Source organism: Lentzea sp. NBRC 105346, from assembly GCF_030269605.1.
Lineage (GTDB): Bacteria > Actinomycetota > Actinomycetes > Mycobacteriales > Pseudonocardiaceae > Lentzea.
Window position 1 is genome coordinate 112948 of sequence record NZ_BSTQ01000016.1, and the last position, 56368, is coordinate 169315.

Sequence of the window (56368 nt, forward strand, 5' to 3'; positions counted from 1 at the left end):
GACGAGCCCGCCACCAGTGATCAAGACAGCGACGGCCGCACCGATGGGCAGGCGCCCACGGGTGGGCGGCGTGAAGTCAGAACCAAAGCCCGCATTGGCCAGAAGCCGTTCCGGAAGGAGCTGATCAAACGCTACGGACACGTCTGTGCTGTCACCGGCCGCGCTCCGGCTGAGGTGCTGCAGGCAGCCCACCTGCGGGACTTCGCCGAACACGAGTCCCACAACCTTGACGAAGGTGTGCTGCTACGCGCCGATGTGCACCTGCTGTTCGACAACAACCTGCTGGCAGTCGACCCCACCACCTGGAAGGTGGTTCTCGCCCCGTCACTGGCTGACTACCCCGACTACACCAAACTGAATGGTGCCGACTTCGCCAAAGGCCCCTGCCCGAAAGCGATCACCGATCACTTCCTGGCCGTCACCGCCACCTGGACGTAGCACGGCCTGTCAGCGCGGCACGTCATTGAGCAGCTCGGCCACCCGAAGATGTCGACTCCCCAAGGCACTCACATGGATCGCTGGGGGCCGCGGGCGGCGAACGCGCGAGACCGGATTAAGTGGTCCGGGAACCAAGTGAGAAAGTGTGGGGGTGATCAAGAGCGTCGTTTGGTTACCCCAACGACGTTCATGTTTGCAGGGCAGATGGGCTCGAACCCACGACCTGACAGATTCTAACTACCCAAAAGTTACACCGCTAAAACGACAAGCTGCGAACAGCAGAAGGCCGAGGGGGATATTCAGGGACATCGGTCGCAACATTGGGCATCAGTCTATAGAAAGAACCACGCACACCTAGCAGCTTGATCAGCTCAGGCGAGTGACGAGAACAGATGATCGACATCTCCATCATCATCCGATCCGTCCCAGCCTCCGCCTCGCCACTCGCCATTGTCGTCCTCATCCGGATACCGCTTTTCGAGCTCGGCCGCGTGACGTTCAACCTCGTTCAGGTAACTTTCGACATCGTCGTCGTAAACGTCAAATCGGCGCAATGCAGCCTTCAATTCGTCGAGTTCGTAGGTCAGACTGTCGAGGTCGTCGAAATCTGTTAGCCACTGAAGCTCGTCTTTAACAAACTCCAAGAACTCATCGCGCACCCAACCTTCATCACCCTTGCCATCTTCGTCGAGCGCCAGCTCGAGATCTCGAAGCCTCACATAGTCGTGCGCAACTTTCAAATTGGCCGAAAACCAGCGGCGCGCTGCATCGACAAGAACGAGCCCTTGCTTGTCGCCGGTAAATACTGCCACATTGCCGCTAATTAGGTTCAGCGCCCAATGCCTGTCACCCTTTCCATTCTTCCAACGCGGAATGAGGCGCCGGCAAACTTCTTGACGAACGTTCCACAGCACAGAGGGCGACCGTTGTTTCGCGATACTCAATGCTATGACAGCGACCCGCTCAAGTGAATCCGACCCGTTTGGAAAACCACTCCAGTCCTTGCCGCTTTCAGCACCGCTTGCGATTACGCGAACCATCGCGTCAAGAAGAGCTTGCGGAGAACGCTTGAACTCGGACACCATCTCGGGGAGAAACAGCTCGCCTCTACGCACGCCATCCGCTTGAACGAACTTCCACAACGTAACTACTTGCGCCGACAACGACGCCCCCTCCACGAACGAAGGAAATATAAAAGCGTTGTCGCGAAGATATCGAAATAGGTAATCGGCGATACCTGGGTTTGCAAACCCAACCATGCGTTGACCATCTCGATTCTCAAACACGTTAATAAATGCGCCATCAAGCAACGTCAGGCCGTTCTGTATCTCCTCCATAGCAGTTGATCCGCCTCGGACTTGATCTCGATAGTACTTCACAGCCGAACGATAACGACCAAGTTCCGACTGCGAATCCAGCGTAAGTAAAACAATAAGCATATCACGAGCAATCTCGCTTAGCTGCTGCGTGAATATATGCCCCCACAGGTCGGTCGGGTTATTAAGGCTCCTCATCATGAATTCAACAAACATACGCCCGGCATCGTCACCACCGTTTGCGATAGCAGAATCGATAATAAGGCGAACTAGCCTAGGGTTGTAGTTGTGATGCGTAATTACCTTTCTGTAAGCCCGACCTTCCAGAAGTGCCTTTCTGGCATCAGCACCCAACTCCGAGAAGTAGATGTGGTTGTACAGTATGTGCGCTCGATGAAACTCACTGTATGACGACAGATCGACAATAAGCTTTGAGTAGTTGATCACCGGTTCACGAAGCAACTCGTAGGTCTGACGGGCAGCAGACAGGATATACTCGCGAGTCGTCATGATCAGGTAGTGGTTAGAACTTCCTTTCACACGGTTAATTAGCGCAAGCAGGCGCGCATCTCCGTTTATCCCAAACTTGTGAGCGAGCGAGTTCTTCCCCAAAAAGTCATCGTACAGAAAGAACTGCTTCTCGCCGCTCCGCCACATCGCGTCTGCTTCGCGAGCGTCCTCGCTTACCCAGATCGGACGATAGCCTTCTTCAATCAAGTTCAATGCGATCATCTCTGCGAGCGTAGTTTTACCCACCCCAGGCGGCCCGCTAATAATACATACCCTACCGTCGTCAAGGATGCTTTGAGCTTTAGCCAAGGCGCGCCCTTGAACGTAATACTTACGCCTGGATTCAATACCCACCAAGAGGTCCTGCGCATGAACAAAGAGGTCATTATGCAGAAGTAACTCAAGCACCGCAACGCTAGTTAGGTACAGCTTGTAGTTACTGCGCTCTACACCTGGATGTTCGTTGAGCAGCATGTCGATGTCATCACATCCGAGAACATGCTCAGGGACCAGCCTCTGCGGGACAAAGAGAGCTGCGGCCTTTTCTTTTCCGCCAGGGGATAAGCAAGCACTTGTCGCAAGCCAATACTCACCCCAGCGCTTGTCTCTAATTTTCGAGGCTTCCCGAGCAAGGGATGAAGAAATTCCAGACCAGCTTTTACCTGGCGAATGCTTACATTGAACTACAATTTCAACCTTCTTCTCAGTTCTGAGCAGGCGAACGTCAATACCGCCATCAGCGCCTGCCGGAAACGACTCAAGTCGCTGCTTCCACTCCGCACCCAAGAGATCCCTGATCAAACATTCAAAGTCGTAAGGAGAGAGCTCCTGATAGTTGCGGCGCGGCATGTACACTCCATGCAAGTGATCGTTTTACCTTGCCAGAACACTCCATGCCAGGTTCCATAGCCCAACGTCTACCATGCAACCGTTCTTGCAGGAGTTTATTCACAGACTAGACTTGCCTCGTGACGGAGCATCCGAGGAATTTAGGTGGAAGGTCCACGACAAGAGGACCATCTACAATAAAAGGGCGGTCAAGGTTGAGCCACCGGGCGGAAACAAGTTCGAACATCATATTTTTCGGCTCGATCATGTGACAGTTGCACATCGGCAGCGGCACCGCCGACGCCCATCAAGTCCCAGCACGCCGACGGATCGAACTGCCGGAACCGCTAGCATCCGTTGTGGATTATCTCGCCGACTACCTCGACGCGAAGCCGGCCGCGCCGCGCCACATGGTGGATAACGCGGCGCAGCGGCTGCTCAACCACTACGTGAACCGGTTGACGACGAACATCACGAGGACCGCTCTCCACCGCAAGGTCGAGGCTCGCAGCTTCGACTGGCATCGAGCAACCGGACAGCTTCGTGACGACACAACTACGAAGCAAGAACGATGCGATTGTGAGCACGGCGTCCCGTGTTCCACGCACGCACAATGAGGGCGTAGCACTGTGCCGTGCGACCGCCCGTGCCGCTCTGTTGAGTGCCACCGGCCGTGGCCAAGGCGATCACATTGTTGTACCACCTGTAGGCGTTACCCTGAGCCTCGATCTTGCGAGCCAGTTCTCGATCATTGATGTCGTCGCCGTGACGTCCGAGGAACTGTCCGATGCCCGAGAGCAGCATCCCGTCCCACGTTTTGTCGCTTCGCCCCCATGCCTCCTCAGCAACAGTCAACGTTCGGTCAAGGATCGACGCCCCGTACTTCTCAGTGATGCGAAGGACACCAGCCACGGCACCGACGGTGTTCGTCGAAGTGCTACCCATCTGAAGCTTGTGGGCAACCAGAACCGCTTCTGTGTCAAGGAAAAGAGGGAGTTCGGCAGTCAAGCCGATGCGGTACTCATCATGAGCGCTAGGGCGGCTGGATTCGCGATTCTTGAACAAGAACAGTGTGGCCTCGTCGGCTTCGGACAAACCATGATGAACCTCGGCGTCCATCTCTGTTGCGCCAGCGAGGCGAGCACCTTCAGTACGAGTCTGGCCGTCCACGATGTAGTCCGTGCCATCGACGCGGCGAGAAATCACGATGGTTCCGGCCGCCTCAGGGACCCACTCAACGGCGATAGTTGCAGCACGACGACGGTTCAGAGTTCGTTGAGCGTTGCGATCGACCTTCAGGTCTGCAATCTTGACCCGCTCATGCGTCACACGGTGCGGGGTCAAGGTATAGGAGTACTTCGACAAGGCAAAAGCCTCGACTCTCTGCGCTTTGGGGGGCGGCCGTGTGGCCTGGGATGCGCGGAGAGGACCCTCTCATATGGAAGCCGCCCGTGTCACGACAATTTGACATAGGATTTTTGAATGGGAGTCGCCGTCGGCGACCTACCCGATTGGACGCCCTGTCTCCAGGACTGGCCCGCTCGTCTAGTACTAGGCCGACGGGTTCCTCCGTCCACTTTGTACGATCGCCGATTTCCCAGGCTCACTTGTGTCCCTTGTGGACAATGCTGACAACGAGCTCTAGCTTCACAGGCGAGCTCTAGCCAGAGTACGAAGGCTTCCGCCTTGACATACCAAAGCTTGGCTGCCGCTCCAGACACAGCCGCATGAGCGGACCGCCCCGGCCGACATGCGCCCATCGGACTCGTCGACATCCGGATGTATGTTAACCACCGGTGCGAGGCCGCCTGAATATCATCGACTCGATCTTCGTTGCAGCGCTTGAAGTTGAGAAGCCGAAGTGGCGCGCTTGCAAGTTAACAGAGGCCACGTCGGCCACAGCTAGCCACCGCTGAAGGCGTGAGGCAGAGCCCGTAGGCTAGCGGTCCTGAGGGGTCACACTTTTGCCCAGATTCCCCACGTCGTCGCACTTCTTGCACTTCACGCGGATGCCGCTCTCGCCGATCACCATGCCGCCGTTGCAGCCGCACACACCCATTTTGACTGGCAGGCCTGGTGGGGCAGGTGGGGCTCGAACCCACGACCTGACGGATTATGAGTCCGCTGCTCTGACCAGCTGAGCTACTGCCCCCTCGCAGCCAGCACAACCGTACTGCTGCGGTGTGGAGGATACCGATCACGCCGAACGGCCCTTGCGCGGGTCCGTGAGGCCCACCACATAGGCTGCGGGCGTGCGTTTGACCCTTCGCGATCTCGAGCCTGCGGACGAGCCACGGGTGTTGCGGCTGTTCGCGGAATGCGACGACTGGTTTCAGGCGGCGACCGGGCACCTGTCGGGGCCGGGGGACGTGCAGAGCCTGTACTACTCGCTGCCCGAGGGGGCCGACTTCGAGCAGAAGCGGCTGCTCGTGGCTGAGGCGCAGGGCGGGATGATCGGGTTCGTCGACCTCCTGCTGCACTACCCCGACGAGCGCAGTGCCGCGATCGGGTGTTTTCTCGTGCCGAGAGAGCTCCGGCGGTGGGGTATCGGGACGGAGATCGCGAACCAGCTGAAGAAGAAGTACCCCGACATCACCAGGGTCACGGCGAGCATCACGGACGACTGGAAACCTGGCACGGAGTTCCTCAAGAAGCAGGGGTTTCAGTTGGACGGGAAGCGGGCCGTGCTGGAGATCGCGCCCAGGTCGGACGGCCGGTAGCCGGACGGGTAGCCGGGGTACGTCCGGTTCTTCGCGGTGGTCAGGCGGAGACGACGCCGCGGCGGTAGGTAGCGGACGACAAAGGCCCGGAGTCGTAGGCCGGAGCGCATCAGACGGCCAACCCACGAGGGCGCCGGGGTGAAGCCGAACGCGGTCAGCATCTGGGGATCCAGCAGTGAGCGGGCCGCGCAAGCGGTCCACGAACGTGGCACCGGGCGGTACCACGAGCAGAACAGGTCTAGCGTGTACTGGCCGATGAGCGCATTGGACTCGGCGTACACGAAATTGGAACGTTCGTAGGCACCCTTGAACGCCAGGAAGTCCTCATAGGACGAAGGGATGTCGCGGATGCCCATCCGCGTGCCCACCGCCCGGTAGTAGTGGAACGCCGCCAGCTGCTCGTGGGATGACAGCGGCCGCCAGCCGTACAACGAGAGCCACGCGATGGGGTCGTAGATGAACGTGGACAGCACGTAGAGCATGTCGTCGTTGCTGATCTGGTACTGGCCGTGCGAGCGGTTGACCACGCGCAGCGCCTCGCGGCCACGGACCGAGTCGTAGCCGTGCTCGAGGACCTCGGCCATCAGGAACGCCGTGTCGTCGTAGCGCTTCTGGGGCCGGCGCTCGAACTCGCCGGTCCGGGCCAGCAGGCGGGAGATCGACGGCACGCAGTAGGTGCGGAACAGAGCGAACTCGAGTGCTCGTGTGTAGTCCCACGGGAACTCGAGACCGGCGGAGATGCGCAGGATCTCCTCGTGGTCGACAACGGGGTCGAGCGCGAGGATGCGGCGAAGGTGGCGGCGGGGCATGTAACCAAAGTGACGCGCCCCACAGGAAAACAAAAGACCCCGACCGCATGACCACCGGCGGCCGAGCGAAGCAAGGCCGAACCGGGGGTCCGGGGGCGGAGCCCCCGGCTGGGGCGTGGGGGCTTGGCCCCCACAAAACACCGAAACGAAAGGCGGCGAGTGCTCGTGGAGAGCACTCGCCGCCTTTCGTTTCGCGCTCCCCCAGCTGGACTCGAACCAGCAACCCTGCGATTAACAGTCGCATGCTCTGCCAATTGAGCTATGGGGGAATGTTCATTTGTGTCACTGTCAGGCTTGGCTCGTCCTGACAGTGGGTAACTCTAGCGCATGCCGGAAACGGGTTCTGTAGGGACCCCCCTAGTAGGGGCAGGATGAACCCTGACCAGGCACGACGAAGGGAGACCGGGAGATGAAGGGCATCTTGATCGGCGCGGCCATCGGCTACGTGCTCGGCGCCAAGGCCGGTCGGGAGCGGTACGACCAGATCGTTCGGGCCTACCACAGGATTGTGGAAAGTCCGGCGGTGCGTAAGGCGGCGGGGACCGCCAAGGACAAGGTGGCCGACACCATCCCGTGGATGCACCAGCACAACGGGCAGGAGCGGCGGGATCCGGTCATTCCGTCGGCGTGACGGGGTCGCCCACCGAGATCACGGCTGGTCGCAGCACTTTCGCGTAGACGCCGAACTTGGGTGCCGCGCGCAGGTACGAGCCGATCATCACGCAACGGACGGCGGGGCCGACTACAGCCAGTTCAGCCTCGCCGACGATCAGTCTGCGGCCGATCCACCCGTCCTCGACCCTCGCGGAACCCGGTGCGTCTACGACCAGGTTCGGCCGGAAGATCGCCCAGTCCGGTGCGGAGATCCAGCGCAGCGACGCCGTGGTGACGAGGTGGATCGGCTGGTCGTCCATGTGAGGGATGTCGCCCTCCGGGGCGACGGTGACCGGTTGGTCCACAACGGACGACACGGCGGCGTCGAGCGGGGCGCCCAGGGGCAGCGTCACGCCTGACGGGAGCGTTACCAGCGGGGCGCCGCCGGCCATGCGCGCGGACATCTCCTGCAGGCGCGGCATGCGCACGAAACGGCGCGTGGTCTTGCCCGAACCGAAGCGGCTCGCCGGGGTGCGCAACGCCCAGTAGCGGTCGTGCACCACGCCGCGCTGGTCGAGCTCGACAGAGGCGAGATCCTCGCCCAGCAACGACTTCACCGGATACCTGGCGCACGCGACGACCCTCATCGGATGTGCGCCACGACGAAGATGCGGCGGAACGGGAACCACGTCGTGCCGTCTGGGCGCATGGGGTAGGCCTCGCGCAGCAACGGCGCCAGCGCGCCAAGGAAGTCTTTCCACTCGGCATCGTCGAGCGCGGCCCGCACGGGCCGCAGGGCGGTGCCCTTGATCCATTCGAGCACGGGGTCGGGGCCGGACAGCCGTTGCACGTAGGTGGTTTCCCAGGCGTCGACCTCGTGCGACGACAACAGGTCGGCGTACTCGACCGGCGACAGCACCGGCGAGTCGCGGGCCAGCTCGGGCACCAGCGACCGCACCAGGGCGTGCGACTGGCCGTCGAAGTTGCCCGGCACCTGCATCGCCAGCCAGGCGCCCGGCGACAAAGCAGACGCCCACGACGCCAGCAGAGCAGGGTGCGACGGAACCCACTGCAGGACCGCGTTGGTGACGAGCACGTCCGTGTCCGGCTTGGGCTGCCACGTCGTGACGTCGTCGACGACAGCGGGGACGCCCGCGGCGACCGCCGCGGACACCATCTCCGGCGACGAGTCGAAGGCCTCGACCACCGCGGAGGGCCAGCGAAGAGACAAAGCCGAGGTCAGGTGGCCCGGCCCGCAGCCGGCGTCGACCACACGGCGTGGCGACGTGGCACCCACGCGGGCGATCAGCTCGTAGAACGGCCGCGAGCGGTGGTCGGCGAACGCAAGGTACTTCCCCGGATCCCACATGCGACTAACAGTACACGCGTACTGCTAGCGCGACGAGGACAGTTTCGCGGCGACCGATGCCGCGATCGAACTGACCAGGTCCATCGACGTTCCGGGATCGGGGCGGGCCTGCAGCACGATGCCGCGGCCTGGGACCTTGCGCTGCAGGAACCACACGCCGCCACCGGGCAGGTCCTGGCGGTGCCGCGACCTGATCGAACCGGTCACGCGCTCGTGCACGACCTGCGGGATGCGGCCGGGGTCAGGGAGCACGAACCGTTGCGGCGGCTGGTCTTCCAGCAGGTCGACACCGGACACCGTTGAGACGACAGTGGCCTCGACGACGGTCAGGGCGCCGCCGCTCCACGTCGCCTTGCTGATCAGGTGCCACCCCACGCGCCGGCTGTCGGGCAGCCACAGGCCCAGCGGGGTGGCGACCACCAACCCCGAAAAAGCCAGCACGTGTTCGTCAGCTTCCAGCGTCCCGGCGAAGTCGGGGGGCAGTTTGCGCCACCACCTGAGCACCTACAGTCCTCCAACCGCCTGCGAGCCGAGCGCCTTGTGGTACTCCTCCAGGGCGACGAGGTCGCCGAACAGGGCCCGGTACTCGTCGGGTTCCTGCACCGGGGAGATGCGCTGCAGCCGCGACTTGATGTCCGTGATCTGGTTGCCGACGAGCAGTTGCTGCAGCCGGGACAGCACCGAGGAGACGTAGCGGAACTCGTCACCCTCTTTGACCTGCAGCGCTTCCACGGACAGTTCAGAGAGGACGGTCCGCACGGACTGGTGCGCGCAGCGCTGCGAGACGGCATCCACAAAGGACGATCCGGAGAGGCCGGCGGACGCGCCACCGGCCGCGCGGATCGCCTGGTGCAGCTCCAGGTACGCGGGGTGCGTGAACGCCTCGTCCGGCAGCTGGTCGTAGTACGGGCCGGCGATCTCGGGCAGCTGCAGCGCGGACTTCAGCGCCTCCCGCTGGTGCCACAGGCGCGGGTCGCGCGGGTCCGGGCGTGACGGGCCGTCGACCTCGATGCCCAGGGCACCCTGGTTCGGGTCGACCACGGGACGCGGTGCGCGCGGGGCCTTGCCGCCCGAGGTCTCGCGGACGCGGCGCACGACGGCGGCCTCGTCCGGCCAGCCGACCCACCACGCCAGCTTGGTCGCGTAACCGTCCCGCTTGGCGCGGTCCTTGATCTGCGCGACGAACGGGACCATCTTCTTCAACGCCTCGACGCGGCCGTCGACCGAGTCGAGGTCGTAGCTCTGCAGCTGCGTGCGGATGGCGAACTCGATCAACGGGGTGCGCCGGGCGACCAGGTCGCGTACCGCGACCTCGCCCTTGGCCTGGCGCAGCTCGCACGGGTCCATGCCGTCCGGCGCGATCGCGATGTAGGTCTGCGCGGAGAACTGCTGTTCGCCCTCGAACGCCTTCAGCGCGGCCTTCTGCCCCGCCGCGTCGCCGTCGAAGGTGAAGATCACCTCGCCGTTCAGGTCGTCGTCGATCAACAGCCTGCGCAGCACGTTCATGTGCTCCGTGCCGAACGCCGTGCCGCACGACGCGACGGCGGTCATGACGCCGGACAGGTGCATCGCCATCACGTCGGTGTAACCCTCGACGACGACGGCCTGGCGCCGTTTGGCGATCTCCCGCTTGGCGAGGTCGAGGCCGAACAGCACCTGCGACTTCTTGTAGATCGGGCTCTCGCTGGTGTTCAGGTACTTCGCCTGGATCGGGTCGTCGTCGAAGATCCGGCGCGCGCCGAACCCGACGACGTCGCCGCTCAGCTCCCGGATCGGCCACAGCAGCCTGCGGTGGAACCGGTCGATGGGGCCCTGACGGCCCTCCTTGGTGAGCTGCGCCTTGATCAGCTCGGTGAGCTCGAAACCACGGTTCAGCAGGTGCTTGGTCAGCTTGTCCCAGCCACCGGGCGCGAAGCCGCAGCCGAACGTCCGCGCGGCGGCCTCGTCGAACCCGCGCTCGGCGAGGAACTCGCGGGCCTGCAACGCCTCCGGGGAGGACAGCTGCTCGGCGTAGAACTCCTGCGCCGCCTTGTGCGCCTCGAGCAGCCGCGAGCGGGTGCCGCGGTCACGCTGGACCGACGCGCCGCCGCCCTCGTAGGTGAGCTGGATGCCCGCGCGGTCGGCCAGCCGCTCGACGGCCTCGACGAAGCCGAGGTGCTCGATCTTCATCACGAACGCGATGACGTCGCCGCCCTCGCCGCAGCCGAAGCAGTGGAACGTGCCGTGCGTCGGCCGCACGTTGAACGAGGGGGTCTTCTCGTCGTGGAAGGGGCACAGCCCCTTCAACGCGCCGCCACCAGCGGACCGCAGCGACACGTGGTCGCCCACGACCTCGTCGATCCGGCTGCGGTCCCGCACCAGCGCGATGTCGCTTTCCCGGATACGTCCTGCCACGGACCTGAGTCTATAGCTGGCAAACTGGGGGTCGTGACCGCCGCCGCCTTGTTCACCGAGCACCGCTCTCACCTGATCGGTGTGGCCTACCGGCTCACGGGCAGCGTCGCGGACGCCGAGGACGCGGTGCAGGAGGCGTGGTTCAGGTTCACCTCCGCCCAGGGCATCAAGGACGCGCGCGCCTGGCTGACGACCGTGGTCAGCCGCATCTGCCTGGACCGGCTGCGCTCGGCGGCCGTGCGTCGCGAGACCTACGTCGGGTCCTGGCTGCCGGAGCCGTTGATCACCAGCGACGACGACCCGCTCGAGGCCGTCGTGCGCGACGACGGCGTGCGGATGGCGGCGCTGGTCGTGCTCGACCGGCTGACGCCCGAGCAGCGCGTGGCGTTCGTGCTGCACGACGCGTTCTCCGTGCCGTTCGACGAGATCGCGGACGTGCTGACCGTCTCCACCGCCGCGGCGCGCCAGCACGCGTCACGTGCGCGCAAGGCCGTCGCGGAGGCCGACCCGCCGCCGCGAGCCGCCCTCGACGAGCAGCGCGAGGTGCTGGAGAAGTTCATCGCCGCGGTGTCCGCCGGCGACCTGAACGCCGTCATCGAGCTGCTGCACCCGGACGCGGTCGTGGTCGGCGACGGCGGCGGCAAGGTCCGCACCACGGTGAACGTCGTCACCGGCGCGGACAAGGTCGCCCGGTTCATCTTCGGCCTGGTCCGCAAGTACCACGGCGTGCCGCAGGCGACGCCCGCGATGGTCAACGGCGACCTGGGCCTGCTCTACCCCGAACAGGGGGAGGTCGCCGCCCGCGTCACGACGTTCGCGGTGCGCGACGGCAAGGTCGTCGCGATCTACGACCACGCGAATCCGGACAAAATCGGACATGTCAGATTCTGACAACATTCGGAGGCCGAACGGCCGATCGTTCATAACCGAACGACGTACATTGGTCTCAACATCAAGTCTCTAAGGTCATAGTCGGCCGCCTTGTTACACCCCTGATAACCCTGCCGTCGGGTGGAACACGGAGAAAACCGAACATGACCGAAGAGAACCCGTCCCGCCGCGCGTTCATCGCGACCGGCGCGGCGGCCGTCGCACTGACGGCCGTGAGCTCGCCGATCGCCCAGAGCAAGCCGCTGGTCCTCACGCCGCAGTGCGTGGATGACGACGACACCCCGTCCAACATCGAAGGTCCCTACTTCAAGCGCAACTCCCCCGAACGCACCAACCTCCGCACCGCCGGCGTCACCGGTGTCGTGCTGAGCCTGACCGGATTCGTCTACACCCTGAAGTGCCAGCCGATCTCGCACGCCCTGCTCGATTTCTGGCAGGCCGACGACAAAGGCGCTTACGACAATTCCAGCCCGGCCTACAAGATGCGTGGACACCAGTTCACCAACGCCTCCGGCGCCTATGTGCTGGAGACCGTGGTGCCGAAGGACTATCCCGGCCGCACGCCGCACATCCACGTCAAGGTGCAGGCGCCCCACGGCCCGATCCTCACCACGCAGCTGTTCTTCCCGGACAACCTCAAGGCCTACGGCATGAACGTCGCGGCGCTGAACCGCCGCGACCGCTTCATCGACCGTGACTGCGAGGTCGCGCTCGGCCCGCTGGTGGGCAACCGCTACACCGCGAAGTTCGACTTCGTGATCGACACCTGATCACCGGAGGAGCCCAGATAGGGCTGGCACAACACGAGCGCGTTGGCCAGCAGTGACCCGTCGACGTTCCCGCCGGACAGCACGGCCACCGTGTTGCCCGGCGGGATCTCGTCGCGGTGGAACAGGAACGCGGCGGTGCTCACCGCACCGCTGGGTTCCGCCACGAGCCGGTCGCGGGTCGCGAGCGTCCCCACGGCCCGCAGGATCTCCTCCTCGGTGACCGTGATGACGCCGTCGACCAATCGCTCGATGTGCGGCCACGTCGCGGGCGCGGTGGTCGGCGCGCGCAGTGCGTCCGCGATGGTCCGGCCGGTGGCGGCGTGCGACCACTCGACGCGCCTGCCCTCCCGCAGGCTCTGCGCGGTGTCGGCCGCGAGGATCGGTTCGACGCCGATGACCGAAGCGTTGGGTTGCAAGGCTTTCACGGCCGCGGCGACGCCGGCGAGCAAGCCGCCGCCGGACACCGGGACCAGCACGGCCGCGAGGTCGGGAATCTCGTCGGCGATCTCCAGCCCGATCGTGCCCTGCCCGGCGATCACCGCGCGGTCGTCGGACGGTGGCACCAGCACGAGGCCTTCCTCGTCGCGCAAGGATTCGGCGACCTGCCGGAGGTCCGCGCGCGGGACGGACGCGGCACGGGCGCCCAGTGCGCCGATCGCGTCGATCTTGACCGCCGGCGCGTCGTCGGGGACGACGACCGTGGCGCTGGTTCCCGCGAGCTGGGCGGCCAGCGCGACCGCGTGGCCGTGGTTGCCCGACGAGTAGGTCACCACGCCGCGCAGCAGTTCGGGTTCGGAGAGGCCGAGCACCGCGTTGACCGCGCCGCGCACCTTGCAGGAACCGGTGCGCTGCAGGCTTTCCGGTTTGATCCACAGCGTTCTGGACGCGGGCGCCCAGTCGGCCCGGAGCAGCCGCGGGTGCAGCACGTGGTCCGCGATCCGCATCGCGGCGACGCGCACATCGTCGAGCGAGACGAGGTCCGCGCTCACTTTTCTCGCATCCACCGAATACGGTGGCGGAGTCACAGTCACTCCGCCACCATCAACCAACAGTTGATTCAGATCAACCCCCAGATGATCTGACGAAGCGGACAGTACCGCAGGTCGTTCGGACCCTGTCAACCGTTAGTCGACTCACAGCGTCTCAATTCGACTGGCAGTTGAAACCCGATAGGCTCGGCTCCGGACTGGAGGTGTGCCTTGCCTGAAACGGAATCGTCGCTGGCCGAGCGTCTGGACGCGTTGTTCCGCACCAGCCGGCCGGGCAACCGCCGCTGGACCAACGACGAGGTCGCCGAGGCCGTCAAGAAGGCCAACCCGGAGCTGCGCGTCAGCGGGGCCTACCTGTCCGCGCTGCGCACCGGCAAACGTGTGCGCCCGTCCGCGGAGCTGCAGGTGGCGCTGGCGAAGTTCTTCGGCGTCTCGCCCGCCTACTTCTTCGACCCCGACAGCGCGAGCCAGGTCGAGGCCGAGCTGGCCGCACTCGACGAGCTGAGCCAGGCGGGTGTCCGCGGCATCGCGCTGCGAGCGGTCGGTCTGCCCAAGGACAGCCTCGACACGATCACCGCCGTGCTCGACCAGATCCGCAAGCAGCAGGGGTTGCCGCCCGTGCGGGACGACGGGTGAGGATGCGCGACTGGTTCGCCGCCCGGCGCAAGCGCAGGCACCTGCGGGACTTGCGCCGCAGTTGCACCGCCCGCCTGGGCGAGCTCGACCTCGACCACGTCTCCAGCGTGGTCACGCTGTGCGAGAAGCTCAGCAGGCAGCGCGGGCGGCCCATCCACCTGATCCCCGCCGAGCTGAAGTCGGACCACCCCTGCGGCATGTGGATCGCGCTGGAGGGCGTGGACTTCATCGTCTACGAGGCGAACACCAGCAAGCCCCACCAGGAGCACATCATCGCCCACGAACTCGCGCACATGATCTGCTGCCACCGCGGCGGTGCCGCGCTGGACGAGGCGAGCGCGCGCCTGCTGTTCCCGAACCTCGACCCGCGGCTCGTCCAGGACATGCTCCGCCGGACCGGCTACTCCGACGAGCAGGAGCAGGAGGCCGAACTGCTGGCGACCCTGTTGCTGCAGCAGATCACGGCCGCGCAGCACGCGCCCACGGAGGCGATGTCCGTGGTGCGGCGCATCAAGAACTCGCTTTCCTGACATGGTCCCGAAAAAATGACCTCAGCGAAGAACATCCTGTTCGTCTCGTGCGCCGTGCTGTGGTGGATCGCGCTGGCGATCACGCTGACCGGCTTCCGCAAGAAGTCGGCCAACCCCGCGTACCGTGCGCTGCTGGTGGCGTTCGCGTCGAAGGGCATCGCCCTCACACTGGCGCACTCCGCGCTGTTGTCCGGCATCTCCCGGTGGTCCGGGGTGGCGAACCTGGGGATCCTGCTGCAGCACCTGTTCGGCGGCATCGTCTTCACCGCCGCGGTGCTCGTGATCCTCGTGTTCTGGTCCTACCCACCGGAGCGGGCGCGGCGGATGGCGCGGGTGCGCGTCGCGGCCTGCGCGGGCGCGGCCGTGGTGCTGATCCTGTTGTGGGCCATCACGTCGTCGAACCTCACCGGCCGCACGGTCGACTACCTGGTGCAGACGTCGAGCCGCCCGGTCGGCGCGGCGTACCTGCTCGTCTACACCGCGGCGATGGGCATCGGCCTGGTCGAGATCGCGCGCCTGTGCTGGGGTAGCGCTCGCACGACGCGGGAACCGTGGCTGCGACTGGGACTGCAGCTCACCACCATCGGTTCGGCGATCTACCTGATCCACCCGCTCAACCGGGCGGTCTCCGTCATCGCCAAGAAGATGGGCCTCAACCCGCTGGACTGGGAGCCGCTGTCGCTGACCGCCATCGGCGTAGGCACCGTGCTGCTGGTGGTCGGGCTGACGATCCCGGCGTGGGGGCAGTGGCTGCAGGACTACCGGTCGTACCGCCGGATCCGCCCGCTGTGGCTCGCGCTGTACGCGAAGGTTCCGGGTATCGCGCTGGAGCCGCTCGGTTCGCCGTGGGGCGACCTGCGCTACCGGCTGTACCGGATGGTGATCGAGATCCGCGACGGCTGGCGGGCGCTGCGCCCGGCACTGGATCCGGAGGTCGCCTCGCGCGCCGAGGAACAGGGCCGCGCGGCCGGTCGCGACGGCGTGTCGCTGCGCGCTTATGTTGAGGCAGAACAGCTCAAGGCCGCACTGGCGGGCGGGGCGCGTTCGGCAACGCCGGTCGACGCGACCGCCGCCCACCTCGGTGACGACTTCACCGCGGAACTCTCCTGGCTCACCTCCGTCGCCAAGGAATTCCGCTAGCGAACGTGACGTTCAGGGACATAGATGTCCTCAAACGTCACGTTCGCTAGCCGATCGCGCGGACTCGGGTTAGGCGGTCCAGCCAGATTTGGGTGCGCTCTGGGGTGGCGGCGAACTGGGTGAGTAGCTCGGGGTCCGGGGTGGGGGCGGTGCGCGGCACCGGCAGGTAGCCGTCCACCGGGCGGAAGGAGTCGGTGACCACGTCACCCTGCAACAGGCTGAGGGTGCCCAGGCCGCACGCGAAGTCCAACTCCGGCAACGCCCCGGCGAGCGCGAGCTGCGCGGCCAGCCCGACGCTGGTCTCCAGCGCGGACGACACGACGCACGGCAACCCCGTCGCCTCCGCGACCTCGAGCGCCCTGCGCACCCCGCCGAGCGGCGTGCACTTGATCACGGCGACGTCGGCCGCACCCGCCACGGCGGCGGTCTTCGGGTCCGGCGCCAGGCGGATCGCCTCGTCGGCCGCGATCCGCACGTCGGTCTTCCGGCGGACCTCGGCCAGCTCGTCGATCGTGCGGCACGGCTGTTCCACGTACTGCAGACCACCCGCGGCCTTGTTCAGCTGCGTGATCCACGAGACCGCGGTGTCGACGTCCCACACGGCGTTGGCGTCGACCCTGATGTGCCCGTCCGGCCCGAGCGCGTCGCGCACGGCTTCCAGCCGTTCGAGGTCCTCGTGCAACGAGTCGGCGTGGTCGGCCACCTTCACCTTGGCCGTCTGACACCCCGAGCTCGTCACGATCTGATGCGCGCGGTCCGGGCCGACGACGGGCACCGTGCAGTTGATCGGAATCCGGTCGCGGACCGGCTCCGGCCACCCCTCGGTGCACTGCTCGACGGTGGTCTTCAGCCACCGGGCCGAGATCTCGTCGTCGTAGTCGTCGAAGGGGCAGAACTCACCCCAGCCCTTCGGTCCCTCGATCAGCACACCCTCGCGCACCGTGATGCCGCGAAAGCGCGTCTTCATCGGAATCGCGTACACCCGCGCCTGGTCGAAATCCACTACCGCATGCTATCCAGGTTGTTTGGGGCCACGGCGCAGGCTGTGAGGAATCCCTGATCCGTGATGCCGAACGCCGTGTTGAACCGGGCCCGCGAGTTCTCCAGCGCGATCAGATACGTGAGTTCGACGAGCTTCTTGCGGCCCAAGCCGGTCTCGAGTTGGTGGATGAGGTCGTCGGTGACCGTCGGCGGTGTGGCGGTCATCGCGTCCGCCAGTTTGAGGGCCAGACGTTCGGTGTCGGTGTACTTGTCCGAGGTCGCGTAGTCGTCGATCTCCTTGAGCCGGTCGATGTCCAGGCCGGCGTGTTTCTGCAGCATGGCGCCGAAGTCGATGCACCACTCGCAGCCCAGCCGCACCGCGGTCCGGTACTGGACCAGTTCGCCCAAGGCTCCCGTGGTGTTCGGGGTCATGAGCTCGTGGGTCGCGCTGGCCATCAACAGTTTTGGGTGGTGGGCGGCGACCGTCATCGGTTCCGGAACCGCGCCGAACTTCTTCTTCGCGAACCAGTACAGGAGCTTGAGCAGCGGGTTCGCGTTCTTTGGTGGTACTCCGTCGATCCTTGGCATGACCTGTTGACGGGAGGGGCTCCGGAAATGTGACACCTTTGGGTGACTGGGTTGGCTTAGGCCGAATGCCTAGGGTCCATCAGCATGAGCAACGACCTCGTGCTGGAGATCGACCACGAGTCGGCAGGACTGCTCGCCGGAACCCTGCTGGCGGGCGACTCGTGTGCCGTTCCGGTGCGCCATCAGAACGTCAAGCTGCTGCTTTGTGCGCTGCCCGGAGAGAACGGGATGAAGCTCTACCTGCGGCGCAACAGCACCTGACATCCGGGCCAGTCGTCCCCGCGCGACTGGCCACAAGGGACAGATCACGGACAGCCCGTCACCGTGCCACCCAAGTTGTTGGTGGTGCAGGTGTCACTGCCAGAACCGCCATCCACCACGCCGTACGGCTTGACGAGCACCGGCGTCGGGACGAGCAGGATCACGGGTCCGCGGATGACGTCGTCATCGGCACCGCCGAGCACTTCGCCCTCCAGGGCCGAGGTGCCCTTGACCTCGGCGACGATCAGCGTGTCGGAGCCGCCCGCGCCGTCCACCACGCCCGAGTCGACCTTGCCGACCTCGATGGTGTCGTCGCCCGTCCAACCGGTCACGTCAGCGCGCACTCCGCTGCACGCCGTGACCTCGCCGATCTTGAGCGTGTCGTCGCCGGGGCTGCCGCCGACGCGGCCGCACGCCGTGCCGACCTTCACCGTGTCGTTGTCGCGGCCGCCGTCGACGTTGCTGCCGATGCTGGACGTTCCGACCTCGATCAGGTCGGTGTCCTCGTCGCCGAACAACTGACCGTCGACGTTGTCCAGGTACAGCTCGTCGTCGCCGCCGTTGCCCTGCACGATGATGCCGGCGGCGACATTGTCGGCCGTGATCTTGTCGTTGCCGGGGCCGCCCTCGACGTGGGCGACGAAGCCGCCGCCGATGACCAGGAGGACGTCGTTGCCTTCGGCCAGGTTCATCGAATCGACAATGTCGCCGTAACAGACAATGTTGTCATTACCGCTCGTCGGCGCGGCGTTGCAGTTGTTCGCCGCGTGCGCCGGCAGCGCCATGCCCGCCGGTAAGAAAATTGCACTGAGAAGCGCGAGAATTCTGGATCTCCACCCGAACATCAAAGCCTCCAAGACATGCGAAAGACACGGGTTGACCAGGACATTCGCCGCCGAGGCAAGGCTACGCGGGCGTTATGCCACCACGAGCCAGAATCACCCGAACGCGGGATATCGGAAAAGCTAATCTCGCCGGTCGTACTCGGCGAGATAATTCATGAGCATTTCTCGTGATCCTTCATTGTGCAACGCGAGACCGTGTAGCCGGTCGAATATGAGCTGCGCTCGCTGAACCGTTTCGGCGTCGGTGGCGAGCACGAAGTTGGCCAGATAGACCACGGGCGGGTCGTGCAGGTACTGGATCATCGTGTAGTCGAGGCCGAACGCCGCGGAACCACCAGCGGACGCCGGCACGACGCGGATCACGTCGGCCCGGAAGAGCAGGTGCAGCATCTGCTCCTCCATCAGCCGGTCGTCGCCGACGCGGGTGCGCAGGGCGTACTCGTGGATGAAGAAGTCGCACTTGGCGACCACGGTGCGGCGGTCCAGTTCGGGCGCGGGGGCTAGGCCGAGCTGGTGGGCCAGGGCGGCCGCGTACTCCTCGGTGCGCAGCAGTACGGGGATGGTGACGCCGCTGAAGCAGGTGATCCTGACGGCGCCCGCCTCCGCGAGCACGAGGAACTGATCGGCGCCGTGCGTCGTCATGGAGGAACGGTAAGGCGATGATCAAGAACTTGCCCGCTGGAACACGGCACCCTTACGGGTGGACCACTCGCGTCATGAAGTAGATCGCGCCCGAAGCCGCATGCCGCACGAGCAGCAGGAACGGGCGGTCGACCTGGACCACGATCGGGTCGGCCTCGATCTCGACCGACACCATGCGGAACACGGCTGCGGTCGCGGCGGCGCCTTCGAGGCCCTGCTCGTCGACGCGCAGCACGGCCTCGTGGATGACGTCGTCGAGGTACATCCGCGGGTCCGGGGACAGGCCGGAGAAGTCCGCGGAGGGACTGAACAGCGACCAGACTCCCAGCTGTATCAACGCGTCCTTCAGAGAAGCCTTCATCCGGACGTTCAGGCGCGGCATCGACAGGTCGAGCCGGACGAACGAAGAAGCCTCCAGGAACGCCGGGTCGAACTCGGTCAGGTCTGAGTCCGGCAGCAGCACCACGGCCTCTACGCCGGAGGCGGCCGGCAGCACGATCGTCTGCCAGCCGGGGTGGCGGGCGTAGCGGAACTTGGCCGTGACGTTCATGGTCGGCACGTCGCCCACGCCGCGGAACGGACGCGGACCGATGGCGGTAAACGGGTTGAGCCAGCCCACCTTCAGGTACAGGGCGTTGACGATCATCGCGACCGCCGAGGCCGACACCGCACCCGGCGACAGCAGCTCCGGGATCAGGCCGTGCGTGGTCTCGGCGACGTCGGTGTTCACCAGTTTGCGCACGGTCTCGGGGTCGGACGAGAACGGCGCGCTGCGCGCCGAGGACGCCAGGCTGAAGTCCGGGTTCAACACGAGTTCGTCGGACGCCCACAGGGTGTTCGCGACGGACAGTTCGGGGACGTCGGCCGCTGCGGCGAGCAACCCGGAAACCGAGGGGCCGAGCAAAGCCTCCAGCTCGGCACGCGTCTCGCCGCGTGCGGCTTCCATCGCCAGGGCGAGCGCGCTGGCGACCGAGTAGGGCGACCAGCACGCGTCGACTGAAGGATCGGGCGCGGCGACGCGGTGCAGTGCGGTGGCGAACGCCAGGTGCGCTCGATCGGTCACGACCACTCCCCTTATAACGCGGATCCGTACCTTCGAAGCTACGCCAGCGCGTTGTGCCAGGCGACGGCCTGCGCATCGGTCAGCAGCGCCACCTGATCCACAACGACGCGCAACCGGGCCGCGTCGTCCGCGGCCGCGTCGAAAGCAGGCGCGAACGCCGGGTCGAGCCGATCAGGGCGAGCCAGCAAACGTGAGACCAGAGCGGTGATGAGTTCCCGTTGCCGCGCCTGCATCTCCAGCCGCGACGGGTCGCTCATCACGTACCGCACCGCCATCGCCTTCAGCAGCGCGACCTCGGCCGCGACCCGCGGCGGCACCACGAGATCGGCCGCGTAGCGCGTCAACGGACCCTCGCCGTACACATCCCGCGTCGCACCGACGGGTGCGGAGGCGAACCGGCCCACCAGCTCCGAAGTCAGCCGTTTCAACGCCACCTGCGCGTCCAGCGACCCGTCGTACTCGCGCCGCGCCAACGCCGACACCGCGGGCAGCTGCAGGAGCCCATGTGCCGCTTCCTCCAGTGCGGACACGGGTTCGGCCGAGAAGTGCTTCGCGGCCAGCCCGGCGATCGCCGCACGTTCGACCGGCGAGGTGAGCGCCGCCAGGCTGATGCGGTGCGCCAGCACGCCGTCCTCGACGTCGTGCACCGAGTACGCCACGTCGTCCGCCCAGTCCATCACCTGGGCCTCCAGGCAACGGGCGCGATCGGGCGCACCGGCACGTACCCAGGAGAAAACGTCGAGATCGTCGGAGTACACGCCGAACTTCGTGACGCCGAAAGTGCGCGGCCACGGGTACTTGGTCGCCGCGTCGAGTACCGCGCGCGTCAGGTTCAGCCCGCGCGTGGTCTTCGGTTCCAGCCGCACCAGGATCCGCAACGTCTGCGCGTTGCCCTCGAACCCACCGCAGGTCTCGGTCAGCTCGTGCAGCGCGCGTTCGCCGTTGTGCCCGAACGGCGGGTGGCCGATGTCGTGCGCCAGCCCGGCCGTGTCGACGATGTCCGGGTCGCAGCCGAGCTCCTCACCGATGCCGCGGCCGATCTGCGCGACCTCCAGCGAGTGCGTGAGCCGGGTGCGCGGCACACCGGTGACCTCGGCGCCCTCGCCGGGCCCGACCACCTGCGTCTTGCCTGCCAGCCGGCGCAACGCCGCGGAGTGCAGCACACGGGCGCGGTCGCGGGAGAACGGCGATCGGCGCTCCTCGCGAGCACCGGGCAACGCCGAGTCCTTCGGGGACTCGGGCAGCAGCCGCTCGGCGTCGTGATCGGTGTACATCACCCAAGCTTAGGCACGTCGAACGCGTCGACGTGCGACTTCATCAGCCGGTAGTAGAGCAGCGCGCCGGTCTCACGCTTGATGTAGAACCACTGGGTCTCGCGCGTCTGCACGTTCGGGCCGCTGCGGGTCGGCGACGTCCACGCGGCCAGACCGGCGTCCTCCGCCATCGTACGGGCGCGCAGCGAGTGCCACGGGTCGCTGACGATCACCGCGGTCTTGAGCCCCTGCGCCTTGGCGACGTTCGCCGCGGCCCTCAGGCTGCCGAGCGTGTCGCTGCCCTCGCCGACCTCCAGCACGTGATCGGCGGGCACGCCGTGGTCGACGAGCCAGATCTTGCCCGCCTCGCCCTCGGTGTAGTTGTCGCCGGGCTTCTTGCCGCCGGTGGTCGCGATGTAGCTGACCACGCCCTGCCGGTACAGCTTCAGCGTGTGGTTCAGCCGCGCCTCGAGCACGTCCGACGGCACGCCGTTGAACTGCGCCGCGCCCAGCACGATCGCGACGTCCGCGCGCGTCCAGTCGTCCACCCGCGCCACCTGCCAGACGCGGAACGCGGTGCCGCCGACGACCAGCACCGCGACGACTATCGCGCCGAGCACGAGTCTCAGCAGCAGCCGAAGGACTCTGGCCAGAGGTGTCAGAGGGCGGGTCCGCACACCCTGCATGGTTCCAGAAACGCGCGGGTGGCGTTTGACGCCCCTGCAAGGATCAAGGTCATGCCTGCTGAGCAGCCCACCATCCTCGCCACCTCCGGAGGGTGGCGTGCCGGCCACCGCACGAACCTCGAGTTCGGCGAACTGATCCACTTCGCGGTCGAGCTGTCCGGGACGAACAGCCGCCCGAAGCTGTGTCACATCGCCACAGCGAACGGTGATCAACGGACGTTCAACGCACATGTCTCCGAGGCCGGTCAGCTCGCGGGCATCGAGGTGTCGCACCTGAACCTGTTCGTCATGCCGCCCACGACCGACCTGCTCGGTTTCGTGCTGGAGCACGACGTGGTGTGGGTCGGCGGCGGCTCGGTCGCGAACCTGCTCGCCGTGTGGCGGGTGCACGGACTGGACGAGGTGCTCGCCGAGGCGTGGCGCCGGGGTGTGGTGCTCGGCGGCGTGTCGGCCGGGTCGATCTGCTGGCACGCGGGCGGCACGACCGACTCGTTCGGACCCGAGCTGCGGGTCGTGACGAACGGGCTGGCGCTGCTGCCGTACGGCAACGGCGTGCACTACGACTCCGAACCGGGGCGCAGGCCGGCCGTGCAGGCGGCCGTCGCGTCCGGACAACTGCCCACGACCTACTGCACCGACGACGGCGCCGGTCTGCTGTACCGCGGCACCGAACTCGTCGAGGCCGTCACCGAACGGGCCGGTGCCTACGGTTACGTCGTGGCGAAGGACGCGACGGGCGACACGGTCGAGGAGAAGCTCGACACGCGCCGCCTGTAGCTCAGCCGGTCCGCAGCTCGAACTCGGCCACCACACCGGCGTCGCGGAACTGCTGCACCACGTCCTGCTGGGCGTTGGCCATCAGGGCGAACACGGCGTCGGACACGGTCTCCACGCGCATCGGCACGCACGCGTCCGGGGCCTCGGCGACCTGGTGCGCCCGCTTCATCAGCTTGCGCGACTGGCCGACGGTGATCCGGTAGTCGGCGACGAGCCGGTGGCCGCCCGCGCCGCCCCAGCCACCGGACGAGCCCTCGGCGCCCTCGAACGGGTTTCCCCAGTCGGTGTCCTCCTCGGCGCACTGGACGAAGTGGTCCAGCACCTGCCGCAGACCGGCCTGCGCGGCGCGCACGTCGTCCTCGCCGGCCACTCCGCTGACCAGCGCCTGGTAGTCGGACAGGCTCGCCGACAGTGCGGCGACCGCGGCACCCAGTCGATCCACGGAAAACGCCCTTTCCTCGTGCCGCGATGGTCCTCCCGAGCTTATCGGGAGGACCATCGACGACCTGCTATCTCTTGTGGTGCCTGCGGACGATCCGCCGAGCCAGCTGCACCACGGGTTTCCAGACGTAGTGCCTGGTCTCGACGATCTGCCCGCGGCTGTTGCGGTAGTCGACGTGCACGTGGCCGCCCTTGCCGCACGGTCCGCGGTAGGTCGCGCAGCCACCGGACGCCTTGGCGTCCCGGCGGGCCGCTCCGACCGCGGCCTTCCTCGTCGGCCAGATGCGGCCGGAGTCGGTGCCGCGGTACGACGGCGCCCGCATCGCGCAGTTGTGCACGGTCAGGTCGAGACCGTCGGCCTCCACCTGGAACGTGTGCGTGTTCGCGACGTTGAGGTTGTAGACCAGGGTGAACGGCTGCCAGCCGAGCCCTCGCACCGAGGCGACCGCGTGCGTCGCCCCGTCACCGCCCCGCACCCGGTCACCCGTCCGCAGCCGGTCGGCGTCGACCCAACCGCGGCCCTGCACCCAGATCGGGTGGCCGGACGTGGCGGTCAGCACGCCGGGCGTGCTCGGGTCGAGGTCGATGTCGACCAGGTCCTTGGTACCGAAGCCGACGATCACCTCGACGATCGGCTCGGCCTTGGCCTCACCGGTCTCCGGGTTGACCGCGAGCACCAGCTCGCCGGCCACGAGCTCACCGATCGGCTTGGTGGTGCCATCCGCCAGCACGACCGGTGTGTCCGGCGTGAACGAGTTGCGGATCGGACAGCTCGCACCGCGACCGCGGGACACGACCGAGCGCACCGATTTCACCGCGCGAGACGCGAGCTTCGGCACGGCCTTCGACGCGGCCTTCACCGCCCTGATGCCGACCTTCACCGCGGCGCCCGCGCCGACCAGGTTGGCCGCCGCCGTCACCGCCATCTCCGCGGCCTTCGCGTAGTTACCCGTTGCCGCGTAAGCGACCGCGGACACCGCTCCGGCCACGGCCCCGATCGGGCCCGGGATGTACGAGACGACCTCGGCCACCTTGGCCACGACCGACACGAGCTTCTTGAACCAGCCCCACCGGCCGTCGAGGTCGGTGCAGTTGACCGGATCACCCGTGCAGTAGTCGTACGCGGTGGCGTTGCCGCCGTCCTCGGGGTCGACCGACCAGAACCGGCCGGTGCCGGGGTGGTAGAGCCGGACGCCCATGATGAGCACGCCGCCGAGGGCCTCGGCGGAGCGCTGCTTGCCGCCCAGCCAGCCGTAGCGGGCGGTCGCAGCGGCCGGGGTGTCGGCCGACGGCATGCCGTACTCGTCGGTGTCGAGCACGGTCACCGCGCCCAGCTGGGTACCGGACACGGGCACCGTCGCCATGACGTCGCCGTGCAGGTTGGTCAGCTGGAGCGTGACGTCACCGGACAGCGAGGTGGTGAACGCCAGGTCGTTCTCCGGCGAGGAGACGTTGCGCGTGACGTTGTTGTTCTGCGTCACGTCCTCGGCGATCCAGCGCGGCTCGTCCGAGTCCTCGGCGTAGTGGTTGACCTTGGTGACGGCGTTGGCCCACGATCCGTTGACGAGGTGCTCGGTGGCGAACGACCGCTGCCGCAGCTTCGGGTCGATGTTCCACGTCATCCTCGTGTCGGCGGTCTGCTGCGAGCGCACCAGATCGTTGACGTAGAAGGAATTCGTGACACCGCCCGGCGTGGACGTGATGCGACCGAACGCGTCGTAGACGTAGCCCGCGTCGGTCATGCGGTCGGCCGAGTCGTAGGTGTGCGTCTCGGTCGCGGCGGCCTGGGCCTGGTCGTCCGGGCACTCACCCGAGGACGCGCCCGTGCGGGTCGTCTTGCCGGTCCGGTTGGTGCGCCGGTCGAACGCGTAGACCCGCGTGGTGCACAGGCCCGTCGCCGCCGACACGTCCGACACCTTCGTGAGGCGGCCGAGCGTGTCGTAGGCGAACCGCTTGTCCGAGCCCGGACCGGTGTGCCTCAGCCACTGGCCCTGCGTGTTCTCCACGATCGAGCTGGCCGCGATCAGCGTGTTGTCGCTCGCCCGCGAGTACTTCCGCGACACCGGCACACCGGCCGGGTCCAGCTGCAGGTCCATCCGGACCCCGCCGGGCAGGTCCATGCCGACGATCTGCTCGTCCGGGCCGTACCGCGTGGTGATCGTGCCACCGACGCTGTCGGTCACCGAGGTGAGCAGGCCGCGCGGCTCGGCGACCCGGTCGTAGCCGAACGTCTGGGTCGTGCCGAGCGAGTCCGTGATCTTCGACGGCTTGCCGAAGCGGTCGAACTCGGTCTGCGTCCAGGCGCCGTCGGCGTCGGTGTACTTCGCGAGCCTGCCGAGCTTGTCGAACGCCCGCGTGATCTTCGTACCGTCGGCGAACTTGGTGGTGAGCGCGTCACCCGTGTTCGGGTCGTAGTCCGTGCTCACCTCCTGCACGGCGTCACCGAGGTCACCGGTGATCTTCGTGGTGGCCAGGCGGTCGGCGCCGTCGTAGGTGTTGACCGTGGTTCGCGTCTTGCCCGCGACGGTCTCGGTGATCCGCTCCGGTTCACCGAACTTGGTGTACGACTCGATCCGCTTGACCGGCACGTCGCCGACCATGCGCGCCGCGTCGTGCCCGGTGATCGCGCCGGCCGCGCGCACCAGGCACGCCTGGCCCGCCCACTCCGGGCGGTTGCCGCACGACGCGTCGTCGGGGTTGGCGCCCGCGGTGTAGAAGACCGACCGCATGGTGCCCGCGTCCGAGCCGTCCGAGCCGATCTTGCGCGACTCCCTGGCCCGGCCCTGCGCGTCGTACTTCGTCGACGCCTCAAGGGGTTCCGCCGACTCGGCCGCCGTGATGACCTTGGTGGCCTTGCGCAGCTTCCAGCCGGACTCACCGCCCAGCGGCGTGCCGTACTCGTTCTTGTTGACGCGGACGTCCTGGTCGCCGTCCACGCCGACCACCCGCGCAGCGGTCCGCTGCGTGGTCACCAGGTGGTAGGCGGCGCCGTCCGGTTTGCCCTCGTCGTAGGTGCTGGTGCTGATCCCGCGGGCGTTGACCAGCTTGTCCGCGTCGTTGTTCAACGCGATCCGGTGCAGCGGGGCGAGGCTCTCGATCACGTCGATGCCGTCGGCGCTGTACGTGGTGCGCGAGTCGAGCCACGTGGCGCGGGTCTTGCTGTCGTACTGGGCGAGCCCCAGCGTGGCGAGGTCGGTGTCGGCGTTCGGTGACTGCCCGAGTGCCAGCTGCCGGTTGGACGACTCGAGCTTGCGCACGACGTTGCCGAACCGGTCGTACTCGCTGGTGTCGATGAAGCCACCCGGCGTCGCGGTGTTGACCTCCTTGCCGGACGCGTTGAGGTAGTGGATGGTCGCCGCGCGGTAGCCGTCCGCTCCCGGCGCCTGGCCGGTGGCGGTGTTGACCGTCACCGGGTCCTCGGGACCGAAGACCGCGACGGCGTCGGTCGGCGCGTCGGCCTGCGCCCACGACGAGATGGCGTTGCCGTCCATGTCGTGCGGGCCGCCCGCGCCGCGGGTCAGCGGCACGGAGTAGACGATGGTGGACTTGATCTCGCCGTCGACCTCGTCCAGCGAACCGGGACGCAGCGTGTCACGGCGGACCCGCAGCAGCCGGCCGTTGTTGTTGTCGCCGCTGCCCGCGGTGCCGTAGTCGAACTTCCACGGCAGGTCACCGGGATGGCCGACCTCGGTCACGTGCCCGGAGTCGTCGTAGGTGTAGCTCGTCTTCAACGGCGACGCGAGCCGCGGGTCCCAGACCTCGCGCAGCCGGCCCTTGTCGTCGTAGGCGTACCGCGCCACGTCCACTTTGGACACCGTGCCGGTGGCCGGGTCGGTCGTCCAGGCGGCGATGGACTTGATCTGCCCCTTCACGTCGCCGTACGCCGACGCGGTCGCCGTGGTCGTGTCGGCGTACGCGTACTCCAGCACCTCACAGCCACGCGCGGGCGTGGTCGTGGTGCAGTCGCCGATGCCCGGCTCCTGGGGCGCGATCACGCGGTGGATGCGCAGCTGGTCGTCGATGTTGGTGTAGGTGAACCGGTTGACGCCCGCCTGCTCCGGCGGGGTCGCGGTGTCGACCAGGTAGGTGTCCGTGCCCGCCGGCTTGGCGAACGTGGTCACCGAACCGTCCAGTTCGGACAGCCGGTAGATGTCACCTTCCTTGACCAGCGTCAGGTCCTCGGCACCCGGCTCCGGCCAGAACTTCCCGTCCGGCGTGCGGGTGAACCATATCGACGTACCCGGCGCCTGCTCGACCTGGACGGTGTCCTCGTTGGGGAACGTCAGGCGGGTGTAGTCGATGTTCGCCGAGTCGACCTCGGCACCGGTCTCCCACACCGGGCCGAACGGCGCCGTGATCTCGCGCAGCGACAGGTCGTCGAAGTAGACCTTCTTGCCGCTGTTGGGCGCGAACCCGTTGTACAGGCGGATGAACGCCTCGGTCGCGTCGCCCGGCACGGTGAAGTCGAGCGTGAGCTGCTGCCACGCGTCGACCGCGGTCGGGCGGGCCGAGTTCCACTCCTGGTACCCGGCCGGGGTCTTCGCGAACGAGCTGATCTTCAGGCCGCGGCCCCAGTCCGGCGACAGGCCGGTGGCGGCGGGCACGTAGATCCAGCCGGTGACCCGGTAGGTGCGGCCGGCCTTCATGCCCAGGCGCATGCCGGCGTTCATGTCGCCCTCGATCGAGGCGAACGTGTCGCTGTTGTTCCACTGCGAGCTCGGCGGCGCCGTGATCTCCAGCGAGTCCGTGCTGTCGTGGCCGCGCTCGGTGTTGCGCGCGATATTGGCCGTCGGCCCGGTGAACCCGGCGGTGTCCGTGGACACCTTCTGCTGGTTCACGGTCAGCCGCTGGCGCTGCAGCTGGTAGCCCGCCTTCGGGTCGCGCGAGGACGACGTGCGCGACACCGACAGGCCGAACTCCTCGGCGTCGGTCGACGAGATCGAGTAGTCACCGGTGAGCAGGTTGACCGAGCCCGGTCCGACCGAACTGCTCGCCGCGTCGTCCGCGCTCGGGTCGACGACGGCGGTGCGCCACGCCGTGGAGTAGGCGCCCGCGCCCGACGCGTCGGTGGCCATGATCGCCTTGACCTGCACGACACCCGCGGCCTCGCCGAGCGTGTCGACCGCGTTCCACACCGCGAACTCGCCGAACGAGTTGAGCGGCACGAACCCGGCACCCAGCGCGGAACCGTCGGCCTTGGTCAGGTTGGCGGGCGGGATGTCCGACTCGACCGCGGCCCCAGGTCCGCGGCGCCACGCGAACTTCACGTGCGTGAAGGCCGGTTCGCCGTCGACCTGCAGCTGCATGCGCCTCGGCACCCGCACGCCCTCGGCCGGCCGCAGCAACCCGGCACGGCCGACGTGGAAGGTGTACGACGTGATCGCCGAGAGCCGGCCCGACCGGTCCTTGGTGCGGACGTTCAGCGTGTGCTGGCCGTCGGTGGCCGGGGTGATGGACGGCGTGGCCCTGCCGTCCGCGCCCGCGACCGCCTCGGTGGCCGGCACCGCGTCGATCGCCCACAGGTACGAGTGGACGTCGGTGGTGCCGTTGGGAGGCGTGAAGGTGAACGTGCCGGCCTGACCGGCGCCCTTGTGCCACTTGTTGTCGTTCGGGTAGTCCACAGAGGACACGAACGGCGCGCCGGGGTCGACGGTGTCGGTGGTGAACGTCAGCCACTGCACGGTCACGCCGGGGTCGGGCGCGGGGTCGAGACGCCACTTCTGGTTCAGACCGTCGTGCGGCGTGAACGTGATGATCCTGGAGCCGTTGTCGGCGGTGGCGCCGTCGACGTCGAGCGCCTTCTGGTTGTTCTTGGCGATGATCCGGTACTGGCCGTTGCCCAGCCGGTCGGGCCGGAAGCGCTGGCAGTCGTTGGCGTTGCCGGGCATCTGCTTGATGCGCGCGCCGTCGCCACCGCAGTTGTCGACGTCGAGCACCTGGTCGGAGTGCCGCGCGCGGAACATGTAGTAGCCGTCGCCGGTGCCCTGCATGGCGAACCGCTGGCAGCCGCCGCCCCAGTAGTCCCATTGCTGCGAGTAGGTGCCCGCGGCCGTCGAACAGCCGGTGATGTCGAGGGCCTTGCCGGAGTGCACGGGTCTCATGGAGACCCAGCCGTCACCCGCCCAGTCGTTGGCATCGAACGATGTCGCCCGGAACTTGTAGGTCTTGCCGGGTTGCAGCCACCCGTCGGGGACCTTCCAGGTGGCGACGCTGCCCGAGGGGACGCCGAAGACCCAGTAGTCGTTGATCAGGTTGTTGTCGGCGTCGTAGACGTAGAAGACCGCGGTGACGGTGCCGCCGTCGGGGTCGCTGACGCGGAACGACAGCGTCGGCGTCGTCGAGCGCGTGTAGGTCTGGCCGTTCGAGTCGCCGCGGTCGGAGACGTCGAGGCCGGTCGCGGGGTCGGGCCGGGTGTTGTAGTCGACGTTGAGGTGCGGGACCCCGCCGGCCTGCGCCGAGTCGAACTTCTTCCAGGCGTAGTTGTCCTGCTCGTTGGCGGCCTTGGCCATGATGCCGAGGACGTTGGAACCGTTGTCCGCGCCGAGCTGGATCAGGCCGCGGATGTCGCCACTCACCCAGCCGTCGTTGCACGCCGAGCCGTAGCCCTTGGTCTCCGTGCTGGTGGACCAGCGGGTGTACCACGGGGGCTGGTTGCCCCAGTTCGTGCCGGAGTTGATCAGGCCGGTGTCCCAAAGCTCCCAGCCGCGCGCATCGCACGACCACGAGTGCCACTCATAGAGGTACAAGCGGGCGCTGTGGATGCGCCTGCCCTTGAGCTGGCTGACGTCGAAGTTGAAGTAGCTGCGCGCGATGGTCGCGCCACCGTCGAACGTGCCGAGCCGCAGGTCGGTGTCGCCGCCGGTGTCGCGGACCGTGCCGGTCTGGACGTACTTGTCGTACTGCGGGCCGATGTCGACGGCCGGGTCGATGACGACGGGGTACTGGGTGTCCTTGGCCTGCAGGAGGTTCTCGTCGGCGGTGAGCTTCAGCTGACCCGGTGCGACCTCGAGGCCGAGCGGGACGCGCTTGAGCGGGTCACCGGACTTCTCGTTCTTGCGGGCGTCCCACATCTCCGGACGCGGGATGGAGCCGACGACCTCGCCCTTGGCGTTCAGCAGGTCGGTGTTGCCGTCGTCCTTGCGCTTCGCGGTGGCACCCTTGGTGCGCATCGGCAGCGTGAGCTGGACCGGCTTCTTGGGGCGTTCCTTCAGGATCAGGAACTGCTCGAAGCCGGTGCGCGTGGCCTCGACGACGAGGTCGGTGCCGGGCTCGACGTCGGCGTAGGTGGCCTTGCGGCCCTCGAGCTTGGGCTCGGGCAGCTTCCCCGCCCACTGCAACGCCACCTCGGCGTCGCCATAGCGAACGACGGCCAGATCGCGGGTGTTCTGGTCACCGCCGGCCTTGGCGATCACCAGATCACGAGGGTGGGCCTTGGGGGCGATGGTGCCGTCCGCGCGCTTCTCCAGCGTCAGGTCGACCGGGACCCACGCGTCACCGCGCTTGACGCGGATCGGCCCCGCGCTCAGCTCGCTGGTGATCTTGCCGTCCGGGTTGACGAAGGTGGAGACGCTCTCGGTGCGTTCGTTCAGCGCCTCGACCCGGATCTTGTGCAGGGCCGCGGTGGCGCGGGCGGACGGGATGTCCGCGGCCTCGTTGGAGGGCGGAAGCTGTTGCTGCGGCTTGGTTTCCGCGTGCGCCTCGGGTGCCGCGTAGTCGATCGCGACCACGGATCCGGACACTCCGACGAGCAACGCCAGGGCATAAGAAAGGGACCGCACGAGAATGCTCGGTCGGTCCCCGGTTTCGGGCAGAAATGATCTGTGTCTGAACGGCGAATGGGCGCGCGCGAACACACTCCGAGTCATGGTGAAACCCCCAGTCGATCACGGCCACTTCCCCGGCCGCGGAACCTGACGCGGATCTAACGTCATCGCCGAATCCGATTTCTTCAGGTTGTGACCCAGGTCACACCATTCGGCGAGCCTTTCGTTTCACGCCGAAGCTTTGGCGAACCTTCAGCAATCCCTCAGCCACCGGATCTCGACTTCGCGGGTTCGAAGAACGAGCGTTGAGCCGCGTCGTGGAAACGACGCTTCGGGCTGGTCACGGGCCTTTCCGCGGTAGCGCTCGTGACCACCGCCGCACGACAGCACCGCGCCGGCGGATCCTCCTGCCCCGGATCCCGCCGGCGCGCTCGCTGCGGCCAACCGGCACGCCTCAGGGTTTGATCCGCCAGTCCGTCGCGTCGCCGTCGTGCTCCGTGGCATCGGCGAACGACTCGGTGTCCGGCATCGCCCAGCCCAACGGCTTTCCCTTGATCGCGTTGCGCTCGGCGGCGACCGCGTTGGTCATGTCGTCGACCGCGACCGGCGTCCAGGCGATGAAGGCGATGGCGGCGGCCAGTCCCGCCTTGAGGTTCACCGCGACGACAGTGGTCGTGGTGGTGGCCGCGATGCCCTCGGCGGCCCCCGCCGGAGCGCCGACCCCGGTCGCCGTCAGCCCCAGCGCCAGTGCCAGCCCGGCGGCCAGCACGCCCAACGCGATCAGCAGGTTCATGGTGAACTTCTCGACCTGGATGGCGAGGGCGTCCAGCGACGTCTTGAACTGGGTCACCGCCTCCTTGATCTTGCCGAGCTGGGCGACCTGCTGGTCGACCGTCGCGCGGTAGGCGTCGGCGGCATCGCCCGCCCAGTAGTGCGCCTTCGCCGCACCGACGGACTTCGCGATCTCGTCGAGGGTGTTGGCGACCTGCCGCACCCACGCCTCGCCGGTCTCCCGGAGCCGCTGCGCGTCACCGTGCTCGGTCCAGATGTGCCAGATCCACTCCCAGAACTCGGCGACCTTCTTGCCGAGCGTCGCGAGGGCGTCGCCGAGGCTGGCCCGGACCGAGTCCGAAGGGATCCACTGAACCACGGTGTTGGCCCGGTCGAACAGGTTGCGGTACAGGCGATCGACGTCCTTGAGCTTCTCGTCGACCTTGTCCACCAACGGGTTCATCGCTGCGTGCCCTCGATCCGGTGCAGGTTCTCGTACTCTTCGTCCTCATAGGTCTTCGCGGTCGCCATCAGCTGGTTCTGGATCGCGGTGAACCCGTACATCGCCACCTGGAGCGCCTTCTCGACCGACCTGCGGGCGTCGTTGTACCCCTGCACCAACTTGTGTTCCTCGGCGGCGAAGGACATCTCCTTGCTCGTCAGTTCGAGGACGCCGCAGTCGTAGATCGGCCCGCGGAGGTTCGCCGCGGCGTTCTCCCACACGCGAGCGTGCTGGCGCAGCTCGTCGACGCCGACGTAGAAGTTGTCGCTCATACCGCCATCCCCATCCGACGTGCGACCGTCATGAGTTCGTCGATCGCCGGGCTCTGCGGCCTCGGGCTCGCGGGCGCACTGCGGCGGCGAAGTTCCCGCAGCACCTCTTCGAGCTCCGCCGAGACCTCGGTGTGCCGCCTGCTCGCGGCCCAGCCGGAGTCGACGGTCAGCCGGAGGATCTGCCCGGCCTGCGCTTCGCCGTGGACGTGGCCGCCACGGCTCTGCGCGGTCACGGGATGGTCGACGCTCTGCCCGAGCTGGTCGGTGAACGCCTCCAGGTCGGCGAACACCGCGTCGACCAGCCGGATCACGTCCTGCGGCGTCAGTTCGCCCGGCTGGGGCGCCTGCGGGTGGACCGGCTCGGGCGGCGCGCCGGCGAGCGCGTGCTCGGCGGCGAGGGCGGTCGCGTTGCCGGCCGCCGTCAGCACGGCGGTGCCGAGCTCACGTGGATCGATGCGCCGTTCCCACTGCTCGTCCAGCCGCACGGCGAGCACCTCACCCTGCTCTCCGACGATCACTCGTACGGCCTTGGCCGGGTCCGTGCCCGTCAGGCCGTCGGGATCCGGTTCGGCCGGCCGGTCGACCGGCTCGTCGTCGAACAGGTCGACTTCTTCTTCGTAGTCCCAGTCACGCCCAGACCAGTTGCCCACAGCGCCTCCCTTGCCGCGAAGTTATGCGGCGAGGGAGGCGCGGCTACAGCTGAATTCGGGAAACGTTCCGCTCAGCAGCCCAGCAGCCGGGCGGCCAGATACTGCTCGAGCTGGTCCATCGACACGCGCTCCTGCGACATGGTGTCGCGCTCCCGCACGGTCACCGCGAGGTCGGTGAGCGTGTCGAAGTCGACGGTGACGCAGAACGGGGTGCCGATCTCGTCCTGGCGGCGGTACCGGCGGCCGATGGCGCCCGCGTCGTCGAACTCGACGTTCCAGTGCCGGCGCAGGGAAGCGGCGACGTCGCGTGCCTTCGGCGAGAGGTCGGCGTTGCGGGACAACGGGAGCACGGCGACCTTGACCGGGGCCAGGCGGCGGTCCAGCTTCAGCACCACGCGCTTGTCGACGCCGCCCTTGGCGTTGGGCGCCTCGTCCTCGGTGTAGGCCTCGAGCAGGAACGCCATCATCGGGCGGCCGACACCGGCCGCGGGCTCGATGACGAACGGCTTGTAGCGCGAGCCGGACGCCTGGTCGAAGTACGACAGGTCCACACCGGAGTGCTCGGAGTGCGTCGTGAGGTCGAAGTCGGTGCGGTTCGCGATGCCTTCGAGCTCACCCCACTCCTGGCCGCCGAACTGGAAGCGGTACTCGATGTCGACGGTCCGCTTCGAGTAGTGCGACAGCTTCTCCTTCGGGTGCTCGTAGTGCCGCAGGTTCTCCTTGGCGATGCCGAGGTCGTTGTACCAACGGGTGCGCTCGTCGATCCAGTACTGGTGCCACTCTTCGTCCGTGCCCGGCTCGACGAAGAACTCCATCTCCATCTGCTCGAACTCGCGGGTGCGGAAGATGAAGTTGCCCGGCGTGATCTCGTTGCGGAACGACTTGCCGATCTGGCCGATGCCGAACGGCGGCTTCTTGCGTGAGGTCGTCTGCACGTTCAGGAAGTTGGTGAAGATGCCCTGCGCGGTCTCCGGGCGGAGGTAGTGCAGGCCCTCCTCAGTCTCGACCGGACCGAGGTGCGTCTTCAGCAGGCCGTTGAACATGCGCGGCTCGGTGTACTGGCCTCTGGTGCCGCAGTTGGGGCACGGCACGTCGGACACGTCGCCCTCGGCGACCTGCTTGCCGGTGCGCTCGGCGTACTCCTCGGACAGCGTGTCCGCGCGGAACCGCTTGTGGCACGAGTTGCACTCGATCAGCGGGTCGACGAACGCCTCGACGTGACCGGAGGCGACCCACACGTCACGCGGCAGGATGACCGACGAGTCCAGGCCGACGACGTCCTCGCGGCCGCGGACCATGAAGTTCCACCACTGGCGCTTGATGTTGTCCTTCAGCTCGACGCCGAGGGGACCGTAGTCCCAGGCCGACCTGGTACCGCCGTAGATCTCGCCACACGGGTAGACGAAGCCACGGCGCTTGCACAGGCTGACAACGGTCTCGATGCGGTCGGCTGCCAACGGGAACTCCAGGTCGGAAACGGTGTCGGGGGACCGCCAAGACTAACCGTTGGTGACAAACCTCTAATGGGCGACCAGTGGTTTTGCTGCCTACGCTGCCCCCATGGAGGACCGGCTGCGAGAACTCTGGGACTTCGCCGACCTGTCGGCGACCGAAACACGCTTCCGCGAACTGCTGGAGCACACGTCATCCGACGACGAGAAGGCGGAGGTGCTCACCCAGCTCGGGCGGGTGGAGGGCCTGCGCGGGGCGTTCGACGAGGGGCACGCGCTGGTCGACCAGGCCGAGGACCTGGTCACCGCCGACAGCACCGCCCGCGTGCGGGTCCTGCTTGAACGCGGACGGTTGTTCCGCTCGGCCGGTGCGCCCGAGCAGGCGCAACCGCTGTTCATCGCGGCGTTCGTGCTGGCCAGGACACGCGGCGACCTGTTCCTCGCGGCCGACGCCGCGCACATGGCGGCGTTGATCGACGACCCGGAGAAGTGGACCCGCCAGGGGTTGGAGATCGCCGAGAACTCCGACAACGAGCAGGTCAGGCACTGGCTGGGGCCGTTGTACAACAACCTCGGCTGGTACTACTTCGAGAACGAACGCTTCGACGAGGCGCTGGAGGCGTTCGACCGCTGTCCCGAGGGGTACGCGGAGTCCGGCAAGGCCAAGACCCTGAAGGCGCTGGGCAGACCGGAGGAGGCCGCCGAAGCCGCGCAGCGGGCGTTGGACCTGCTGCCGGACGACTCGCCGGACGAGTGGGTCGACGAGATGGAAGCGATCGCTAACGGGGAGTAGCCGGTCCGCCCGCCTCGCCGAGCCGCACGGTGAACGCGTCCTCGGCGAGGAGGCTGACCCGCTCGGTCGTCTCCCCGTCCACGGCCGTGAGCAGCGGTTCGTACATCGCGGGCGCGTCGGTCTCGGCCTCGCTGAGCAACGGGATCACGTGCTCCCGCACGTCGAACGGCGACATCGCGCGCCGGTACGCGACGACCGAGTCGAACTCGGCGGTCAGCACCCAGCGGTCGTCGTCGTCCGTCGAGCGGCTGAGCTGGGCTTTCGTGCAACCGGGCTGCTTGGTGAGGAGCTCCAGCGCCTTCCGCGCGCGGTCGGCGAACGGGCCGGGGTCGGACACGCGGAAACGGCACACCAGCAGCACGGTGCAAGGATGTCACGGTGCCCCAGAACTCCAAACGCACCCTGCTGCCCGGCGACGGTCCCTTCGCACGCGTACCGGCCGCGGCCGTGTTCGTCGTCGTGCTGGGACTGTTCGTCGCGGGCGTGTGGATCGGCGGCGCGGTCGGCGCGGTGCTGCTGGGCGTGCTGATCCTGGGCGCCCTTGCGCTCCTGGCCGCCACGTGGCAGACGCTGACACCCGGAGCGCGGGTGTTGCGGGTGGCAGTCCTGCTCATCCTCGTGTTGATCACACTAGAATTGGTACTGAAAATCCCTACCAGGTGAGGTGCGGCCATGACGGTCCAGTTGCACGGCGAGCACTCACCCGAGCGCCAGGCGGCACCCGTCCCGCCCCGCGCGGCCAGGACCCTGACCGCCGCCGGTGACCTGCTGCGCGCACTGGCCGCCCCGGTGCGCATCGCCATCGTCCTGCAGCTGCAGGAGAGCGACCGGTGCGTGCACGAACTGGTCGAAGCACTGGGCGTCGCGCAGCCGCTCATCAGCCAGCACCTGCGAGTGCTGAAGGCGGCCGGGGTCGTGCACGGCGAGCGCCACGGCCGCGAGGTCGTCTACCGGCTGGTGGACGAACACCTCGCGCACATCGTGGTGGACGCGGTGACGCACGCCGAAGAGAAACTGTGACCGGGGAGAAGTTGTGACCGGACTGAGGTCGACCAAGCAGCGCACGGCGGTCTCGAACCTGCTCGACCAGCTCGACGAGTTCCGCTCGGCACAGGAGCTGCACGAGGAGCTCCGCCGCCGCGGCGAGGGCATCGGGCTGACGACGGTCTACCGGACACTGCAGTCCCTCGCCGAGGCCGGCGAGGTCGACGTGCTGCGCACCGACTCCGGCGAGGCCATCTACCGCCGGTGCTCCGCGCACCACCATCACCACCTGGTGTGCCGCGGCTGCGGCCGCACCGTCGAGGTCGAGGGTCCCGCCGTCGAGAAGTGGGCCGACCGGGTCGCGGCGGAGAACGGTTTCTCCGAGGTCAGTCACACCGTGGAGATCTTCGGCACGTGCGCGGAGTGCGTCGCCAAGCGCTAACCGCGCGAGTCCTCAATTCAGCCCCCGCGAGTCTCCGGTTCAGCCCCGGTGAGTTGTCCGATCGTGCACCCAATGCGGGGCCCGAGTCGCGGACTCGACTGGGCCTGAACTGAGGACTCGCGGGGCTGACCCGACACCCGATCGAGGGGCGCGAACGTACAACTCACGGGGCCGGAACGTAGGACTCGCGGGACTGTCAGACCTCGGCGATACGCTGGAAGACGGGGGGCCGTGGCCCGCGCCTACGACTCGTATTGCTCCGCCGGCACCGCCACCGGCACCGCGTTCTCGACGGTGAAGGTGGGGATGTAGGAGTTCTCCTTGGTGGCGGACTTCGGCACCGCCTTGCCCGTCACCTCCACCCACTGCCCATCCCCGAAACCCGCCTGCAGCCCGGTCAGGTGCACCTTCAGCGGCCGCGCATCCGCCGCACAACAGGAGATCGCGAGCCGCGCCACGTACGTGTGATCCCCCTGCCGCACCAGGAACCCGGTGAGCCGCACGGTCCGCCCATCGAGAGTCCCGGAGTCGTCCCACGCCGTCCGCGTCACGAACTCCGTCAACGAAAGCGGAACCACCTGATCGGAAGGCAGCGCCGAAAACCCACCCCGAGACGTAGTCCGGTTGGTGTCGGAAGAAGTGTTGACCACGTCCACCCCAAGAGCGGGCGGCGAGATCAGGAACACCGCCAGCACGGGCAGCAGCATCAACCAAACAGAGCGCGAAGAGTGCGAGTGCGACGGCACCCGAGCCCCACACACGTCCCGATAGATCGAGAACCCGGCCAGCCCGACCATCACCACCCCGGCGATGACCAGCAGCGGCAGAAACCCCTTCTGCACGTACCGCAGGTACAACCCACTGAAACTGATCTTCAGCAAGGCCCCGCCGAGCAGGATCAGCAGGATGTTCTGCGTCTCGCGCCTCACAGCAACACCACCCCGGTCACCACAGCGCACAAAACCGCCACCACGAAGGTCAGCGGCGCGAACCGCAGAGCGAACGACCGCCCGAAAGCACCGGCCTGCATCGCGATGAGCTTCACGTCAACGGCCGGACCAACAACGAGGAACACCAAGCGCGGCAACAAAGGCAAAGAAGAAAACGACACCGCGACGAAAGCGTCGGCCTCACTGCACAACGCCAGCACCACGGCCAGCAGTCCCATCACGAGGACGCCGAGCACGACCTGACCGCTCAGGGTGTTCATCCACGACACGGGCACGAGCACCTTGAACGCCGCGGCGAACAACCCGCCCAGCACCAGAAACCCACCCGCGTCAACGAGATCGTGCCGCGCCGACTCCAGGAAGACCGCCCAGCGCGACGTCCCCTCGTGCGAAGGCAACCGCTCCAGAGCCCGAGCGGCAATCCACTCCAGCTTGCCGAACCGCGCCCACAGCCACCCCATCACCACGGCCGTCAAAAGAGAGCCCACGAACCGCGCGACCACCATGAGAGGCGTGTCGTTGAACGCCACAGCCGTCGCGACCAGCACGATCGGGTTCACGGCCGGCGCGGCCAACAAGAAGGTGAGAGCCACCGCGGGCGCGACACCCTGTTGCATCAGGCGACGAGCCACCGGCACCGACGCGCACTCACAACCGGGCAGCGCCACCCCGGCGACGCCCGCGACGGGAACCGCCAGAGCAGAAGAAGAAGGCAACAGCCGGCGCAACAAAGAAGGCGGCACGAAGGCCGCGATCGCACCGCTGATCAGCACGCCCACCACGAGGAACGGCAGCGCCTGCACGCAGATCGCGACGAACACCGTCGACCCCGTGCGCAGCTCGCGCACATCCAGCAGACGCACCAAAGAGGACTGGAAGATCAGCGCGAGCACAAGGATGCCGCACAGCACTTCCAGCGACGTGATCCGGAACCGGGGTCCCGTAGGACGCCGGCCCCGGATCTCGCCGGTGATCGTCATCAGTCCTCGGAGCCGATCAGGCGCCGGTAGGTCCGCTCCATGCCCGCCTTGATCTCCTCGGGCGACGGAGGCTCGGACTCGACCTCCTGCTCCTCGAACTCCTCGTCGTCGGCGTCGTCGAAGTCGACGGGAGTGCCGTTGACCTGCTCCTCTGCCTCGGCGTCCTCCTCGGCCGCGACGCGCAGTTCGGAGATCGTCGCGACGACGTCGTCGGCCGACAGCGCGGGCAGCATCGGCTGGACGACGGCGAGCACGCCGCCCTCATCCAGCGCGACGGCCTCAGCGAGTGCCACCGCGTGGTCGTACTCGTACGGCCCGCAGACGAAGGAGTCCCACTCCTCGCCGCCGGACGGCTCGAACGTCACCACCCACGGGAACTCGTTGACCTCGGACTCCTCGTCCGGTTCGTAGATGATCACGCCACCCATGACTGTCTCCTATAGGGCGAGAAGTTCGCCGCGTACCTGCGACGCGGTCGACACGACGAGCATCAGCAGGGTGCTGAGCGGTTCGGGCTTGAGTCCGTCGGCGGGGAACGCGTACCGCAGCGTCACGTCGGTGCCGCGGTCGGTCCTGATCACCCCGAGCGTGCCGAACATGCCCTGACCGGCGCGTTCGGCCACATAAGCGGAAATATCGCCGGGCAGGTCCCACGCGACGACGCAGGTCAGCGACAGCACGGTCAGCCCGTCCGCCAGCTCCATGCCCTGCACGGCGCACGGCACATCACCGTGGCGGAAGCTCAGCGCGCCGTCGTCATCGACGGCGACGTCGTGGAACAGCTCGAGCGCGGTCCGCGCCGCGTCGAGCGCCTCAGCGGTCGCGTTCACGACACCTCCGCGTCGGGCTTGTCGATGGCACCGCCGAAGCGCCGGTCGCGCTGGGCGTACTGCAGGCACGCGTTCCACAGGTCGCGGCGGTCGAAGTCCGGCCACAGGATGTCCTGGAAGACCAGCTCGGCGTACGCGGACTGCCACAGCATGAAGTTCGACGTCCGCTGCTCGCCGGACGGCCGGATGAACAGATCCACGTCCGGCATCTCGGGCTGGTAGAGGTACCGGGCGATGGTCTTCTCGTCGACCTTCTCGGGGTTGAGCTGCCCCGCCGCCACGAGCCGCGCGATCTCGCGCGCCGCGTCACCGATCTCCGCGCGGCCGCCGTAGTTGATGCACATCGCCAGGTTCAGCACGTCGTTGTCACGCGTGCGCTCCTCGGCGACCTCCAGCTCCTTGATGACGCTGCGCCACAGCCGCGGCCTGCGGCCGGCCCAGCGCACCCGCACGCCCATCTCGTCGAGCTCGTCGGTGCGGTTGTGGATGACGTCGCGGCTGAAGCCCATGATGAAGCGCACCTCTTCGGGGCTGCGCTTCCAGTTCTCCGTGGAGAAGGCGTACAGCGACACCCACTGCACACCGAGCTCGATCGCGCCACGGCACACCTCGACGACCTGGGCCTCGCCGCGCTTGTGCCCCTCGATCCGGGTCAGGCCGCGCTGGTTGGCCCACCGGCCGTTGCCGTCCATCACGATCGCGATGTGCTTCGGCACCAGTTCCTTGGGAATGGCGGGCGGACGGGCGCCGGAGGGATGCGGCTCCGGAGGCTTCGGGGCGCGCTTCTCGCGCTCCGGGGAGCGCTTTCGACGCAGCATGGGGTCAGGCTTTCCTCTCAGCACGACATCGGTACGCCGCACCTTAGCCTTCGGTCGGCTTGGCCCTGCGTTCGACCAACGGCAACGACCGGAGCTGCCGTTCCAGGTGCCACTGCAGGTGGGCCGCGACCAGTCCGCTCGCGTCCCGGCGCGCCAGATGCGGGATCGCGTCGACGACATCCCACTGGCCGTGCAGCAACGCCTGCAGCAGCGCCAACGTGTCACTCGAAGGTGTGGCCGAACCGGGCGGACGGCAGTTCGCGCACACGACGCCGCCCGCCTGCACGCTGAACGCCCGGTGCGGCCCCGGATCGCCGCACTTCGCGCACTCGCTGACCGCGGGCGCCCAGCCGGCGAACGACATCGCGCGCATCAGGAACGCGTCGAGGATCAGCGACGGGTCGCGTTCGGCCGCCGACAACGCCCGCAGCGCACCCGTGACCAGCAGGTACAGCCGGACGACGGGTTCGCCCTCCTCGGCGGTGAGCCGGTCGGCGGTCTCCAGCACCGCGCACGCGGCGGTGTAGCGCTGGTAGTCGTTGACGATGCCGACGCCGAACGCGTCCAGCGTCTGCACCTGGGTCACGATGTCCAGCGAGCGGCCGGGATGGAACTGCACGTCGACATGGCAGAACGGCTCCAGCTTGGCGCCGAACCGCGACGTCGTGCGGCGCACGCCCTTCGCGACGGCGCGCAGCTTGCCGTGCCGCTGGGTGAGGATCGTGATGATCCGGTCGGCCTCGCCGAGTTTCTGCACTCGCAGCACGATTCCGGTGTCGCGGTACAGATTGGCCATGACCTAGAACCCCAGGCGGCGTAGCTGTTTGGGATCGCGCTGCCAGTCCTTGGCGATCTTGATGTGCAGGTCCAGGTACACCCTGGTACCCAGCAGCGCCTCGATGTGCTTGCGCGCCGTCGTGCCGACCTGCTTGAGCCGCTCACCCCGGTGTCCCAGGATGATCGCCTTCTGCGACGGCCGTTCGACGAACACGAACGCGTGGATGTCGATCAGATCGTCGCGGCCCTCGCGCGGCAGCATCTCCTCGACGACGACCGCGATCGAGTGCGGCAGCTCGTCACGCACGCCCTCCAGGGCGGCCTCGCGGATCAGCTCGGCGACCAGCGTCTGCTCGGGCTCGTCGGTCAGGTCGCCGTCCGGGTACAGCGGCGGGCCCTCCGGCAGCTTCTGCAGCAGCAGGTCGCTCAGCTTGTCCACCTGGAACCCGTCCACAGCGGACACCGGGATGATCTCGGCGAACTCCATGACCTGCTGCAACGCGAGCAGCTGTTCCATCACCTGCTGCTGCGACACCAGGTCCGTCTTGGTGACGATGCCGACGACCGGCGTGCGCTTGGCGACCTTCTCCAGCTCCGCGGCGATGAACTTGTCGCCAGGCCCGACCTTCTGGTCGGCCGGGACGCAGAAGCCGACCACGTCGACCTCCGACCACGTCTCCCGGACCAGGTCGTTGAGCCGCTGGCCGAGCAGCGTGCGCGGCCGGTGCAGCCCTGGGGTGTCGACCAGCACGAGCTGGCCGTCCGGCCGGTGCACGATGCCGCGGATCGTGTGCCGGGTGGTCTGCGGCTTGTTGGACGTGATAGCCACCTTCGTGCCCACCAAGGCGTTCGTCAGCGTCGACTTGCCGGCGTTCGGCCGGCCGACGAAGCACGCGAAGCCGGAGCGGTAACCATCCATCCGTCCATTGTCCCCGCCGGCCGCCGCGGACTTTCGGGGGGCCTTCCGGCACTGGTCCGCGCGGGTGTACGAGCGCACGCTGACGGCCGCGTCCCCCGTGACCCGTTCGCACGTTTCGCACAAGGAGGTGCGGCATGTCGAGAGCAGAACTCGAGCGCCTGAACGAAGAAGGCATCGGCGCGTGGGACCGCCACGACACCGACGGTTTCGTGAAGTTGCTGGCCGACGACTTCGTCTGGATCGACGACACCACCCCGGACCCGATGCGCACGGTGGAGGCGGCCCGCGCCTACACCCAGTCCTGGTTCACCGCGTTCCCGGACATGCACATCCGCACGACCAACATGGTGTGTACCGACGACCAGATCGCATGTGAGCTGGAGTTCACCGGCACCAACACCGGCACGCTCGCCATGGGCGGCATGGAGATCCCCCCGACGGGCAAGTCGGTGACCAGCCGCGGGACCTACTTCATCAAGGCGGAGAACGGCAAGATCAAGGAGTTCCACACCCACCCCGACGCCGCGGGCATGATGATGCAGCTCGGCCTGATGGGCCAGCCCGCCTAGACCAGTCGTGAGTGTTTTCCGTCGCCATGACGACGGAAAACACTCACGACCTCACACCTGCTTGCGGAACTCCCCGGACGCGTCAGCCAGGAACACCGGCGCCGACGGGCTCAGGTCCCGCACCGCCGCCAGCGAAGCCGCGTCGACCGCCGAGTCCTCGGTGACCACCGCCGCAGCCTCCAGCGACTCCGCACCGCTCGACACCGCCGCCGCGACGGCGGCCTGCAGCGCGCTCAGCTTCAGCGACGGCAACCAGACCGTGGACGCGTTGTAGGTGCGCCCGTCCTGGTCGCGCACCGCCGCGCCCTCGGCGGCGCCGTTGCGCGCACGCACCGACCGCGCGAGCGTGACCAGCTTGGCGTCCTCGGCGTCGAGCTCACTCATTCTCTGCACTCCCGTTGTTCACCGGGCGCACCAGCACGGTGGTGACGCGTATCCGGCCTCGTTCGTCCTTGCCGCCCTCGGCGCGCATGCGCAACCCGGCGATCTCCGCCTCGGTACCCGGCAGCGGCACGCGGCCCAGCCGCTGGGCCAGCAGCCCGCCGACGGTCTCGACCTCGTGGTCGTCCAGCTCCGTGCCGAACAACGCGTCCAGGTCGTCCACCGGAAGCCGCGCACTGACCCGGACCGCGCCGTCCTCAAGATGCTCGACCGGCGGCCGGTCGTCGGTGTCCGACTCGTCGGTGATCTCGCCCACGATCTCCTCGAGGATGTCCTCGATCGTGAGCACGCCCGCGGTGCCGCCGTACTCGTCGACGACGATCGCCATGTGCTTGCGGGACAGCTGCATCTCGCGCAGCAGGTCCGCGATCGGCTTGGAGTCCGGGATGAACGTCACCGGCCCCATCAGCTCGCCGACGCACTTGGGCGCCTCGTCGTCGGACAACGCCGAGCGCACCAGGTCCTTCATGTTGACCACGCCGAGGATGTCGTCGACGCTCTCGCCGATCACCGGCACGCGCGTGTAGCCCGTACGCAGCGACAACGCCAGCGCCTGCCGCAACGACTTGGCCTGCTCGATCCACACGATCTCGGTGCGCGGCACCATGATCTCGCGCGCGATGGTGTCCCCGAGCTCGAACACCGAGTGGATCATCTCGCGCTCGCCCTCGTCCACGACGCCGCGTTCCTGCGCCATGTCGACGAGCTCGCGCAGCTCCACCTCGGACGAGAACGGTCCCTCGCGGAAGCCCTTGCCCGGCGTGATCGCGTTACCGACGAGGATCAGCAGCTTGGACAGCGGTCCCAGCACCCGGCCCAGCTGCCGGATCGGACCGGCCACGATCAGGCTCACCGCGTACGGGTGCTGCCGGCCGATCGTGCGCGGCCCGACGCCGACCAGCACGTACGACACGACCAGCATGCTGAGCGTCGCGTACAGCGCGGCCAGCCAGTCCGGCTCGACCAGCTTCAGGAACACGCCGGTGACCAGCACCGTCGCCGACAGCTCGCAGAACAACCGGAGCAGCAGCAACAGGTTGACGTGCCGCGGCCGGTCGCCCAGCACGTGCAACAGCTGCCGGGTGCCCCAGCGCCCCTGCCGCTGCAACGCCTCCACGCGGGCGCGCGACACCGTGCCCAGCGCGGCGTCCGCACACGCGAAGACCCCGGCGGCCAGTACGAGAACGGTGGCGAGCACCAGGAGACTGGCGGGGTTCTCGGACATGTCAGGCGTCGGGTTGGGTGGCGATCGGACCGGTGGGCGGATCCTCGTCCAGCCCCACGGCACCCAGCACCTTGTCGTCCGCCGCACGCTGCACCGTGAGCCGCTCGGCCTCGTCCCGCGCCTTGCGGAAGTCCGCGAGGATGCGGTTCTGCAGGGTGAACATCTCGCGTTCCTCGGCGGGCTCGGCGTGGTCGTAGCCGAGCAGGTGCAGCACCCCGTGGACGGTCAGCAGGTGCAGCTCGTCGAGCAACCCGTGCCCGGCCTTCTTGGCCTGGTCCTTGGCGAACGCCGGGCACAGCACGATGTCGCCGAGCAGCGCCGGGCCGAGGCCCGCCGCGTCCGGCCGGCGTGCCGAGTCCAGCTCGTCCATCGGGAAGGCCATGACGTCCGTCGGACCGGGCAGGTCCATCCAGCGCTCGTGCAGGTCGGCCATCACGTCCAGCTCGACGAGCAGCACGGACAGCTCGGCCAGCGGGCTCACACCCATGCGGTCCAGCGCGAACCGGGCGGCGGAGACGATGGAACCCTCGTCGACGCCGACGCCCGACTCGTTGGCGATCTCGATACTCACGCCGCCTATCGTCCCCGTCGCTGGTTCCCCCGGCGCGCACCGGGTCCGTGGTGTCGCCCGTTCTGGTCGATGTTGTCCTGCTCGACCTGCCACTTCTCGTACGCGTCGACGATGTCACCGACCAGGCGGTGGCGCACGACGTCCTGGCTCGTGAGCACCGAGAAGTGCACGTCGTCGACCCCGTCGAGGATCTCCTTGACGATCTTCAGACCGCTGCGCTGCCCGCCGGGCAGGTCGATCTGCGTGATGTCGCCGGTGACCACGATCTTGGAGCCGAAGCCGAGGCGCGTGAGGAACATCTTCATCTGCTCGGGCGTCGTGTTCTGCGCCTCGTCGAGAATGATGAACGCGTCATTCAACGTGTTGTGTGTCAGCAGGTAGTCCTCGGTGACGTACAGCGAGTCCTCCGCCGCCACCTGGATGCACACCGCCTCGGCACGCCCCGCGGGTTCGATGCTGTCGATGAACCGCATGGGGCGGCCGCCGCCACCGGCCGCGTGGTACTTGTCCCGCTTGCGCGGGAGGCGGAACGGCTCGACGCCCTCGGGCAGCCGGATGTCGATGACGTACGCGTCGTGGCGGTAGCCGACCTCACGGCCCTTCGCGAGCCCAGGCTTGCGCCCCTCGGCGACTCGGCATCGCACGTAGGCAACGCCACCGAGCGACCGCACGATCTCGATCACGCCGTCCCGCAGTCGCGGAGACGTGGTCGTGTACTGGATGCGGCACGTGCGGCCGAGCTGGGTGACCGGCCCACCGTCCGTGTCGAGGAGCCCCTGGAGCACACCGAGACGCACCTCGGCCGTGTTGTGCAGGTACTCGTCCGGAATGAACTTCGAATGCGACCGCGTGCCGAGCAGGCCGAGCCGGCGCAGGATCGCAGTAACCGGGTTCTCCAGCGTGATGACGTCTCCCGGCATCCTGAGCCGGTTGATCGTGTAATCGACCTCGCTCTTCCGCCGCACCCCGATGCCCGGCACGCGAACGTCCAGGGCGAGGGCGAGCTCGGGATCCATGGTGGCGAATGTCGGCGTCGTGCTGCCGGTCATGCAGCCATCACCGAGCAGCAGCCCCAGCGCGTACGGGTCCATCGGGACCTCACGCTCCGGGTGACAGACCGGCGCGCTGAGCAGCGGAAGCTCGTACCGCCGCGCGTGCGCCGCACGGAGGTTGCCGATCATCTCCTTGGTCTCGAGCACCCGCCACGGCTTGTTTCGGCGCCGGTCCGACGCCGTCCGCACCGTCCACAGGTGGTCACCGCAGGACAGCGTCGAGCTGCCGTCCTGCGCTGAGACGCGGTAGATGTCCTTCTCGCCCTGCGGGTACACGCCGAGCACCGGCGTCGGCTCACCGTTGGACCCGATGACCAGGTCACCGACCCGCAACGAGCCGATCGGCCGGAAGCCGTCCGGCGTCAGAACCGGCGTGAAGATCGGCTGGGCGCGGCCACGCATGTAGGCCAGCGGCGCGACCTCGATCGTCCCCGCCTGCGTGAGCCGCGGAATCGACTCGGGGTCGACCATGTCGTGCAGCGCGTCGTACAGCGGCCGCAGGTACGGGTCGATCTTCTCGTAGAGCGTGCCCGGCAGGTAGCCGAGCCGCTCCCCCGCCTCCACGGCGGGCCGCGTGAGGATGATCCGGTTGACCTGCTTGGCCTGCAGCGCCTGCACGGCCTTGGCCATCGCGAGGTACGTCTTGCCGGTACCGGCCGGGCCGATGCCGAAGACGATGGTGTTCTTGTCGATCGCGTCGACGTAGTGCTTCTGGTTCAGCGTCTTCGGGCGGATCGTGCGGCCGCGCCGGGAGATGATGTCCAGGCTGAGCACCTCGGCCGGGGACTCCACGGCGTTCGAGGACAGCATCGCGACCGTGCGGCGCACGGTGTCCTGGCCGATCGGCTGGCCACGGCTGGCCAGCGTCACCAGCTCGGTGAAGACGCGTTCGGCGAACGCGACGTCCGCGGGGTCGCCGGACAGGGTGATCTCGTTGCCGCGGACGTGGACGTCCGCGTCGAGCAGCTCCTCCGCGAGCCGGAGGTTCTCGTCACGCGACCCCAGCAGGGTGAGCACCGCACCATCCGGCACGGAGAACCGGGACTGGCCTTCCTTGGTGTTCGTCGTCTCTTCGGCCACGTGGCCTCGGGCTCTCTTCCTGTGGGGATTCGCGTTGTTTCAGGTGCCATCGATGCTAGTCGGGCGGAAAATGGGTGGCTACCGGATTGCTCACGGTGTGTGCTCACCAGTTGTGGAGCTTCGTCAACTCACGGTCGCCGACATACCCGCCTGCATGAACGTCGCGGCGGACCGTAACTGGGCGCACTCGGCGCAGACGTGGCGCTTTCTGCTGGAGCTGGGCACCGGGTGGGGGATGTTCGACGGCGACGAGCTCGCCGGCACGACGGTCGTCACCCCGTACGCGGGCATGTCGGCGATCAGCATGGTGCTCGTCCACTCGCGGTACGAGCGCCAGGGCATCGGCGGCAAGCTCGTGTCGCACGCCCTGGACTCGGGCGTGTCGTGCTTGTACGCCACGAAGTTCGGAAAACCGCTGTACGAACGCCTCGGTTTTCACTCGGTCGGGCAGGCCACCAGGTACTCGGGCGTCTGGCGGGGTGGCGACCTGAACGTGGCGCGGCCCGCGAAGGAAACGGATCTGCCGGACATCATCGCGCTCGACCAGGCCACTTTCGGCGCGGAACGCCCGGAGATGTGGGCGAAGCTGCTCGACTCCACCTGGATCAGCGACCGCGGCGTGATCGCGTCGACCCGCAACAACGACACGCAGATGATCGGCCCGGTGATCGCGTCGTCCCCGATGCACGCACTGGCGTTGATCGCTCAGGTGGCGGACGGCGACGTGCGCGTTCACATCGACAACAACTGGCTGGGCCACCACCTGGACGTGCGGGGCCTGACGCCGGGTGTCAGCTGCGACCTGATGGTGCGCAACGCCGACGAAGTGCCCGGCGACCGATCCCGCTACTTCGCCCCGGTCTCCATGGCCCTGGGTTAGGCGAGCGGACCCATCCGCTTGCCGCCGAGCAGGTGCAGGTGCGCGTGGAAGACGGTCTGACCGGCGTCGGCACCGGTGTTGAACAGCAGCCGGTAGCCGGACTCCGCGATGCCCTCCTCCTGCGCGATCTTGGCCGCGACGACGAACAGGTCGGCCAGACCGGGCGGGTCGGCCGCGAGCTCGGCGGCGTTGGCCGAGTGGGTCTTGGGCACCAGTACGACGTGCGTGGGCGCCTGCGGCGCGATGTCGCGGAACGCGAGCGTCGTCTCGGTCTCGGCGACGACGGTCGCGGGAATCTCGCCGGACACGATGCGGCAGAACAGGCAGTCGCTCATAGCAGCGAAATCTAGTCGGCTCGGGGGAACAGCCGGTCCAGGTGTTCCTCCACAATCGCGATCATGTCGTCGTGCGGCATGTCCTCGGCGCCCTGCTGGTGGTGCAGGTTGAGGCCGTCGATGAGCGCGACGGTGCGCCGGGCCTCCTTGGCGGGGTCGAGGCCGGGCTCCAGCTCACCGGCGTCGCGCGCTTGCCGGAAGACGGCCGCGAACCGGTCGTACAGCGCGTGCGTGCCGGTGCGTTCGAGCTCGTGCAGCCCCGGTTCGACGAGCGCGCGAGGTACGAACGAGATCAGCACGGCGGACTCGGTTTCGCGTTCTTCGTCGAGCGCCAGCAGTTCGTGGGCGATACGGCGGGTGATCTCCCGATGGGGCCGGGTGGTGTCAATCTGTTCGAGGCGTGTGAACAAGCGCCGGAAGGCCATCTGCATCGCGAACCCGAGCAGTGAGTCCTGGGTCGGGAAGTAGTGCCGCAGTGATCCGCTGGACCACCCGGACTCAGCGGCAACAGCCCGCACCGACGCATGGTCGATACCGTCGCGCCGCACTATGCGCCAAACCGCCTCCGCCAGCTCCCGCCGGCGAGCCTCGTGGTCAACCACTTTGGGCACCGACGATTAATAGCACGCCCCCACAAGCCGATCGACCGCCTGACGACACGTCCCCCAAGCCGCCGTCCCAACGTCGATCAACTCCATATGCCCAACACCTTCAAGCACATGCACCTCGGCGCCGGGAAACGAAGTGCTCTGCTCAACGGGCACATCCTCGTCGATCTGACCGTGTACGCAGATGACGGGTTTCCCGATCGGCACCAGCCGCGCAGGCGAAGCGGCCGCATACCGCTCAGGAACCTCGTCAGGCATCCCACCAAGCAACTCAGCAGCACGCTTGGTGATCTGCGGGTGCAGCTCGAAGTCAAGCACCCCAGCCTGCGCAACAGCGCCAATCACCTTGGCACTGTGCTTAGCCGCGTAAACCGCCAAATGCCCACCGGCCGAATGCCCAAGCGCCACAACGGGCCCAAGATCCACAGCATCGACAGCCGCAAGCACATCGTCCATAGTGGACGGCCATCCCCCGCCCCCCTCAACCCGCCGATACTCAATGTTCCAAACGGCATACCCGCGCCCAACAAGATCAACAGCAAGGGGCCGCCCAAGCTCAAGCCCATACCGCTGGTGCCAAAACCCGCCGTGAATGACCACAACGGCCCCACGAGGCTCCAACTCAGGAAGGGTCAACTCACCGAACTGCGAAGGATGATCGCCGTACGCAACACGCTGCACAAACGCAACCTACGCGACAGGAAGCGAAGCCGAAGGCGAGCCCAGGGGGCGAAGGCGAAGCCGAGCCCGAAGGGGGGTCCGGGGGCGAAGCCCGCCGGGCGGGGTTTGGGGGCTGCGCCCCCAAAAAACACCCTTTTCGGCCGGGCGGCGAGTGGCGATGGCGAAGCCGAGCCCGAGCAGCCCGGCCGAAACGAAAAGGGGCGCGTCGCGGGGGAGCCTGGGGGTCGCCCCGCCGCGACGCGCCGACGCCGGACCGAGGGGGGAGGTGTCCGGCGAGTCTTTGGTCTGAAGAGTCGAATCGTCTACTCCGTTTCCGACTAGACCAATGCAACCCCTCAGGCCATCAGCGTAACTCGCTTACCCCGATGTTCGCTAGCCGCTTCTGAAAACCAATCCATCTGAAGTTCACATTCGGGGTGATGCAGGTCACCATCGCTTTGTCAAGGCACCGAGCGCGCCGAGCGCGACTACGCCTGCGGTGGAGGCGCGCAGAACGGTCGTCCCGAGTCGCACAGCCCGCCCACCTGCGGTTGTCAAGGCTGTCAACTCCTCGTCGGTGATTCCGCCCTCTGGGCCGACGACGAGAAGCAGGTCACCCGAAGCGGGCAGCTCGATGTCAGCCAGACGGGTGTTTGCAGACTCATGCAACACGAGCGTGAGGGCGGACTGAGACACCAGCTGAGCCAGTCCTGCGGTGCCGACTGGTTCAGAAACCGTGGGCACTCGGGACCGCCGCGCTTGTTTCGCCGCTTCACGAACCGTGGAGCGCCAGCGGGCGAGGGCCTTGTCGCCGCGTGGGCCCGCCTCCCACTTGGCGATGCAGCGGGAGGCGCGCCACGGGACGACGCCGTCGACGCCGGCTTCGGTGGCGAGCTCGACGGCGAGCTCGCCCCGGTCGCTCTTGATCAACGCCTGGGCCAGGACGACCCGAGGCGACGGCTCGGGCTCGGTCCAGCGCTCGACGACCGACAACTGCAAGGAGTCGCGATCGACGGCGACGATCGAGCACCGCACCAGCGAGCCGGTGCCGTCGGACAGCACCAGTGACTCTCCGGCGCGCAGCCGCCGCACGGTGGCGGCGTGCCGCCCCTCGGGCCCGTCCAGGACAAAGGTGTCCGAAGCGGGCAACGAGGGAACGAGGAAGACGGGCAGGGTCACCGGTGCCCGCGCGAGGCCCGCAGGCGGGAGAACAGGCCTCCGCCGCCCTTGCCGTTGTGCGACAGCGACGGCTCGGTCTCGCCGCGCAGCTCGGCGAGCTCGCGCAGCAGGTCGACCTGCCTGCCGTCCAGGCGCGTGGGCACGACGACGTCGAGGTGCACGTGCAGGTCGCCACGGCCGTCGACGCGGCCGGTGGAGCGCAGCTTCGGCATGCCGAGGCCCTGCAGCACGATCTCGGTGTTCGGCTGGGTGCCGGGGTCGATCTCCAGCTCCTCCTCACCGTCGAGCGTCTTCAACGGCAGGGTGGCGCCGAGTGCCGCCGTGGTCATCGGGATCTGGACCGAGCAGTGCAGGTCGTTGCCATCGCGCTCGAAGATCTCGTGCGGCTGCTCCACGACCTCGACGTAGAGGTCGCCGGCGGGGCCGCCGCCGGAGCCGACCTCGCCCTGGCCGGCGAGCCGGACGCGCATGCCCTCGGCGACACCCGCGGGGATGTTCACCGAGATGGTGCGGCGGGACCGGACGCGGCCCTCGCCCGCGCACTGCTGGCACGGGTCGGGGATGACCTCGCCGAAGCCGTTGCACACCGGGCACGGGCGGGACGTGACGACCTGGCCGAGGAACGAGCGCTGCACGGACTGCACCTCGCCGCGGCCGCCGCAGGTGTCGCAGCGGACCGGCTTGGAGTTGTTCGCGCACCCGGCGCCGTGGCAGCGGTCGCACAGGACGGCCGTGTCGACCGTCAGCTCACGGGTCGTGCCCGCCGCGCACTCCTCGAGGCTCATGTCGAGGCGGATCAGCGCGTCCGAACCGGGCTGCACGCGGCTGCGCGGGCCACGGCCGCCGCCTCCGGTCGTCGCGCCGAAGAAGGCGTCCATGATGTCGCCGAGGCCGAAGCCGGCGAACGGGTCCTGCGCGCGGGCGCCCCCCGACGAGTCGAGCGGGTCGCCGCCCAGGTCGACTACCTGACGCTTCTTGGGGTCCGACAACACCTCGTAGGCGGCCGTCACCTCCTTGAAGCGGGCCTCCTCGTTGGGATTGACGTCCGGGTGCAGCTGCCTCGCGAGTTTGCGATAGGCGCGCTTGATCTCATCCTGTGTGGCGTTCTTCGCCACCCCGAGGATGCCGTAGTAATCCCTGGCCACCGTGTTCGCTTTCATCTCAGTCCACGCAGAAGGTCATCGAGCGGTCAGAATCTCGCCTACGTAGTTGGCAACCGCGCGAACGGCCGCCATGGTTCCCGGATAGTCCATGCGGGTCGGTCCGACGACACCGAGCCCCCCGAGCAGATTGTCCCGGCTGCCGTACCCGATCGACACCACGGACGTGCTGCGCATCTCAGCCGCCTCGTTCTCCTCGCCGATCCGCACGAGGATCGTGCTCGGGTCACGCGAGGCCGCGAGCAGCTTCAGCACCACAACCTGCTCTTCCAACGCTTCCAGCACCTGACGCAACGAGCCGGGGAAGTCCGCGACGTTGCGGGTCAGGTTGGCGGTGCCGCCGAGCACCAGCCGTTCCTCCGGGTGTTCGACCAGAGTCTCTATGAGGACGGTCACGATCCGCAGCGTGACGTCACGCAGCTCGTGCGACACCTCTTCGGGCAGCTCGGCGACCTTCGCGGAGGCCTCCGGAAGCCGCTTTCCCGCCATCGCGGCGTTCAGCATCCCGCGCAGGTTGCGGACGTTCTCCTCGGTGATGATGTCGCCGAGCTCCACGATCCGCTGGTCCACGCGCCCGGTGTCGGTGATCAGCACCAGCATCAGGCGGGACGGCGAGATCGGCAGCACCTCGAGGTGCCGCACGGTGGACCGGCTCAGCGTCGGCACCTGGATGACGGCGACCTGCCTGGTCAGCTGCGCCAGCAGGCGGACGCTGCGGCGCATCACGTCGTCCAGGTCGAGCGCGCCCTCGAGGAAGCTCTTGATGGCCCGCTTCTCCGCGGCGGACAGCGGCTTGACCTCGCTGAGCTTGTCCACGAAGAGGCGGTAGCCCTTGTCGGTCGGGATCCGGCCGGCGCTGGTGTGCGGCTGGGCGATGAAACCCTCTTCCTCCAGCGCGGCCATGTCGTTGCGGACCGTCGCGCTCGACACACCCAGGTTGTGCCGCTCGACCAGCGCCTTCGACCCGACCGGTTCCTGGTTGGACACGTAGTCGGCGACGATCGCGCGCAGCACCTCGAACCGTCGCTCTTCGGCATTCATCGCTTCACCTCCGTGTCCTCACCACGAGTTTACGGTCAGATGTAAACGCGTCAGAACTTCCCCACCGTCTTGACCAGCACCCGTGCCGGTCGTTTCGCTGGGCACGCCGTCGCCCCGGTTGAGTGTGAGGGGTAGGCGCATGCGCAGATTCCTGGGGCTGCTGCTGGGTGTGGCACTGTTGGCGCCTCCTGGGGTCGCTGAGGCCGGTCACCAGGGCATACGCGGCTGGACGATCCTGTCCGACAGTGACGCCGGCGCGGACCAGGTGATCTCGGCGGCGGGGCGGTATCGGGTCAACCACCTGCAGCTGTCGCACGAGGTCGTGATGGACCTGGCCGACGTGCGGGAGCCGAAGAAACAGGCGCAGGTGAATCGCCTCACGGACCTCGCGCACGCGTCCGGGGTCAAGGAGGTCGCCGCCTGGGACCACGCCCTGTACTCGCTGAACTACTACCCCGCGGAGTACCGCACGGGCCCGAACGGCACGATCGACCTGGACAACCCGGCGTTCTGGGAGTGGTTCCGCGCCGACTACCGGCAGATGCTGAACCTGGTGCCGGAGATCGACTCGATCGTCCTGACGTTCATCGAGACCGGCGCCCGCGTGGAGAACCAGTACTCGACGAAGCTCAAGACCGCGTCCGAGAAGCTGGCCTATCTCGTCGACCAGATCGCCTCGGTGCTCGACGAACGCGGCATCCTGCTGTACCTGCGGACGTTCGGCTACTACCCCGCCGAGATGCAGCGCACGATCGACGCGATCAACCTCGTGAAGAGCCAGAAGGTGCGCGTGATGGCGAAGGCCCAGCCGCACGACTTCTTCCTCACGCACCCGATCGACTCGACGGTCAAGGACATCAAGCGGCCCGTGCTGATCGAGTACGACACCACCGGTGAGTACAACGGCCAGGGCAAGATCGCCAACGCGCTGGTCGCCGAGCATGCCGACCGGTTGCGCTACTACCGGAAGCTGCCGAACGTCATCGGTTACGTCGGCCGCACCGACCGGTACGACGAGTCGCGCATCGTCGGCACTCCCACCGAGATCAACCTCTACGCGTTGAAGCGCGCCTCGGAGGGCGCGTCGAACAAGCAGATCTACCTGGAGTTCGCCGCTCGCAAGTACGGGCTGCTCGCCGCGCCGTTCGTGGCGCGCGCGCTGGAGCGGTCGCCGGAGATCATCACGTCGACGCTGTACACGCTGGGCAGCAACTCGGCCAACCACTCGCGGCTGGACTACGACCCGTACTGCTCCAGCTACCACCGCAGCGTCTCCGGCAAGTGGATCGACCCGCCCGTGACGTTCGTGCGGCACGACGTGAACAAGCGGTTCCACTACTGGATCGACGTGGCGAACCACCTGGCGCCGCCGCACTGCAAGACCGACGGCATCCTGCGGCGCGAGGCCGGCTACGTGCTGGACAACGGCTGGGTGACGCCCGGAAACCTGATGACCCGGCCGTTCCTCGACGACCTGAACGTCGAGAAGAACTACGGCGTGCGGCTCGCCGAGGCGTCGTTGCGCGATATCGAAACAGTGCGGAAATTCCTGCGTCCCAACGACTATGAGCAACTGAAGTCGTATTTCGAACGCACCGTGCTGACTGCCAAGCTGCACCGGTCCGTCGCCAAGGCCTACTTCGGCTATCGCATCTACGTCCAGCAGCCGGATATCGAACTGGCTCGGATGATCTGGGAGGGACTCGACGAAGCGAAGACCGTCGCGGAACAAGTGCGGGCGTACCCGGCACCGCCGACCGGGGAATGGAACTGGGTGATCGACGCCGCCCAGGCCGACCTCTACTACAAGCGGATCTCAGAGGGTTGGGACCGCTACTCGAACATCAAGGTGCCTCGACCGTGAGAAAACTGATCAGCGTCCTGCTGGCTTTCGCTTTGCTGCCGGTGGGAGCCGCACAGGCCCAGAAACCTTCCGAGATCCGCGGCTGGACGTTGTTGTCCAACAACGACGCGGGCGACGACCGCACCATCGCGGCCGCGAAGGACTACAAGATCAACCACGTCCAGTTGTCGCACGACATCGTCCATCACCTGCGGCAGCTGAAGGAGTCCCCGGATCGCCGCGCGCGGACGAACCGCCTGACCGACCTGGCGCACGCCTCGGGCATCAAGGAGGTCGCGGTCTGGGACCACGCCCTCTACTCGCTGACGTATTACCCAGCCGAGTACCGCACGGGTCCCGGCGGCACGATCGACCTGGACAACCCGGCGTTCTGGGAGTGGTTCAAGAACGACTACCGCGCGATGCTCGACCTGGCCCCGAAAATCGACTCGGTCGTCCTGACGTTCATCGAAACGGGCGCCCGGATCGAACGCCAGCACTCGACGCGTCTGAAGACCGCGCAGGAGAAGATCGCCTACCTGATCGACCAGATCGCCTCGGTGATCGACGAACGCGGCCTGCTGCTGTATCTGCGGACGTTCGCGTACTTCCCCGAGGAGATGGACAACGTCCTCAAGGCCATCGACCTGGTACAGAACCAGCGCGTCCGCGTGATGGCGAAGGCCCAGCCGCACGACTTCTTCCTGACGCACCCGATCGACGTGACCGTGCCGCGCGTCAAACGTCCCGTGCTGATCGAGTACGACGCCACCGGTGAGTACAACGGCCAGGGCAAGATCGCCGGCGCCTTCGTGGCCGACCACGCCGACCGGCTGCGCCACTATCGCAAGCTGCCCAACGTCATCGGTTACGTCGCGCGCACCGACCGGTTCCAGGACTCACAGATCGTCGGCACGCCGACGGAAGTGAACCTTTACGCGTTGTCGAAGGCTCCGTCGAAGTCGAACTCGCAGATATATCTGGAGTTCTCTGCTAAGAAGTACGGCATCGCGGCCGCGCCTCGGGTGGCTCGGGCGCTGTCGCGGTCGACCGAGATCGTGACGTCGGTGCTGTACACGCTGGGCAACAACAGCGGCGACCACTCGCGGTTGAACTACGACCCGTACTGCCCCGGCTACCACCGCAGCGTGTCCGGCAAGTGGATCGACCCACCCGTGGAGTTCGTCGGGCACGGCGTCGACAAGCGGTACCACTACTGGATCGACGTGGTGAACCACCTGGCGCCGCCGCACTGCAAGCTCGACCCGATCCTGCGCAACGAGACGCCGTACGTGCTGGACAACGGCTGGGTGACGCCGGGCAACCTGATGGAGCCCTCGTACCTCGCCGA

56 protein-coding genes, 2 tRNA genes and 2 pseudogenes (2 of these 60 running past the window's edge) are annotated in these 56368 nt (G+C 67.4%); 18 read left to right on the forward strand and 42 right to left on the reverse strand.

What is annotated here, in order from left to right:
* A protein-coding gene (locus QSK35_RS30395; RefSeq protein WP_285751000.1) for an HNH endonuclease crosses the window boundary here: on the forward strand, positions 1 to 438 show its 3' portion. The gene continues 1191 nt to the left of window position 1, outside the view; only the last 438 of its 1629 coding nucleotides appear in the window; the start codon falls outside the window, past its left edge; it ends in the stop codon at positions 436 to 438.
* Between the two features lie 371 nt (positions 439 to 809).
* On the opposite strand, the gene QSK35_RS30400 is transcribed toward QSK35_RS30395, so the two are convergent.
* The 3 genes from QSK35_RS30400 to QSK35_RS30410 all read right to left on the reverse strand — a co-directional run bounded on the left by QSK35_RS30400 (position 810) and on the right by QSK35_RS30410 (position 5244).
* On the reverse strand, positions 810 to 3113 hold the full coding sequence (locus QSK35_RS30400) for an nSTAND3 domain-containing NTPase (protein ID WP_285751001.1): 2304 nt from the start codon (positions 3111 to 3113) through the stop codon (positions 810 to 812).
* Positions 3114 to 3647: 534 nt separating this feature from the next.
* Positions 3648 to 4457 carry a DUF6551 family protein gene (locus QSK35_RS30405; RefSeq protein WP_285751002.1) on the reverse strand — a complete coding sequence of 270 codons (810 nt, stop codon included), beginning with the start codon at positions 4455 to 4457 and terminating at the stop codon, positions 3648 to 3650.
* A 709-nt stretch (positions 4458 to 5166) separates the two neighbouring features.
* Positions 5167 to 5244 (reverse strand) — tRNA-Ile (locus tag QSK35_RS30410).
* A 100-nt stretch (positions 5245 to 5344) separates the two neighbouring features.
* Between QSK35_RS30410 and QSK35_RS30415 the strand changes: the two genes are divergently transcribed.
* Positions 5345 to 5812 (forward strand): GNAT family N-acetyltransferase, encoded by a 468-nt coding sequence (locus QSK35_RS30415; RefSeq protein ID WP_285751003.1) that lies wholly within the window; start codon positions 5345 to 5347, stop codon positions 5810 to 5812.
* On the opposite strand, the gene QSK35_RS30420 is transcribed toward QSK35_RS30415, so the two are convergent.
* Complete coding sequence (locus QSK35_RS30420; protein ID WP_285751004.1) at positions 5755 to 6621, reverse strand: oxygenase MpaB family protein; 867 nt, start codon at positions 6619 to 6621, stop codon at positions 5755 to 5757. The genes QSK35_RS30415 and QSK35_RS30420 overlap by 58 nt on opposite strands.
* Before the next feature lie 196 nt (positions 6622 to 6817).
* A tRNA-Asn gene (locus QSK35_RS30425) sits at positions 6818 to 6890 on the reverse strand.
* A 140-nt stretch (positions 6891 to 7030) separates the two neighbouring features.
* Here QSK35_RS30425 and QSK35_RS30430 point away from each other — a divergent pair.
* On the forward strand, positions 7031 to 7252 hold the full coding sequence (locus QSK35_RS30430) for a YtxH domain-containing protein (RefSeq protein ID WP_285751005.1): 222 nt from the start codon (positions 7031 to 7033) through the stop codon (positions 7250 to 7252).
* Here the strand turns inward: QSK35_RS30430 and QSK35_RS30435 are convergent.
* The 4 genes from QSK35_RS30435 to dnaG are packed head-to-tail and all read right to left on the reverse strand — an operon-like array spanning position 7236 to position 10978.
* Complete coding sequence (locus QSK35_RS30435; RefSeq protein WP_285751006.1) at positions 7236 to 7862, reverse strand: MOSC domain-containing protein; 627 nt, start codon at positions 7860 to 7862, stop codon at positions 7236 to 7238. The genes QSK35_RS30430 and QSK35_RS30435 overlap by 17 nt on opposite strands.
* On the reverse strand, positions 7859 to 8584 hold the full coding sequence (locus QSK35_RS30440; RefSeq protein ID WP_285751007.1) for a trans-aconitate 2-methyltransferase: 726 nt from the start codon (positions 8582 to 8584) through the stop codon (positions 7859 to 7861). The genes QSK35_RS30435 and QSK35_RS30440 overlap by 4 nt, the downstream gene beginning before the upstream one ends.
* A gap of 24 nt (positions 8585 to 8608) precedes the next feature.
* Positions 8609 to 9088 (reverse strand): hypothetical protein, encoded by a 480-nt coding sequence (locus QSK35_RS30445; protein WP_285751008.1) that lies wholly within the window; start codon positions 9086 to 9088, stop codon positions 8609 to 8611.
* Complete coding sequence (gene dnaG / locus QSK35_RS30450; RefSeq protein WP_285751009.1) at positions 9089 to 10978, reverse strand: DNA primase; 1890 nt, start codon at positions 10976 to 10978, stop codon at positions 9089 to 9091.
* Positions 10979 to 11002: 24 nt separating this feature from the next.
* Between dnaG and QSK35_RS30455 the strand changes: the two genes are divergently transcribed.
* A complete protein-coding gene (locus tag QSK35_RS30455) occupies positions 11003 to 11869 on the forward strand; it encodes a sigma-70 family RNA polymerase sigma factor (protein ID WP_502881742.1) in 867 nt (288 codons plus the stop codon).
* A gap of 143 nt (positions 11870 to 12012) precedes the next feature.
* A complete protein-coding gene (locus QSK35_RS30460; RefSeq protein ID WP_285751011.1) occupies positions 12013 to 12639 on the forward strand; it encodes a dioxygenase family protein in 627 nt (208 codons plus the stop codon).
* Here QSK35_RS30460 and QSK35_RS30465 read toward each other — a convergent pair.
* The gene (locus tag QSK35_RS30465) at positions 12603 to 13628 is read right to left on the reverse strand and encodes a threonine ammonia-lyase (protein WP_352244161.1); all 1026 of its coding nucleotides are present in this window, start codon (positions 13626 to 13628) and stop codon (positions 12603 to 12605) included. The genes QSK35_RS30460 and QSK35_RS30465 overlap by 37 nt on opposite strands.
* A 210-nt stretch (positions 13629 to 13838) precedes the next feature.
* On the opposite strand from QSK35_RS30465, the gene QSK35_RS30470 reads away from it, so the two are divergent.
* The 3 genes from QSK35_RS30470 to QSK35_RS30480 are packed head-to-tail and all read left to right on the forward strand — an operon-like array spanning position 13839 to position 15934.
* A complete protein-coding gene (locus tag QSK35_RS30470; RefSeq protein WP_285751012.1) occupies positions 13839 to 14264 on the forward strand; it encodes a helix-turn-helix domain-containing protein in 426 nt (141 codons plus the stop codon).
* A gap of 2 nt (positions 14265 to 14266) precedes the next feature.
* Positions 14267 to 14794: a toxin gene (locus QSK35_RS30475; RefSeq protein WP_285751013.1), complete on the forward strand. Its 528-nt coding sequence runs from the start codon at positions 14267 to 14269 to the stop codon at positions 14792 to 14794.
* A 15-nt stretch (positions 14795 to 14809) separates the two neighbouring features.
* Positions 14810 to 15934: an MAB_1171c family putative transporter gene (locus QSK35_RS30480; protein ID WP_285751014.1), complete on the forward strand. Its 1125-nt coding sequence runs from the start codon at positions 14810 to 14812 to the stop codon at positions 15932 to 15934.
* Between the two features lie 46 nt (positions 15935 to 15980).
* Here the strand turns inward: QSK35_RS30480 and QSK35_RS30485 are convergent, their stop codons facing one another.
* Together QSK35_RS30485 and QSK35_RS30490 are read right to left on the reverse strand one after the other, a co-directional pair.
* Positions 15981 to 16937, reverse strand: coding sequence for an o-succinylbenzoate synthase (locus QSK35_RS30485; RefSeq protein WP_285751015.1), 957 nt, complete (start codon positions 16935 to 16937; stop codon positions 15981 to 15983).
* A complete protein-coding gene (locus QSK35_RS30490) occupies positions 16937 to 17503 on the reverse strand; it encodes a carboxymuconolactone decarboxylase family protein (protein WP_285751016.1) in 567 nt (188 codons plus the stop codon). Before QSK35_RS30490 ends, QSK35_RS30485 begins: the two co-directional genes overlap by 1 nt.
* A gap of 84 nt (positions 17504 to 17587) precedes the next feature.
* Between QSK35_RS30490 and QSK35_RS30495 the strand changes: the two genes are divergently transcribed.
* Entirely contained in the window at positions 17588 to 17764 is a 177-nt protein-coding gene (locus QSK35_RS30495) for a hypothetical protein (protein ID WP_285751017.1), read from the forward strand.
* Between the two features lie 44 nt (positions 17765 to 17808).
* On the opposite strand, the gene QSK35_RS30500 is transcribed toward QSK35_RS30495, so the two are convergent.
* The 5 genes from QSK35_RS30500 to QSK35_RS30520 form a co-directional block, all read right to left on the reverse strand.
* Positions 17809 to 18456 carry a hypothetical protein gene (locus QSK35_RS30500; protein WP_285751018.1) on the reverse strand — a complete coding sequence of 216 codons (648 nt, stop codon included), beginning with the start codon at positions 18454 to 18456 and terminating at the stop codon, positions 17809 to 17811.
* 273 nt (positions 18457 to 18729) lie between these two features.
* Positions 18730 to 19251 (reverse strand): DUF5753 domain-containing protein, encoded by a 522-nt coding sequence (locus tag QSK35_RS30505; protein WP_285751019.1) that lies wholly within the window; start codon positions 19249 to 19251, stop codon positions 18730 to 18732.
* A 52-nt stretch (positions 19252 to 19303) separates the two neighbouring features.
* Positions 19304 to 20314: a serpin family protein gene (locus QSK35_RS30510; RefSeq protein ID WP_285751020.1), complete on the reverse strand. Its 1011-nt coding sequence runs from the start codon at positions 20312 to 20314 to the stop codon at positions 19304 to 19306.
* Between the two features lie 38 nt (positions 20315 to 20352).
* Entirely contained in the window at positions 20353 to 21588 is a 1236-nt protein-coding gene (locus QSK35_RS30515) for a deoxyguanosinetriphosphate triphosphohydrolase (RefSeq protein WP_285751021.1), read from the reverse strand.
* A complete protein-coding gene (locus tag QSK35_RS30520) occupies positions 21588 to 22244 on the reverse strand; it encodes a YdcF family protein (RefSeq protein ID WP_285751022.1) in 657 nt (218 codons plus the stop codon). Before QSK35_RS30520 ends, QSK35_RS30515 begins: the two co-directional genes overlap by 1 nt.
* 60 nt (positions 22245 to 22304) lie before the next feature.
* Between QSK35_RS30520 and QSK35_RS30525 the strand changes: the two genes are divergently transcribed.
* Complete coding sequence (locus tag QSK35_RS30525) at positions 22305 to 23030, forward strand: Type 1 glutamine amidotransferase-like domain-containing protein (protein WP_285751023.1); 726 nt, start codon at positions 22305 to 22307, stop codon at positions 23028 to 23030.
* Between the two features lies 1 nt (position 23031).
* Here QSK35_RS30525 and QSK35_RS30530 read toward each other — a convergent pair whose 3' ends face one another.
* From QSK35_RS30530 to QSK35_RS30555, 6 genes are all read right to left on the reverse strand, one after another.
* Positions 23032 to 23472, reverse strand: a complete 441-nt coding sequence (locus QSK35_RS30530) for a hypothetical protein (protein ID WP_285751024.1) — start codon at positions 23470 to 23472, stop codon at positions 23032 to 23034.
* Between the two features lie 67 nt (positions 23473 to 23539).
* Positions 23540 to 31249 carry an RICIN domain-containing protein gene (locus QSK35_RS30535; RefSeq protein WP_285751025.1) on the reverse strand — a complete coding sequence of 2570 codons (7710 nt, stop codon included), beginning with the start codon at positions 31247 to 31249 and terminating at the stop codon, positions 23540 to 23542.
* 439 nt (positions 31250 to 31688) lie between these two features.
* On the reverse strand, positions 31689 to 32468 hold the full coding sequence (locus QSK35_RS30540) for a hypothetical protein (RefSeq protein ID WP_285751026.1): 780 nt from the start codon (positions 32466 to 32468) through the stop codon (positions 31689 to 31691).
* A complete protein-coding gene (locus QSK35_RS30545) occupies positions 32465 to 32779 on the reverse strand; it encodes a hypothetical protein (protein ID WP_285751027.1) in 315 nt (104 codons plus the stop codon). Before QSK35_RS30545 ends, QSK35_RS30540 begins: the two co-directional genes overlap by 4 nt.
* Positions 32776 to 33429: a hypothetical protein gene (locus tag QSK35_RS30550; RefSeq protein ID WP_285751028.1), complete on the reverse strand. Its 654-nt coding sequence runs from the start codon at positions 33427 to 33429 to the stop codon at positions 32776 to 32778. The genes QSK35_RS30545 and QSK35_RS30550 overlap by 4 nt, the downstream gene beginning before the upstream one ends.
* Positions 33430 to 33500: 71 nt before the next feature.
* The gene (locus QSK35_RS30555) at positions 33501 to 34886 is read right to left on the reverse strand and encodes a glycine--tRNA ligase (RefSeq protein ID WP_285751029.1); all 1386 of its coding nucleotides are present in this window, start codon (positions 34884 to 34886) and stop codon (positions 33501 to 33503) included.
* 103 nt (positions 34887 to 34989) lie between these two features.
* Here QSK35_RS30555 and QSK35_RS30560 point away from each other — a divergent pair, with 103 nt between their 5' ends.
* Positions 34990 to 35673: a tetratricopeptide repeat protein gene (locus QSK35_RS30560; RefSeq protein ID WP_285751030.1), complete on the forward strand. Its 684-nt coding sequence runs from the start codon at positions 34990 to 34992 to the stop codon at positions 35671 to 35673.
* Here QSK35_RS30560 and QSK35_RS30565 read toward each other — a convergent pair.
* Entirely contained in the window at positions 35660 to 36034 is a 375-nt protein-coding gene (locus tag QSK35_RS30565; RefSeq protein WP_285751031.1) for an antibiotic biosynthesis monooxygenase family protein, read from the reverse strand. The genes QSK35_RS30560 and QSK35_RS30565 overlap by 14 nt on opposite strands.
* Positions 36035 to 36051: 17 nt before the next feature.
* Here QSK35_RS30565 and QSK35_RS30570 point away from each other — a divergent pair, with 17 nt between their 5' ends.
* From QSK35_RS30570 to QSK35_RS30580, 3 genes are read left to right on the forward strand one after another with little or no spacing between them, the layout of a single operon-like run.
* A complete protein-coding gene (locus QSK35_RS30570; protein ID WP_285751032.1) occupies positions 36052 to 36336 on the forward strand; it encodes a hypothetical protein in 285 nt (94 codons plus the stop codon).
* Positions 36337 to 36345: 9 nt separating this feature from the next.
* Positions 36346 to 36693, forward strand: a complete 348-nt coding sequence (locus QSK35_RS30575; protein WP_285751033.1) for an ArsR/SmtB family transcription factor — start codon at positions 36346 to 36348, stop codon at positions 36691 to 36693.
* A 13-nt stretch (positions 36694 to 36706) separates the two neighbouring features.
* On the forward strand, positions 36707 to 37099 hold the full coding sequence (locus QSK35_RS30580; protein ID WP_285751034.1) for a Fur family transcriptional regulator: 393 nt from the start codon (positions 36707 to 36709) through the stop codon (positions 37097 to 37099).
* Between the two features lie 242 nt (positions 37100 to 37341).
* On the opposite strand, the gene QSK35_RS30585 is transcribed toward QSK35_RS30580, so the two are convergent.
* From QSK35_RS30585 to era, 7 genes are read right to left on the reverse strand one after another with little or no spacing between them, the layout of a single operon-like run.
* Complete coding sequence (locus tag QSK35_RS30585) at positions 37342 to 38028, reverse strand: TIGR03943 family putative permease subunit (RefSeq protein ID WP_285751035.1); 687 nt, start codon at positions 38026 to 38028, stop codon at positions 37342 to 37344.
* On the reverse strand, positions 38025 to 39029 hold the full coding sequence (locus tag QSK35_RS30590) for a permease (protein WP_285751036.1): 1005 nt from the start codon (positions 39027 to 39029) through the stop codon (positions 38025 to 38027). The genes QSK35_RS30585 and QSK35_RS30590 overlap by 4 nt, the downstream gene beginning before the upstream one ends.
* Positions 39029 to 39457: a hypothetical protein gene (locus tag QSK35_RS30595; RefSeq protein WP_285751037.1), complete on the reverse strand. Its 429-nt coding sequence runs from the start codon at positions 39455 to 39457 to the stop codon at positions 39029 to 39031. Before QSK35_RS30595 ends, QSK35_RS30590 begins: the two co-directional genes overlap by 1 nt.
* Before the next feature lie 9 nt (positions 39458 to 39466).
* Complete coding sequence (locus QSK35_RS30600; protein ID WP_285751038.1) at positions 39467 to 39859, reverse strand: YbjN domain-containing protein; 393 nt, start codon at positions 39857 to 39859, stop codon at positions 39467 to 39469.
* Positions 39856 to 40677, reverse strand: coding sequence for an isoprenyl transferase (locus tag QSK35_RS30605; RefSeq protein WP_285751039.1), 822 nt, complete (start codon positions 40675 to 40677; stop codon positions 39856 to 39858). Before QSK35_RS30605 ends, QSK35_RS30600 begins: the two co-directional genes overlap by 4 nt.
* 43 nt (positions 40678 to 40720) lie before the next feature.
* Positions 40721 to 41473: a DNA repair protein RecO gene (gene recO / locus QSK35_RS30610; protein WP_285751040.1), complete on the reverse strand. Its 753-nt coding sequence runs from the start codon at positions 41471 to 41473 to the stop codon at positions 40721 to 40723.
* Positions 41474 to 41476: 3 nt separating this feature from the next.
* Entirely contained in the window at positions 41477 to 42373 is an 897-nt protein-coding gene (era, locus tag QSK35_RS30615) for a GTPase Era (RefSeq protein WP_285751041.1), read from the reverse strand.
* Positions 42374 to 42507: 134 nt separating this feature from the next.
* On the opposite strand from era, the gene QSK35_RS30620 reads away from it, so the two are divergent.
* Complete coding sequence (locus QSK35_RS30620; RefSeq protein WP_285751042.1) at positions 42508 to 42942, forward strand: ester cyclase; 435 nt, start codon at positions 42508 to 42510, stop codon at positions 42940 to 42942.
* A 51-nt stretch (positions 42943 to 42993) separates the two neighbouring features.
* Here the strand turns inward: QSK35_RS30620 and QSK35_RS30625 are convergent, their stop codons facing one another.
* The 5 genes and pseudogenes from QSK35_RS30625 to QSK35_RS42775 form a co-directional block, all read right to left on the reverse strand.
* Positions 42994 to 43326 (reverse strand): cytidine deaminase-like protein, encoded by a 333-nt coding sequence (locus QSK35_RS30625; protein WP_285751043.1) that lies wholly within the window; start codon positions 43324 to 43326, stop codon positions 42994 to 42996.
* A complete protein-coding gene (locus tag QSK35_RS30630; RefSeq protein WP_285751044.1) occupies positions 43319 to 44608 on the reverse strand; it encodes a hemolysin family protein in 1290 nt (429 codons plus the stop codon). The genes QSK35_RS30625 and QSK35_RS30630 overlap by 8 nt, the downstream gene beginning before the upstream one ends.
* Position 44609: 1 nt before the next feature.
* Positions 44610 to 45179, reverse strand: a complete 570-nt coding sequence (gene ybeY / locus QSK35_RS30635; protein ID WP_285751045.1) for an rRNA maturation RNase YbeY — start codon at positions 45177 to 45179, stop codon at positions 44610 to 44612.
* Positions 45180 to 45184: 5 nt separating this feature from the next.
* Positions 45185 to 45541 (reverse strand): annotated as a pseudogene (locus tag QSK35_RS30640) (PhoH family protein); the annotation flags it as partial.
* A gap of 1080 nt (positions 45542 to 46621) precedes the next feature.
* A pseudogene (locus tag QSK35_RS42775) lies at positions 46622 to 47311 on the reverse strand (PhoH family protein); the annotation flags it as partial.
* 154 nt (positions 47312 to 47465) lie between these two features.
* Here QSK35_RS42775 and QSK35_RS30650 point away from each other — a divergent pair.
* Positions 47466 to 48191, forward strand: a complete 726-nt coding sequence (locus tag QSK35_RS30650; RefSeq protein ID WP_285751046.1) for a GNAT family N-acetyltransferase — start codon at positions 47466 to 47468, stop codon at positions 48189 to 48191.
* Here the strand turns inward: QSK35_RS30650 and QSK35_RS30655 are convergent.
* From QSK35_RS30655 to hrcA, 6 genes are all read right to left on the reverse strand, one after another.
* Complete coding sequence (locus QSK35_RS30655) at positions 48188 to 48526, reverse strand: histidine triad nucleotide-binding protein (protein WP_285751047.1); 339 nt, start codon at positions 48524 to 48526, stop codon at positions 48188 to 48190. The two genes, QSK35_RS30650 and QSK35_RS30655, sit on opposite strands and share 4 nt — an antisense overlap.
* An 11-nt stretch (positions 48527 to 48537) precedes the next feature.
* Positions 48538 to 49137: a TetR/AcrR family transcriptional regulator gene (locus QSK35_RS30660; protein WP_285751048.1), complete on the reverse strand. Its 600-nt coding sequence runs from the start codon at positions 49135 to 49137 to the stop codon at positions 48538 to 48540.
* Between the two features lie 6 nt (positions 49138 to 49143).
* Complete coding sequence (locus tag QSK35_RS30665; RefSeq protein WP_285751049.1) at positions 49144 to 49815, reverse strand: alpha/beta hydrolase family protein; 672 nt, start codon at positions 49813 to 49815, stop codon at positions 49144 to 49146.
* Between the two features lie 426 nt (positions 49816 to 50241).
* Positions 50242 to 50973 (reverse strand): 16S rRNA (uracil(1498)-N(3))-methyltransferase, encoded by a 732-nt coding sequence (locus QSK35_RS30670; protein ID WP_285751050.1) that lies wholly within the window; start codon positions 50971 to 50973, stop codon positions 50242 to 50244.
* A complete protein-coding gene (dnaJ, locus tag QSK35_RS30675) occupies positions 50970 to 52118 on the reverse strand; it encodes a molecular chaperone DnaJ (protein WP_285751134.1) in 1149 nt (382 codons plus the stop codon). The genes QSK35_RS30670 and dnaJ overlap by 4 nt, the downstream gene beginning before the upstream one ends.
* A gap of 33 nt (positions 52119 to 52151) precedes the next feature.
* Positions 52152 to 53174 (reverse strand): heat-inducible transcriptional repressor HrcA, encoded by a 1023-nt coding sequence (gene hrcA / locus QSK35_RS30680; RefSeq protein ID WP_285751051.1) that lies wholly within the window; start codon positions 53172 to 53174, stop codon positions 52152 to 52154.
* Between the two features lie 139 nt (positions 53175 to 53313).
* On the opposite strand from hrcA, the gene QSK35_RS30685 reads away from it, so the two are divergent.
* On the forward strand, positions 53314 to 55038 hold the full coding sequence (locus QSK35_RS30685; protein WP_285751052.1) for a hypothetical protein: 1725 nt from the start codon (positions 53314 to 53316) through the stop codon (positions 55036 to 55038).
* On the forward strand, positions 55035 to 56368 hold the 5' portion of the coding sequence (locus QSK35_RS30690) for a hypothetical protein (protein ID WP_285751053.1). It continues 394 nt past the right edge of the window; only the first 1334 of its 1728 coding nucleotides appear in the window; the start codon lies at positions 55035 to 55037; its stop codon lies beyond the right edge, outside the window. Before QSK35_RS30685 ends, QSK35_RS30690 begins: the two co-directional genes overlap by 4 nt.

Excerpts from the sequence above, each read along its gene's own strand:
- QSK35_RS30400 (WP_285751001.1), bottom strand. The coding sequence starts at position 3,113 with ATGCCGCGCCGCAACTATCAGGAGCTCTCTCCTTACGACTTTGAATGT.
- QSK35_RS30420 (WP_285751004.1), bottom strand. The coding sequence starts at position 6,621 with ATGCCCCGCCGCCACCTTCGCCGCATCCTCGCGCTCGACCCCGTTGTC.
- QSK35_RS30430 (WP_285751005.1), top strand. The coding sequence starts at position 7,031 with ATGAAGGGCATCTTGATCGGCGCGGCCATCGGCTACGTGCTCGGCGCC.
- QSK35_RS30435 (WP_285751006.1), bottom strand. The coding sequence starts at position 7,862 with ATGAGGGTCGTCGCGTGCGCCAGGTATCCGGTGAAGTCGTTGCTGGGC.
- QSK35_RS30440 (WP_285751007.1), bottom strand. The coding sequence starts at position 8,584 with ATGTGGGATCCGGGGAAGTACCTTGCGTTCGCCGACCACCGCTCGCGG.
- QSK35_RS30460 (WP_285751011.1), top strand. The coding sequence starts at position 12,013 with ATGACCGAAGAGAACCCGTCCCGCCGCGCGTTCATCGCGACCGGCGCG.
- QSK35_RS30475 (WP_285751013.1), top strand. The coding sequence starts at position 14,267 with ATGCGCGACTGGTTCGCCGCCCGGCGCAAGCGCAGGCACCTGCGGGAC.
- QSK35_RS30480 (WP_285751014.1), top strand. The coding sequence starts at position 14,810 with ATGACCTCAGCGAAGAACATCCTGTTCGTCTCGTGCGCCGTGCTGTGG.
- QSK35_RS30490 (WP_285751016.1), bottom strand. The coding sequence starts at position 17,503 with ATGCCAAGGATCGACGGAGTACCACCAAAGAACGCGAACCCGCTGCTC.
- QSK35_RS30495 (WP_285751017.1), top strand. The coding sequence starts at position 17,588 with ATGAGCAACGACCTCGTGCTGGAGATCGACCACGAGTCGGCAGGACTG.
- QSK35_RS30500 (WP_285751018.1), bottom strand. The coding sequence starts at position 18,456 with ATGAACCTGGCCGAAGGCAACGACGTCCTCCTGGTCATCGGCGGCGGC.
- QSK35_RS30505 (WP_285751019.1), bottom strand. The coding sequence starts at position 19,251 with ATGACGACGCACGGCGCCGATCAGTTCCTCGTGCTCGCGGAGGCGGGC.
- QSK35_RS30515 (WP_285751021.1), bottom strand. The coding sequence starts at position 21,588 with ATGTACACCGATCACGACGCCGAGCGGCTGCTGCCCGAGTCCCCGAAG.
- QSK35_RS30525 (WP_285751023.1), top strand. The coding sequence starts at position 22,305 with ATGCCTGCTGAGCAGCCCACCATCCTCGCCACCTCCGGAGGGTGGCGT.
- QSK35_RS30540 (WP_285751026.1), bottom strand. The coding sequence starts at position 32,468 with ATGAACCCGTTGGTGGACAAGGTCGACGAGAAGCTCAAGGACGTCGAT.
- QSK35_RS30545 (WP_285751027.1), bottom strand. The coding sequence starts at position 32,779 with ATGAGCGACAACTTCTACGTCGGCGTCGACGAGCTGCGCCAGCACGCT.
- QSK35_RS30560 (WP_285751030.1), top strand. The coding sequence starts at position 34,990 with ATGGAGGACCGGCTGCGAGAACTCTGGGACTTCGCCGACCTGTCGGCG.
- QSK35_RS30575 (WP_285751033.1), top strand. The coding sequence starts at position 36,346 with ATGACGGTCCAGTTGCACGGCGAGCACTCACCCGAGCGCCAGGCGGCA.
- QSK35_RS30590 (WP_285751036.1), bottom strand. The coding sequence starts at position 39,029 with ATGACGATCACCGGCGAGATCCGGGGCCGGCGTCCTACGGGACCCCGG.
- QSK35_RS30595 (WP_285751037.1), bottom strand. The coding sequence starts at position 39,457 with ATGGGTGGCGTGATCATCTACGAACCGGACGAGGAGTCCGAGGTCAAC.
- QSK35_RS30605 (WP_285751039.1), bottom strand. The coding sequence starts at position 40,677 with ATGCTGCGTCGAAAGCGCTCCCCGGAGCGCGAGAAGCGCGCCCCGAAG.
- recO (WP_285751040.1), bottom strand. The coding sequence starts at position 41,473 with ATGGCCAATCTGTACCGCGACACCGGAATCGTGCTGCGAGTGCAGAAA.
- era (WP_285751041.1), bottom strand. The coding sequence starts at position 42,373 with ATGGATGGTTACCGCTCCGGCTTCGCGTGCTTCGTCGGCCGGCCGAAC.
- QSK35_RS30620 (WP_285751042.1), top strand. The coding sequence starts at position 42,508 with ATGTCGAGAGCAGAACTCGAGCGCCTGAACGAAGAAGGCATCGGCGCG.
- QSK35_RS30625 (WP_285751043.1), bottom strand. The coding sequence starts at position 43,326 with ATGAGTGAGCTCGACGCCGAGGACGCCAAGCTGGTCACGCTCGCGCGG.
- QSK35_RS30630 (WP_285751044.1), bottom strand. The coding sequence starts at position 44,608 with ATGTCCGAGAACCCCGCCAGTCTCCTGGTGCTCGCCACCGTTCTCGTA.
- QSK35_RS30650 (WP_285751046.1), top strand. The coding sequence starts at position 47,466 with ATGAACGTCGCGGCGGACCGTAACTGGGCGCACTCGGCGCAGACGTGG.
- QSK35_RS30655 (WP_285751047.1), bottom strand. The coding sequence starts at position 48,526 with ATGAGCGACTGCCTGTTCTGCCGCATCGTGTCCGGCGAGATTCCCGCG.
- hrcA (WP_285751051.1), bottom strand. The coding sequence starts at position 53,174 with ATGAATGCCGAAGAGCGACGGTTCGAGGTGCTGCGCGCGATCGTCGCC.
- QSK35_RS30685 (WP_285751052.1), top strand. The coding sequence starts at position 53,314 with ATGCGCAGATTCCTGGGGCTGCTGCTGGGTGTGGCACTGTTGGCGCCT.